At 35.3% G+C, this 49,796-nt stretch carries 44 protein-coding genes, 1 tRNA gene and 3 pseudogenes (1 of these 48 cut by a window edge); 26 read left to right on the top strand and 22 right to left on the bottom strand.

Translation table 11 applies throughout. The features are described from left to right. The 3 genes in view from coaD to relA are tightly spaced (at most 12 nt apart) and all read left to right on the top strand, a layout consistent with a single transcriptional unit that may run on beyond the window. Positions 1-436 carry the 3' portion of a pantetheine-phosphate adenylyltransferase gene (gene coaD, locus GYW75_RS05190; RefSeq protein ID WP_174798678.1) on the top strand. The gene continues 53 nt to the left of window position 1, outside the view, so only the last 436 of its 489 coding nucleotides appear in the window; the start codon falls outside the window, past its left edge; it ends in the stop codon at positions 434-436. 12 nt (positions 437-448) lie between these two features. Further along, a complete protein-coding gene (rlmD, locus tag GYW75_RS05195; RefSeq protein WP_174798679.1) occupies positions 449-1,792 on the top strand; it encodes a 23S rRNA (uracil(1939)-C(5))-methyltransferase RlmD in 1,344 nt (447 codons plus the stop codon). 3 nt (positions 1,793-1,795) lie between these two features. Next, positions 1,796-4,054: a GTP diphosphokinase gene (gene relA, locus GYW75_RS05200; RefSeq protein WP_174798680.1), complete on the top strand. Its 2,259-nt coding sequence runs from the start codon at positions 1,796-1,798 to the stop codon at positions 4,052-4,054. A 47-nt stretch (positions 4,055-4,101) separates the two neighbouring features. On the opposite strand, the gene folA is transcribed toward relA, so the two are convergent. Together folA and GYW75_RS05210 are read right to left on the bottom strand one after the other, a co-directional pair. Continuing rightward, entirely contained in the window at positions 4,102-4,605 is a 504-nt protein-coding gene (gene folA, locus GYW75_RS05205; protein WP_174798681.1) for a type 3 dihydrofolate reductase, read from the bottom strand. A 10-nt stretch (positions 4,606-4,615) separates the two neighbouring features. Next, positions 4,616-5,680: an MJ1255/VC2487 family glycosyltransferase gene (locus GYW75_RS05210; protein WP_174798682.1), complete on the bottom strand. Its 1,065-nt coding sequence runs from the start codon at positions 5,678-5,680 to the stop codon at positions 4,616-4,618. 219 nt (positions 5,681-5,899) lie between these two features. Here GYW75_RS05210 and GYW75_RS05215 point away from each other — a divergent pair, with 219 nt between their 5' ends. The 5 genes from GYW75_RS05215 (at position 5,900) to mutT (ending at position 11,824) form a co-directional block, all read left to right on the top strand. Beyond that, on the top strand, positions 5,900-6,277 hold the full coding sequence (locus GYW75_RS05215; RefSeq protein ID WP_174798683.1) for a hypothetical protein: 378 nt from the start codon (positions 5,900-5,902) through the stop codon (positions 6,275-6,277). A 121-nt stretch (positions 6,278-6,398) separates the two neighbouring features. Next, a complete protein-coding gene (locus tag GYW75_RS05220; protein WP_174798684.1) occupies positions 6,399-7,943 on the top strand; it encodes a multicopper oxidase family protein in 1,545 nt (514 codons plus the stop codon). 204 nt (positions 7,944-8,147) lie between these two features. Next, on the top strand, positions 8,148-8,492 hold the full coding sequence (locus GYW75_RS05225; protein WP_085164302.1) for a hypothetical protein: 345 nt from the start codon (positions 8,148-8,150) through the stop codon (positions 8,490-8,492). A gap of 77 nt (positions 8,493-8,569) precedes the next feature. Further along, positions 8,570-11,302: a preprotein translocase subunit SecA gene (gene secA, locus GYW75_RS05230; RefSeq protein ID WP_174798685.1), complete on the top strand. Its 2,733-nt coding sequence runs from the start codon at positions 8,570-8,572 to the stop codon at positions 11,300-11,302. 117 nt (positions 11,303-11,419) lie between these two features. Next, positions 11,420-11,824 (top strand): 8-oxo-dGTP diphosphatase MutT, encoded by a 405-nt coding sequence (mutT, locus tag GYW75_RS05235; protein ID WP_065589402.1) that lies wholly within the window; start codon positions 11,420-11,422, stop codon positions 11,822-11,824. A 332-nt stretch (positions 11,825-12,156) separates the two neighbouring features. Here the strand turns inward: mutT and GYW75_RS05240 are convergent. Beyond that, positions 12,157-12,232 (bottom strand) — tRNA-Asn (locus GYW75_RS05240). Positions 12,233-12,380: 148 nt separating this feature from the next. Here GYW75_RS05240 and GYW75_RS05245 point away from each other — a divergent pair. Next, entirely contained in the window at positions 12,381-12,956 is a 576-nt protein-coding gene (locus GYW75_RS05245; RefSeq protein WP_174798686.1) for an LOG family protein, read from the top strand. A 63-nt stretch (positions 12,957-13,019) separates the two neighbouring features. Here the strand turns inward: GYW75_RS05245 and fruA are convergent, their stop codons facing one another. The 13 genes and pseudogenes from fruA to GYW75_RS05310 form a co-directional block, all read right to left on the bottom strand. Continuing rightward, positions 13,020-14,714, bottom strand: a complete 1,695-nt coding sequence (gene fruA / locus GYW75_RS05250; RefSeq protein WP_174798687.1) for a PTS fructose transporter subunit IIBC — start codon at positions 14,712-14,714, stop codon at positions 13,020-13,022. Between the two features lie 8 nt (positions 14,715-14,722). Next, entirely contained in the window at positions 14,723-15,658 is a 936-nt protein-coding gene (gene fruK / locus GYW75_RS05255) for a 1-phosphofructokinase (protein WP_174798688.1), read from the bottom strand. Continuing rightward, positions 15,658-16,863 carry a fused PTS fructose transporter subunit IIA/HPr protein gene (fruB, locus tag GYW75_RS05260; protein WP_085164314.1) on the bottom strand — a complete coding sequence of 402 codons (1,206 nt, stop codon included), beginning with the start codon at positions 16,861-16,863 and terminating at the stop codon, positions 15,658-15,660. Before fruB ends, fruK begins: the two co-directional genes overlap by 1 nt. 214 nt (positions 16,864-17,077) lie before the next feature. Then, positions 17,078-18,082 carry a catabolite repressor/activator gene (cra, locus tag GYW75_RS05265; RefSeq protein ID WP_174798689.1) on the bottom strand — a complete coding sequence of 335 codons (1,005 nt, stop codon included), beginning with the start codon at positions 18,080-18,082 and terminating at the stop codon, positions 17,078-17,080. Positions 18,083-18,216: 134 nt separating this feature from the next. After that, the gene (locus GYW75_RS05270) at positions 18,217-18,972 is read right to left on the bottom strand and encodes an iron ABC transporter ATP-binding protein (protein ID WP_065589397.1); all 756 of its coding nucleotides are present in this window, start codon (positions 18,970-18,972) and stop codon (positions 18,217-18,219) included. Further along, the gene (locus GYW75_RS05275; protein ID WP_174798690.1) at positions 18,969-19,940 is read right to left on the bottom strand and encodes an iron chelate uptake ABC transporter family permease subunit; all 972 of its coding nucleotides are present in this window, start codon (positions 19,938-19,940) and stop codon (positions 18,969-18,971) included. The genes GYW75_RS05270 and GYW75_RS05275 overlap by 4 nt, the downstream gene beginning before the upstream one ends. Beyond that, complete coding sequence (locus GYW75_RS05280) at positions 19,930-20,886, bottom strand: ABC transporter permease (protein ID WP_174798709.1); 957 nt, start codon at positions 20,884-20,886, stop codon at positions 19,930-19,932. Before GYW75_RS05280 ends, GYW75_RS05275 begins: the two co-directional genes overlap by 11 nt. 11 nt (positions 20,887-20,897) lie before the next feature. Then, a complete protein-coding gene (locus GYW75_RS05285; protein WP_174798691.1) occupies positions 20,898-21,851 on the bottom strand; it encodes a siderophore ABC transporter substrate-binding protein in 954 nt (317 codons plus the stop codon). Positions 21,852-22,063: 212 nt separating this feature from the next. Then, positions 22,064-23,518 carry a nitrogen regulation protein NR(I) gene (glnG, locus tag GYW75_RS05290; protein WP_174798692.1) on the bottom strand — a complete coding sequence of 485 codons (1,455 nt, stop codon included), beginning with the start codon at positions 23,516-23,518 and terminating at the stop codon, positions 22,064-22,066. A gap of 10 nt (positions 23,519-23,528) precedes the next feature. Further along, positions 23,529-24,578: a nitrogen regulation protein NR(II) gene (gene glnL, locus GYW75_RS05295; protein WP_085164323.1), complete on the bottom strand. Its 1,050-nt coding sequence runs from the start codon at positions 24,576-24,578 to the stop codon at positions 23,529-23,531. 72 nt (positions 24,579-24,650) lie between these two features. Next, positions 24,651-26,060: a glutamate--ammonia ligase gene (gene glnA / locus GYW75_RS05300; protein WP_174798693.1), complete on the bottom strand. Its 1,410-nt coding sequence runs from the start codon at positions 26,058-26,060 to the stop codon at positions 24,651-24,653. 226 nt (positions 26,061-26,286) lie between these two features. Continuing rightward, positions 26,287-26,535: pseudogene (locus tag GYW75_RS05305) on the bottom strand (hypothetical protein); the annotation flags it as partial. Positions 26,536-26,711: 176 nt separating this feature from the next. Next, entirely contained in the window at positions 26,712-26,915 is a 204-nt protein-coding gene (locus tag GYW75_RS05310; protein WP_174798695.1) for a hypothetical protein, read from the bottom strand. Positions 26,916-27,045: 130 nt separating this feature from the next. Here GYW75_RS05310 and GYW75_RS05315 point away from each other — a divergent pair, with 130 nt between their 5' ends. Genes GYW75_RS05315 through gpsA form a run of 3 tightly spaced genes read left to right on the top strand, consistent with a single transcriptional unit; the run spans position 27,046 to position 29,044 of the window. After that, positions 27,046-27,486 (top strand): rhodanese-like domain-containing protein, encoded by a 441-nt coding sequence (locus GYW75_RS05315; RefSeq protein WP_065589391.1) that lies wholly within the window; start codon positions 27,046-27,048, stop codon positions 27,484-27,486. A 24-nt stretch (positions 27,487-27,510) separates the two neighbouring features. Beyond that, the gene (secB, locus tag GYW75_RS05320; protein ID WP_065561473.1) at positions 27,511-27,987 is read left to right on the top strand and encodes a protein-export chaperone SecB; all 477 of its coding nucleotides are present in this window, start codon (positions 27,511-27,513) and stop codon (positions 27,985-27,987) included. Positions 27,988-28,027: 40 nt separating this feature from the next. Then, positions 28,028-29,044 carry an NAD(P)H-dependent glycerol-3-phosphate dehydrogenase gene (gene gpsA / locus GYW75_RS05325; protein ID WP_411578402.1) on the top strand — a complete coding sequence of 339 codons (1,017 nt, stop codon included), beginning with the start codon at positions 28,028-28,030 and terminating at the stop codon, positions 29,042-29,044. Positions 29,045-29,114: 70 nt separating this feature from the next. Here gpsA and GYW75_RS05330 read toward each other — a convergent pair whose 3' ends face one another. Continuing rightward, positions 29,115-30,089 carry an ornithine cyclodeaminase family protein gene (locus tag GYW75_RS05330; RefSeq protein WP_065589389.1) on the bottom strand — a complete coding sequence of 325 codons (975 nt, stop codon included), beginning with the start codon at positions 30,087-30,089 and terminating at the stop codon, positions 29,115-29,117. Positions 30,090-30,278: 189 nt separating this feature from the next. On the opposite strand from GYW75_RS05330, the gene aas reads away from it, so the two are divergent. The 13 genes and pseudogenes from aas to GYW75_RS05390 all read left to right on the top strand — a co-directional run bounded on the left by aas (position 30,279) and on the right by GYW75_RS05390 (position 40,858). Next, entirely contained in the window at positions 30,279-32,420 is a 2,142-nt protein-coding gene (aas, locus tag GYW75_RS05335; protein ID WP_174798697.1) for a bifunctional acyl-ACP--phospholipid O-acyltransferase/long-chain-fatty-acid--ACP ligase, read from the top strand. 15 nt (positions 32,421-32,435) lie between these two features. Beyond that, the gene (gene lplT / locus GYW75_RS05340; RefSeq protein ID WP_174798698.1) at positions 32,436-33,623 is read left to right on the top strand and encodes a lysophospholipid transporter LplT; all 1,188 of its coding nucleotides are present in this window, start codon (positions 32,436-32,438) and stop codon (positions 33,621-33,623) included. After that, on the top strand, positions 33,610-34,506 hold the full coding sequence (gene murQ / locus GYW75_RS05345) for an N-acetylmuramic acid 6-phosphate etherase (RefSeq protein WP_065589386.1): 897 nt from the start codon (positions 33,610-33,612) through the stop codon (positions 34,504-34,506). The genes lplT and murQ overlap by 14 nt, the downstream gene beginning before the upstream one ends. Before the next feature lie 161 nt (positions 34,507-34,667). After that, a pseudogene (locus tag GYW75_RS12755) lies at positions 34,668-35,048 on the top strand (PTS sugar transporter subunit IIA); the annotation flags it as partial. A gap of 51 nt (positions 35,049-35,099) precedes the next feature. After that, positions 35,100-35,642: pseudogene (locus tag GYW75_RS12760) on the top strand (PTS system mannose/fructose/N-acetylgalactosamine-transporter subunit IIB); the annotation flags it as partial. A 26-nt stretch (positions 35,643-35,668) separates the two neighbouring features. Beyond that, positions 35,669-36,463, top strand: a complete 795-nt coding sequence (locus tag GYW75_RS05355; RefSeq protein ID WP_065561495.1) for a PTS mannose/fructose/sorbose transporter subunit IIC — start codon at positions 35,669-35,671, stop codon at positions 36,461-36,463. A gap of 16 nt (positions 36,464-36,479) precedes the next feature. After that, entirely contained in the window at positions 36,480-37,391 is a 912-nt protein-coding gene (locus tag GYW75_RS05360) for a PTS system mannose/fructose/sorbose family transporter subunit IID (protein ID WP_034946776.1), read from the top strand. A 147-nt stretch (positions 37,392-37,538) separates the two neighbouring features. After that, positions 37,539-37,913, top strand: a complete 375-nt coding sequence (locus GYW75_RS05365; RefSeq protein WP_065589383.1) for a DUF956 family protein — start codon at positions 37,539-37,541, stop codon at positions 37,911-37,913. Positions 37,914-38,138: 225 nt separating this feature from the next. Then, positions 38,139-38,387 (top strand): 30S ribosomal protein S16, encoded by a 249-nt coding sequence (gene rpsP, locus GYW75_RS05370; RefSeq protein ID WP_034900786.1) that lies wholly within the window; start codon positions 38,139-38,141, stop codon positions 38,385-38,387. A gap of 23 nt (positions 38,388-38,410) precedes the next feature. After that, the gene (gene rimM, locus GYW75_RS05375; protein WP_065609116.1) at positions 38,411-38,941 is read left to right on the top strand and encodes a ribosome maturation factor RimM; all 531 of its coding nucleotides are present in this window, start codon (positions 38,411-38,413) and stop codon (positions 38,939-38,941) included. A gap of 16 nt (positions 38,942-38,957) precedes the next feature. Continuing rightward, on the top strand, positions 38,958-39,710 hold the full coding sequence (gene trmD / locus GYW75_RS05380; protein ID WP_174798700.1) for a tRNA (guanosine(37)-N1)-methyltransferase TrmD: 753 nt from the start codon (positions 38,958-38,960) through the stop codon (positions 39,708-39,710). Between the two features lie 31 nt (positions 39,711-39,741). Beyond that, positions 39,742-40,092 carry a 50S ribosomal protein L19 gene (gene rplS, locus GYW75_RS05385; RefSeq protein WP_034913735.1) on the top strand — a complete coding sequence of 117 codons (351 nt, stop codon included), beginning with the start codon at positions 39,742-39,744 and terminating at the stop codon, positions 40,090-40,092. A 163-nt stretch (positions 40,093-40,255) separates the two neighbouring features. After that, positions 40,256-40,858, top strand: a complete 603-nt coding sequence (locus GYW75_RS05390; RefSeq protein WP_065561484.1) for a MarC family protein — start codon at positions 40,256-40,258, stop codon at positions 40,856-40,858. Positions 40,859-41,035: 177 nt separating this feature from the next. Here the strand turns inward: GYW75_RS05390 and GYW75_RS05395 are convergent, their stop codons facing one another. The 4 genes from GYW75_RS05395 to lysA are packed head-to-tail and all read right to left on the bottom strand — an operon-like array spanning position 41,036 to position 46,485. Further along, positions 41,036-42,442 (bottom strand): amino acid permease, encoded by a 1,407-nt coding sequence (locus tag GYW75_RS05395; RefSeq protein ID WP_065561485.1) that lies wholly within the window; start codon positions 42,440-42,442, stop codon positions 41,036-41,038. Positions 42,443-42,496: 54 nt separating this feature from the next. Beyond that, the gene (locus GYW75_RS05400; protein ID WP_065589379.1) at positions 42,497-43,603 is read right to left on the bottom strand and encodes an alanine/ornithine racemase family PLP-dependent enzyme; all 1,107 of its coding nucleotides are present in this window, start codon (positions 43,601-43,603) and stop codon (positions 42,497-42,499) included. Between the two features lie 25 nt (positions 43,604-43,628). Further along, entirely contained in the window at positions 43,629-45,035 is a 1,407-nt protein-coding gene (locus GYW75_RS05405) for an APC family permease (RefSeq protein WP_065589378.1), read from the bottom strand. A 52-nt stretch (positions 45,036-45,087) separates the two neighbouring features. After that, on the bottom strand, positions 45,088-46,485 hold the full coding sequence (gene lysA, locus GYW75_RS05410) for a diaminopimelate decarboxylase (RefSeq protein ID WP_174798701.1): 1,398 nt from the start codon (positions 46,483-46,485) through the stop codon (positions 45,088-45,090). A gap of 249 nt (positions 46,486-46,734) precedes the next feature. Here lysA and GYW75_RS05415 point away from each other — a divergent pair, with 249 nt between their 5' ends. Then, positions 46,735-48,171 (top strand): sigma 54-interacting transcriptional regulator, encoded by a 1,437-nt coding sequence (locus GYW75_RS05415; RefSeq protein ID WP_174798710.1) that lies wholly within the window; start codon positions 46,735-46,737, stop codon positions 48,169-48,171. On the opposite strand, the gene GYW75_RS05420 is transcribed toward GYW75_RS05415, so the two are convergent. Further along, positions 48,164-49,345: an NAD(P)/FAD-dependent oxidoreductase gene (locus GYW75_RS05420; RefSeq protein WP_065561488.1), complete on the bottom strand. Its 1,182-nt coding sequence runs from the start codon at positions 49,343-49,345 to the stop codon at positions 48,164-48,166. The two genes, GYW75_RS05415 and GYW75_RS05420, sit on opposite strands and share 8 nt — an antisense overlap. Between the last annotated feature and the right edge of the window lie 451 nt (positions 49,346-49,796).

Here is a 49,796-nt window from a genome sequence, read left to right on the forward strand (position 1 = left end):
TAATGGTCATATTGATCTTGTTACACGAGCTTCGTTACTGTTTCCTCGATTAATTGTTGCTATTGCCGAAAATCCTAATAAAAAAACACTCTTTAATCTAGAAGAACGCGTGAATTTAGCATCAACAGCAGTTGAACATTTACTCAATGTCGAAGTTATTGGCTTTGACAATTTAATGGCTAATTTTGCACAAACCCATAATGCCACAGTTATCGTTCGAGGCGTTCGTACAACACACGATTTTGAATACGAAAGGCAACTTGCCGAAATGAATCGTGCATTAAAATCTGATTTAGACACTATCTTTTTAATGCCATCAATTGCAATGGGATTTATTTCATCGACAATAGTAAAAGATGTTGCCTACCATGGCGGTGATATAACAAATTTAGTACCACTACATGTCAAAACAGCTTTATTAAAACGCTTAACATAAATAAAAACGTCTATGGTTAATTTTTACACTCCACAAAGAAAAAAGTTCACACCACAAAAATTGACAGTAACTATTTCATCTTTAGATGCTTTTGGGCAAGGCGTGACCAATCATAAAGGTAAAACAATTTTTGTAAAATCAGCCTTGCCTGATGAAACCGTTGATATTGAGTTAACTGAAAATAAGAAAAATTACGCTAAAGCTAAAGTCATTAGATATCATAATCAAAGCAAATACCGCGTTAAACCTTTATGTGAATATTATCAACAATGTGGAGGTTGTGAGCTACAACATATTGCACCACAGATGCAACAACAAGCAAAATATGATGCGTTGATAAATCTATTACAAAAAGAGACAGGACAACCTTTAACAAATATCGTTAAAAATTCACCGCAAATTATTGCCGATCAATCTTACCATTATCGTCGACGTGCAAGACTTTCAATTAATATCGTTAAAGGCCAATTAGCAATTGGATTTCGCCAAGCAGAATCCAATCAAATAATCAATATCAAACATTGTCCGATATTAGTTGACGAATTAGATTCATTGCTAGCGCCATTACAAAGCATGCTCAATAACATAAAACAGAAAAAAGTACTGGGTCACGTTGAACTAATTTCGGTCGATAGTGGTATTATTCTTGTTTTAAGGCACACTATGCCTCTAAGCAATCATGATGTTAACCTATTAAAAGAATTTGCCGAAAATAACAATATTTCACTTTATTTTCACGGCGATGATTTAATACATATTGCCGGTAATACTGAGCATTTTTATTTAATTAATCATTTAAAATTAACATTCAGCCCTCTAGATTTTATTCAGGTAAATTGTAAAATTAATCAAAAGATGATCGAACAGGCGCTTAACTGGCTAACTTTACAACCAACAGATCGGGTTTTAGATCTGTTTTGCGGAATGGGCAATTTTTCGTTACCTATAGCAAAATTAAGTAAAACTGTAACGGGAGTTGAAGGTGTTGATACCTTGGTTGAAAAAGCAAAATTCAACGCTATATTAAATAATACTGAGATTTGTGCGGAAACTAATTTTTTAACCAGCAATTTAGATGATACTCAACAATTTTCGATATGGAGTCAATCACAATATAATTATAATAAAGTATTATTAGATCCAGCAAGAGCAGGAGCGTTTAATGCAACAATAGAAATTGCAAAATTAGCACCATCAAAAATTGTTTATATATCGTGTAATCCTGCTACACTAGCTCGAGATAGTAAACAACTTATCGATGCAGGATATCAAATTGCTCAAATTGCTATTTTAGATATGTTTCCGCAAACCAAACACATTGAATCAATGTTGTTGCTAATAAAATCAGGAACATAAGTTATGGTATCTATTAGAGGCGCACACCAACATAGTGAAGAACACTATTCCCTTGCTCAATTTGATGTAGAACAATGGGTAAAACAAGAATTGTTATTAACTAATCCTGCATCTTATAAGAAGTTTAGAGAAGTTTGGGACTTTTGTTTTGAAAACAGCGCAGGTGCATCAGAGCAAATTTTCTGTTTCCAAAATGCGATAGAAATGGTCGAAATTCTATCGACACTTAATATGGATATTAATAGTTTATGTGCGGCTTTATTGCTTCCTTTTGTTGATAGCAAAATTATTCGCCGAGAAGATATTCCAGAAGATTTTGATCGTGAAATTTCTCATATTATTTCTAGTATTGTTAGGATGAAAGAAATTCGCCAATTACGAGCAATTCGTAACGGCAGTGCTACTTCCGAACAAATTGATAGTATTCGCCGAATGCTACTAGCGATGGTAAATGACTTCAGAAGTGTAGTGATTAAATTGGCAGAACGCATTACCTACTTACGTAATTTAATCAATGCACCTCAAGAAGAACAGGTCCTTGCAGCTAAAGAATGTTTTAACATCTATGCGCCTTTAGCCAACCGTTTAGGCATAGGTCAATTAAAATGGGAGCTAGAAGATTTCTGCTTCCGCTATTTACATCCAGATGAATATCGATTAATAGCAAAAAAATTGCAAGAAAAACGATTAGATCGTGAACTGTACATCAAACAATTTGTAAGCCATTTACAAGATTTGATGAATCAAGATCATATTCGAGCTGAGGTATACGGTCGTCCTAAACATATTTATAGTATATGGCGAAAAATGGAGCGTAAACACCTTCAATTCGAAGATTTATATGATATTCGTGCTGTGCGCATTATCTGCGATCGTATTGAAGATTGTTATAATGCATTAGGTATTGTCCACAGCCATTATAAACATATCGCAAAAGAATTTGACGATTATGTAGCAAATCCTAAACCAAATGGTTATCAATCGATCCATACTGTTGTTTATGGTCCACAAGATAAAGCAATCGAAATTCAAATTCGTACTGAAAAAATGCACAATGAGGCTGAACTAGGTATTGCTGCACATTGGAAATATAAAGAAGGCAGTACCGACAAAATGACAGCTTATGATCAACGAATTTCTTGGTTGCGTAAATTATTAACATGGCAACAAGAAATGTCGGAAAGTGGTGAAATACAAGAAGCCGTTCGTAGCCAAATTTTTGATGACCGAGTTTATGTTTTTACGCCTAAAGGTGATGTTGTTGACTTGCCTGCTAGGTCAACTCCACTTGATTTTGCTTATCATATACATAGCGATGTGGGTCACCGCTGTATTGGAGCCAAAGTAGGCGGGCGAATTGTACCATTTACCTATAATTTAAAAATGGGCGATCAAGTTGAAGTCATTACCCAAAAACAGCCAAATCCTAGTCGAGATTGGCTAAATCCGAATACAGGATTCGTTAATAGTAGTCGTGCCAGAGCTAAAATTCAAGCCTGGTTTAAAAAGCAAGATCGCGATAAAAATATCGCCGCAGGTGAGCAAATTTTACAAAGTGAACTTGAACCTTTAAACATTAGTATAAAAAGTGTCGAAAAAATCTTAATTAATAAATATAACGCTCATTCATTTGACGAGGTATTAGCAGGTATTGGTAGTGGTGATGTAAGGATTAATCAATTAGTTAATTTTATCAATGCACAATTTAATAAACCAACTGCTGAAGAGGAAGATGAAGCAGCATTAAAACAGATTGCCCAAAAAACGAATATACAATCTAAAAATACTAATAAATTCAACAACAAAAAAGGCAGTGAAATTATTATTGAGGGTGTGGGTAACTTAATGTATACCATTGCAAACTGTTGCCGCCCTATTCCTGGCGATCTAATTGTGGGGTTTGTAACTCATGGGCGAGGTATTTCAATTCACCGAGCTGATTGTGAGCAATTGCAAGACCTTAAAAATCATGCGCCTGAACGTATTACTCACGCTGTTTGGAACAACAATACCCAATCAAGTTATACCATGGTGATAAAGATTGTTGCCAACGATCGAAGTGGTTTATTGCGAGATATCACCACGATTTTAGCTAATGAAAAGGTTAATGTTCTTGGTTTAATGAGCCGTTCAGATATGAAGCAACAATTAGCCACTATCGACGTAGATATGGAAATTTTTGATCAAGATTCGTTAAATCGAGTGCTCAATAAAATAAAACAACTACCCGATGTTATTAAAGCTAAACGTTTTCAAGGTTAATTAACATGTTAAATTGCCACTTTTTTAGTGGCAATTAAGTTTAATATTTATTGCTTTCTCTCTAAAATTTCAAACTGATATGAATAGCTATTTTTATCGTCAGGTTGGTGTCCTTCTTGATAAATAACTTGCCATTGCTCAGGTGAATAATCAGGGAAATGGGTATCCCCCTGTAGTTCCGCATCTATGTGCGTTAAATAAAGTCGATTTGCTAACGGTAAAGTCTGCTTATAAATATTACCACCACCAATAATAAATGCCTCATCAACATTCTGTTCTTGGGCTAACACTATGGCGGCATCAATTGATTGAACCCAGCTTACATTTTGAGTTGAATTACATTCACTTGGTGCTTGCTTTGAAATAATAATATTATGACGATTTGGTAGTGGACGACCAATAGACTCAAATGTCTTCCTTCCCATAATAACGGGTTTATTAAGTGTATTTTTTTTAAACCATGCCAAATCTGCAGGTAAATGCCAAGGCATTTGATTATTTAAGCCAATTACACGATTATCGGCCATGGCTACAATAATACTTAATATCATATCCGTTCCTTTACACATACCCTAAAGATTTTATTCGCTGATTGACATGCTCAGGAAAGATAGTTTGACTCCAAAGTCGTTCGCTTAAAGAAAGTAACGACTCTTTTTGTCCAGCAACGATCCAATTAGACAATTCTGTAGCAACATCAGGGTATATTATTGGTTTTGGTGAAGGTAAATCTAACCAATACTTAAGTTTGATACAGTTTAAACTTTCCATAACCGTTGCCATATCAAGAGATCGTAAACATTGAGCATTATAAATTTGTTCAAATTGACCTGCCACAGGCTTAGTAAGAATCTTTTTACCAAGCGTTAATGCTTCAGAAATCAATGCAAAGCCCGTATTTGAAATAATGCCAGAGCAATTGACTAAAGCTTGCGTAAAACTATCACGACTAAGAGGTTGAAAATTAATATTACCTCGTTGCGATTCTTGCTTTATATCTGGGTGAAAACAGATAAATTGATGATCTTGAAATTGTTTTAACATACCAATGATTTCATCTATACCTTCAAACGGCAAATAAACCACAATGCTGCCATCTTCTGTTGGTGTGTCATTAAATGAATCAATCATCGGTGGCAATAACTTATGCCCAAAATGAAACCAATGCAAACCAATAGGCTTAGTAACTGGCGCATAATATTTCATAATTACATTGGCAACTAACCCATATTCTTTAGGTTTAAGATATTGGCATACGGCCTGATTACTTATACCTAAACAGTCACGTTGCTGATGATGTGCGGCCCAAGCAGTGACTGGCTCAAAATCACTAATAATACAATCATACTTTGATAAATCGAGTTCCCGCACGTCTTTAATCAGCCTGAAAGCGCGAATTCGTTGTATGGTTTTACGAAAATTAATTTTACCATTTAGTGTTGCAAAGGTGACACCTCGATAAGTCTTATAATCACCAAAAACTTGCATATCAAAATAGTCTTTAGGGTCACGTCCACTAAAAATATAATCAACATCAGCTCCAGCTTTTTTTAATGCTTTAGCTAAAGTTCTACAACGACTGACATGGCCATTTCCTGTTCCTTGAACACCAAAAAGAATCTTCATATCAATATTATTTGCCAATTATTATTGATAAATATCATACCAGAACACGTCATAATTATCTTATTTTTTTACACATTAACTTAAAATTTTAGTATTTTTAATATATTAATAGACAAGTCGACAAATCAATACAATTAAATTAAACTAGTTATATCAAGGTGATATTTAAACTTTAAGTAGGGCTATTATTTATTTTACAAAAAATAGCGAGATATCAAGATGCCTATAACACCCAAAAATAAACCAATTTGCCTGATAATTGTATTAGCATCAATACTATTTTGGTTTAGTTATTCTTCATGGCATTTATCTAACTTACTATTATCACCAACTTTAACTTGTCATTCTGCTCATTCCACATCTGAATTAACACCTAAACACGAATCTATTTCTAACGAGCCAGTTTTGGTTTTGCGAAAAAACACAATCATATCATCTTGTGCTTTGTTTCATCAGTGTTTAACCTGTAATATTTTAAATTCTCATTTTCCTACAAAACTTTATATTTCGTCTAGCAGTGAACGATATCTGCCCATTAAGCCTATTCTACAATATAACGAATTTATTCCAGAGTTAAGACCGCCGCAAGCTGTTTAATTGATTTATGTAAATAAAAGCAGTAAGTAACACAACACGTAATAACTGAATTATATTGATATTTGTTTTATCAGTATAACCATCAGGTTATTGTTAAACTTAACTATTTTTGAGGAACATCATGAAACGCCGAAATTTTTTGATAAATATTACCACAGCTATCGGTGGATTGGTCGCAACTAAAGCTATAGCCCAAATGGGGCACAATAATATGCATGACACAATGTGTGATACTCATTCTGATGAATGTCAAAAGGGGGATAATATGCACCAACACATGAATATGGACATGAATCACAATCAAATGCCGCAAAAACTTTTATCGACTTCAGCACTACCACAAGGAATGGATCTACCAACTTTGACCAACTTAAAAAATGAGAGCAAGCAAAAAGGTATTTTTGAAGCAACATTACATATAAAACCAACCAAAATTGCATTAACGCCAGATTTAACCACGGAATTTTGGACCTATAATGGAATGATACCTGGTCCGAAAATTGAAGTATTTGAAGAAGACCATGTTAAAATCACTGTAAAAAATGAACTTACTCAATCAACGACAATTCATTGGCACGGCTTGCTCATTCCATCTGATCAAGACGGCAACCCACAAAACGAAATTCCAGCAGGAGGCAGTCGAACTTATGAGTTTACCATTCCTAAAGATACGGCTGGCACTTATTGGTATCATCCTCACGGACACAATACAGTAGCAGAACAAGTTTATCGAGGTTTAGCTGGTACATTTATTGTTCGTAGCAAACACGATCCACTTGCATCGTTCCCTGAACAAAATTGGTTCTTTTCTGACTTAAAATTAACCGACAAAGGCCAAATTGCTGATAATTCAATGGTTGATTGGATGAATGGACGCGAAGGCCAATTTGTATTGATAAATGGCAGTTACCGCCCAAAAATCAAAATAGATTCAGCCACACATATCCGAGTATGGAATTCGTGTTCAGGTCGATATCTCAATCTTTCTATCCCTAACTGCGATGTTTTTTTAGTTGGCACTGATGGTGGACTATTAGCTAAACCCTATCTGCTTACCAAACCCTTATTATTAACTCCGGCTGAACGTGCTGAATTAGTCATAATACCAAAACAAACTGGTACTGTATATTTACAATCAATCGGTTATGATCGCAATAAAATGGGCAATGTACCACCAGAACAAGATATAATATTAGGTGAGTTAACACTGACTAAATCCGATCCAATCACCTTACCAAACACATTAAACCAACTACCTAATATGGGGCCTGTTGTCGTCCATAAATTACTGGAATATACCGAAGTGATGGATATGAAAGAGCCGCGTGGTGGTGTGTTATTTTTAATTAATGGTAAACGTCATGACATGTCGCGAATTGATCTAAAAAGCAAAATTCACGATATTGAAGAATGGACAATATTCAATAATTCCCATATGGATCACAATTTCCACATCCATGGCGCACAATTTATTGTACAATCGCACGAGTTAAATGGTAAAAAAACTCAGCCTGATTATATTGCCTTAAAAGATACCATTAATTTGCGACCACACGAAAAACTTACCATCAAAATACAGCAAAATCTTCCTGGGCTTCGCATGTATCACTGTCACATTATTGAACATGAAACAACTGGCATGATGGGGCAATTAATGGTGGAATAATATTTCTTCCTTTATTCCTTTCCTTGATTCAATTTTTAGTATGGTTGGATTAAGGGAAGTTAAATTAACAAAAACTCGCTTATCATTACCGAAAAAAAGCGAGTTTTTATAAACCTATCATCTTATTAAAATTCCTTTTATTAAATTATTCCCCTTGTAATAAGGGTTTTTTCTTTTGCTAAAAAATGCTAAAATGCACAGATTATGATCGTCATTAACTATTGGCAAAAACTCCGCAAACGATTGATTATTAAAACCGCTTTGTCGCACTTATTATTAGGTGTGATTGCTGCTGGGTTTGGTTTATGTCAAAACGAAGCGCTTCCATCGGAATCTGATGTTTCGCACAGTGGAATTATTGCTATTACATCCATTGTACAAGATCACAGAGAAACAGCACAAAGAAAGTCACAAACACTAGCATGTTCCCAAAAACAGCATACTGTAGTACTTTTAATAATGCCTAATTATGATGATCTTTCCCCTAGCAAGGCAATCCGACTATCCCCTTACAACGGCATACGAGCTGGACCAAAAACTACCTCTTAGAATTTACACACAAATAAAACTAATTTTTATTCAAGGCAAAAGCCTTAAAATCCGTATTAAAAAACAAGAGAAAAGTTATGTTATTAAAATTATTGACAAAAGTATTTGGTAGCCGCAATGAGCGCGTATTAAAAAGTATGCGTAAACGAGTTGAAAAAATTAATGCACTTGAACCAGACATGGAAGCATTAACTGATGATGAACTAAAAGCAAAAACTACAGAATTTAAAGACAGGATTGCCTCTGGAACCCAATTAGATGATATTTTGGAAGAAGCTTTCGCAGTGGTACGTGAAGCGAGTAAACGTGTATTTGGCATGCGTCATTTTGATGTGCAGTTAATCGGTGGTATGGTATTAAATGAACGTTGCATTGCTGAAATGCGTACGGGTGAAGGTAAAACTTTAACAGCGACATTACCTGCCTACTTGAATGCACTAACAGGTAAAGGTGTACACGTTGTTACGGTTAATGATTACTTAGCGCAGCGAGACGCTGAAAATAATCGTCCTTTATTCGAATTTTTGGGCTTAACTGTAGGGATTAACCTGCCAAATATGCCCGCACACATAAAACGTGAGGCTTACAACGCAGATATCACCTATGGTACCAATAATGAATATGGTTTCGACTACCTACGCGATAATATGGTATTTACCAAAGATGCTCGTGTACAACGTCCATTACATTACGCCTTAGTCGATGAAGTTGACTCAATTTTAATTGATGAAGCAAGAACACCTCTGATTATTTCAGGTCAAGCGGAAGATAGTTCCGACAGATATATTAGCGTTGATAAAATCATTCCTTACTTAACCCGTCAAGAAAAAGAAGACTCTGACCAGTTCCAAGGTGATGGTGACTTCTCAATTGATGAAAAATCACGCCAAGTTAACTTAACAGAACGAGGCTTAGTTAAAGTTGAAGAATTACTGATAAAACAAGGTATCATGAAAGGTGATGAGTCACTTTATGCGCCAAGCAATATCGTATTGATGCATCACGTTAATGCAGCCCTACGCGCTCACCACCTATTCCATCGCGACGTTGATTATATTGTCAGAGATAACGAAATTATCATCGTTGACGAACATACTGGAAGAACAATGGATGGTCGACGTTGGTCTGATGGTTTACATCAAGCTGTTGAAGCAAAAGAGCACGTTAAAATCCAAAATGAGAACCAAACACTGGCTTCAATTACTTTCCAAAACTATTTCCGTTTATATGAAAAACTAGCGGGCATGACAGGTACTGCTGACACTGAAGCATTTGAGTTTAATCAAATTTATGGTTTAGATACGATTGTTATTCCAACTAATCGCCCAATGCAACGAAAAGATCAATCCGACCTTGTCTATATGACCGAAAAGGAAAAGATAAATGCGATTGTATCTGATGTACAAGAATGTGTAAAACGCGGTCAACCTGTTTTAGTCGGAACAGCATCAATCGAAAAATCAGAATTAGTTTCACAAGCATTTAAAAAAGCAGGTATCAAACATAATGTCCTAAATGCTAAATTCCATGCTCAAGAAGCAGAAATCATTGCTAATGCAGGGAGTAAAGGTGCAGTTACTATTGCAACCAACATGGCTGGTCGTGGTACTGATATTATGCTCGGTGGTAACTGGCAAAATGATATAGCAAAAATTGAAAATCCAACACAAGAAGACATCGAAAAAGCGAAACAAGCTTGGCAAACAAAACACGAAGAAGTGATTGAGTTAGGTGGACTTTATATTTTAGGTACTGAACGTCACGAGTCACGCCGTATCGACAACCAACTACGAGGTCGTGCAGGACGTCAAGGTGACCCTGGCGCTTCACGCTTTTATCTATCACTGGAAGATCCATTGATGAGAATTTTCGCCTCTGATCGTATGGGTAATATGATGCGTAAATTGGGTATGAAAGAAGGTGAAGCTATTGAACACCCATGGGTCACAAAAGCCATTGCCAATGCTCAAAAGAAAGTTGAAAGTCGCAACTTTGATATTCGTAAACAACTTCTTGAATATGATGATGTCGCCAACGATCAACGTAAAGTAATTTACCGAGAACGAAACGGCTTACTTGATAATACCGATATAAAAGATACCATTGATTCAATTCGAGGTGATGTATTTAACACTCTAATTGACCAATACATTCCACCACAATCAATTGAAGATATGTGGAATATACCAGGTCTTGAAACTGCACTAAAAACAGACTTTGATTTGGATTTACCGGTCGCAAAATGGCTAGATGAAGAGCAAAATCTGCACGAAGAAACATTGCGTGAACGAATCTTACAAATTGCTCAAGACAAATATTTAGAAAAAGAAAATATGGCTGGAGCTGAAGCATTTAGACATTTCGAGAAAAGTGTTATGTTACAAACACTTGATACGCTTTGGAAAGAACATTTAGCAGCTATGGATTATTTACGCCAAGGTATTCATTTGCGCGGCTATGCACAAAAAGATCCAAAACAGGAATATAAACGTGAGTCGTTTAATATGTTTGCTAACATGCTAGAATCATTAAAATATGATGTTATTGGTATTTTGAGTCGCGTACAAATTCGCTCACAAGAAGAAGTTGACGAAGCTGAACGCCAACGCCTAGCAGAAATGGAAAAACTAATGGCTAAACAACAAGCTAACCATGATTCGGTAGCAAGTATAAATGGCGAAAATGAAGAACTATCAGCAGGCACTTCTTCGCAACCAATAGTACGAACTCAAGCCAAAGTTGGTCGTAATGATCCATGCCCTTGTGGTTCAGGTAAAAAATATAAACATTGCCATGGTGCTGTTCAGTAAAGAAAAAATTTAGTATCATCAAATAAAGTTGATAATTAAATCGTCGATTAGGATCGACAATAGGTTGAAAGGGAAAGTTACAACTTTCCCTAATTTTACTCATAGGCAAATAGAATTATGAATAAACATATTGAAATTGCTGTAGGTATTATTCGTTCACAAAATTGTCAAATATTTATCACCCAACGCGGTGAAGACTCTCATCTTGCTGGTTTTTGGGAATTTCCTGGTGGAAAAATCGAGATCGGAGAAACGCCATATCAAACCTTACAACGAGAAATTGCTGAAGAAGTTGACATCCATATCCACCAAGCTCAATTTTTAGATATCTTTAAACACAGTTATGATGATCGCGATATCACAATTCATGCGTATTTAGTTGAAGAATGGGATGGAGTCCCTTTTGCTAAAGAAGGCCAACCAAGTCGTTGGGTTGACCAAGAAGATCTGAATGCCGACGAATTCCCTGACGCCAATCGACCGATCATCGAAATGCTTAAAAACTTAGATAAACAAATATAACTTAGTTATTACAATTTAGCTTGTTCGCAAGTTTATTTTATTTTATTTTATTTAACTTAAATTAGTTTCTTGTATGATTTTAGAGCTATTATATTTAGTTCATAAAACAGCTGTACGCTGTTTCCCCGCGCCGAGAATAACACAATGCTAAAGCAAAAATTTACTATCACAAAGCTTTGATCTTATTTTAACTAATAATCCATTTAGCAATGGCTAAATACATACTCAATAAACTAGGATTTAGGTCTATTTGCTGTAATAACAAAACGAATAATCAGAAGGGGTTGCATATAAAAAAACCTGCCATAAGCAGGTTTTATAAATTCAGAAATTGGCTCCTCCAACAGGACTTGAACCTGTGACATACGGATTAACAGTCCGCCGTTCTACCGACTGAACTATGGAGGAACACTTAACGGGATGAATATTAACTATATATAACGCTAATGTCAATCTCTAAAACAGCAAATAGAATTAACTGCTCAGCTTGTAATCAAATTAATCTGTAGATATGCTAAGATAATTAAATATATTATTAACAGGTAAAATAGCATTTATGAAAAAAAATATTTGTATTTTTTGCGGAGCAAACGAAGGAAGCCAATTAGAATATCGTACACAAGCAGAACAATTAGGCAAAACTTTAGCAGAACAAAATCGACGGCTAATTTATGGTGGTGGTAATAAAGGTTTAATGGGGATTATTGCTAATACAGTACTTGCGCACGGCGGTGAGGTGATTGGTATTATTCCTGAACGTTTAGTCAAAGCCGAAACTGCACACCACGGTATTACGCGCTTAGAGGTGGTGGATAATATGCATCAACGTAAAGCAAGACTGTCTGAGCTTGCTGATGGTTTTGTTGCAATGCCCGGCGGAACAGGTACGCTAGAGGAAGTTTTTGAAGTTTGGACAGCAATGCAAATAGGTTATCATGAAAAGCCCGTTGCATTATTTAATGTGTTAGAATTTTGGCAACCAATGCTTAATTTTTTGCAACATGCAGTTAATGAAGGTTTTGTTCGAGATAGTTTTTATAAAACATTAATTGTTTCGGAAGATCATCGAACTATACTACAACAAATGGATCATTTTATCCCTAAAGATTTACAGCGCTGGGTAAAAAAATAGCTTAAATGTCATATTATATAAAAACGCCATCACTTGATGGCGCTTTTATTTATATGTTTAAAATTACGCAGCAGTTACAGATTCTGACTCTGGTTGTTTAATAAATGCATATGCTACACCAGCAATAACGGCACCAACAACAATAGACAATAAGTAGCCAACTACTGGTTTAACAACACCTGGAATTGCTAAAGCAAATAAACCACCATGCGGCGTCATTAATGTTGAACCGAAGGCTAACGCCATACCACCAGTAATAGCACCACCAACAATACAACATGGGATAACACGTAATGGATCGCGCGCAGCAAATGGAATTGCTCCTTCTGAAATAAAGCATAAGCCTAATACCAATGAAGCCTTACCACTTTCTTGTTCAGTTTTAGCAAATTTTTTGCGCGCAATCAATGTCGCAATTCCCATTGCTAAAGGTGGAACCATGCCCCCAGCCATAACCGCTGCCATTGGGGCATAAACTTGCGCTGAAATTAAACCTGTACCAAATGCATAGGCAACCTTATTTATTGGTCCACCCATATCAGTACACATCATGCCACCTAATATAGCGCCCAATATAACGGCATTGGCCGTACCCATTGAATTTAACCATACTGTTACAACGTTCATTAACCACGCAATAGGCGTACCAACAATAAATTGCATCACAAGACCGGTAATAAGCGTTGCAAATAGTGGTACGATTAATATTGGTTTCAATGCCTCTAGACTTTTTGGTAATGGTAAATATTTAGTGATTAATAGTGCTAGATAACCTGCAAAATAACCAATAATAATTCCACCTAAAAAGCCAGCGCCCGTCGAAACTGCTAGTAAACCGCCAACAAGTCCTGGTGCAAGACCGGGTCTGTCAGCAATGGAATAAGCAATATAACCTGAAAGCAGTGGCACCATAAGTGAGAAAGCAAGACCACCGATTTCAGCTAAGTGCGATTCTCCAATTAATTTTTGTACTCCATCAACCATTTCAAATGAACCAAAAGCGAATGAAAGCGCAATAATCAAACCACCTGCAACCACCATTGGTAACATATAAGATACACCTGTTAGAAGGTGCTGATAAATACCTTTTTTCTCGTTGCTTGATTTAGCGGTTGAAGTATTTGATGACGGTTGATATACGGTTGCTTCTTCAAATGCTTTATCAAATTCTTGTGCTGTTTTTTTCAGAGCTGGACCTGTTTTGGTGCGATAAAGTTTTTTACCTGCAAATTTACTCAAATCAACATCAATATCACAAGCCGCAATTACAACATCGGCTGAAGCCACTTCTTCTGGTGTTAATTCATTACCGACACCAACTGAGCCACGTGTTTCAACCTTACACCACCATCCACGTTTTTTGGCTTCCTCTTCAATCGCTTCTGCTGCCATAAAGGTGTGAGCAACACCTGTTGGGCATGCGGTTACCGCAACAATACGTTTTACACTGGTATTATTGCTTGGTGAAGACATAGCTTCGGCTGTTTGTTGATAAACACTCGCTTTACTTTGCGCATCTGTTAAAATCTGTTTTGGGTTAGCAAAAATTTGATTTAAATCATCAACGGCATAAACCTTTTTACCAACAACTGCTTTATCACTGATAGTTCCAGAGCCTACTGCAACTATAACATCAGCCGATGTTGCATTATCAACCAGATTTAGATTTAATTCGTTTGCGGCTAAAGCTAATTCCGCTTTAGCCAAACGTCCATTTACTGGGCCTGTATTACTACCTTCAATAATATATATATTCATGAATACTCCTATTCAGAAATTATTTCAATTTTTTCTAGCATATTATTTACAGCTTGGCAATCAGATATACCAACACCAGCTTGCCCAACTGATAAAGCTGCAACACTTGATGCAAAGACTAAAGTATCTTTAATTGAACGATTAGTCATTAAGCCATACATCAACCCGGCGACCATTGAATCACCGGCACCAACAGTACTAACTACATGACATTTTGGTGGTTTTGCAAGCCATGCTTCATTTTTAGTTACCCACAAAGCTCCTTTACTTCCTAACGAGATCACTACATTTTCAATGCTGTCGTTAACTAACTCCATAGCAGCTGCTTTAACATCTTCTAATGTTGGTAATTTGCGACCTACCCACATTTCTAGCTCTTTGTCATTGGGTTTAATTAACCATGGTTTTGCTTTTAATCCTGCAACTAATGCATCTCGGCTACTATCAAATACGATCTTTGGACAAATCGCTTTAACTTGTTCCATCCACTTAGTAAATTTATCAAGTGATACTCCAGCAGGTAAACTACCGCTGATAGCCACCATGTCAATATCTTTTAGCCATTCAAGAGAATTTGTAACAAAACGTTGCCAATCTTGCTCGCTAATCGTGAAGCCTGAAAAATTAAGGTCAGTCACTTCACTATTTTCCTCAGTTAATTTAACATTAATGCGAGTACGACCTTCAATTGTTTCAAATTGATCAATCACATTTAATGATTTGAATAATAAGTTAAAACCATCACGATTTTCTTTACCTAAAAAACCGCCAATAGTTAATTGAACATCTAAATCCGACAAAACTTTAGCAACGTTGATACCTTTGCCAGCAGCAAGTAATGCATTGGTTTGGACTAAATTAACATCACCAAGCTCAACTTTGGGACAAAAACCCAAAAGATCATAAGCTGGGTTTAAAGTTATTGTTGCGACACGATAAGTCATTATTCAGTCCCCTCACCTAAACCATCCCCAATTGCTTTACCAATAGCATCAAGCGCCTGAGTAGCATCTTCACCTACTGCAGTAAATCGTAATCGGCTACCTTTTTTAGCGCCTAGCGCAACAATTTTCATTAAACTCGTTGCACTTACTGGTTCACCTTTACCATCTAAATTAGCGACAGTAACCTTACAATTAAACTCTTTAACTAATTTTACTAGTACTGATGATGGGCGTGTATGTAAGCCATTTTCGTTTGGAATAATAAATTCACGACTTAATGATTCATTATTCGATTCAGCCACAGTCGACTCATTTGAAGATGTCGATTGGATTTCTGACTTATTAGATTCTATTGTCGCAGAACCAGATAAAAGAAGGCTGATAAGATCACCTGTATTTGCTGATAATAGTAATTGTAATTTTTGGTTAAAAACTAAAGTTGCAATATTATTTACAATATCAGAAATAGAATCATCAACTGCTGATATGGTGATGAGTAACTTAACAGGCTTACCATCTTCATTAATATTACTGATGGTGCGACTAATCGCCATAGCATTTTTTAAATTACCTTGTTTGCTATCATTTAACCAAACTCCATCACCTAAATATGTAGGTTTATTGTCCAACACATCGGCAATAAAACTTGAATTTACAGCATTTTGCTGTTTTAGACGTGATGCATTTAATGCTTGTAAAGTTGCTAAACTATCAGCAGGAATATCCAATAATAATGCAGATTCATTTATAGAAAATTGGCTATCTTCAGAACTTGTTTTACCAGTTAAAATAGCAATTGCTTCGTCGGCTGACTGAATTTTTTTAATTCGCTCCTCTACCCCTTCAGCTCCAAGTACGTGAGTTAGTTGACGGAGTAATTCTAAATGCTCATCAGAGCTTGCTGCAATACCAATTGCAAGATAGGCCTTTTCACCATCATCCCCCCATTGAACACCATTAGGAAAACAAAATACTTGTACCCCTGTTTTTTTGACTAAATGGCGAGTTTTAGTAGTTCCATGGGGAATAGCAAGGCCTATACCCAGATATGTGGCTGCTTGTGCTTCTCGTTCTAGCATTCCATCGACATAACCATCTTCAACAAATCCTGCATTGGTTAATGCCGTAGCAATTTTTTTTATCGCTTCAGTTTTATTGGTAGCTTGTTCATTTAAATGAATATTTTCTTTAACTAAATGAAACATATAATAAATACCTCTGGGTTAATAATGTTGGGTCGACTAAAATGACTTAGAAAATACAAATCCTTTAATCAATTGAATCGTTTCAGCAATAATGAATAAATAAACATTAATTATCAAATAAATTATGTCTATTAATAAGTAATTTGTGATCTGGATCTTATTTTTTAATTTGAACTGTTTTAAAATTAACATATTTTTTATGCCTATTAATACCTTAACGGCTTAAGCTACCTCGATAGATCAATCGTCTTGGAATTATTGTTGTGCCCGATTGGTAATTATTGTTATGCAGATAGTTTAAAAACAGTTTTATTGTTACATCGGCAACTTCTTTATGATCTTGTGAAAGTGATATAACTTTACATGGTAAAAAATCTAACAATTCATTATCTCCAAAGGTAGCAATAGTTAAACTCTCGGGTAAGTGCCCAAATTTTCTTAAAATTGCATCAATGCTCCCCTGTAATAAAGAAAAAGAGGTAGTAAATATGCCATTAGGCAATTCATGACTTTCTAGCCATTGACTAAAGGCTAAATCAGCATCTCGTCGACTATAGTTATTTGCATATAAAAAATCAACTTTATTACAATTGTCAAGTTTGATATCTTTAAAACCATCTAAACGAAGTTGACTAACAGATAAGTTTGGTAAGGCTCCTATATAAACCACTGAATCTTGTACAAAGTTATTAAATGCTTGAGCAAGTGATTTAGAATCTTGTTTATCTGCACCTACAATATTTCTAAATTTAGAGATGGATAATATTCGATCAAGTGCAAATAATGGAATCTTTTCGTTTTGCCAGTCATCATAAAAAAAATAATCTTGAGCAAAAACAAACGAAGAAGAAACAATTAAGGCATCTACGCGACGCTGCTGAAGGTGTTTGACACACTCTCTTTCGACTTGTGGATTATCTTCGGAACATGCAATTAGTAATTGATATCCTTCCTTTCTTACCAATTGTTCTAAATAATTAGCTATGCGAGTGTAACTGTTGTTTTCTAAATCAGGAATAATAATGCCTATAGTCCGGGTTTTACCTGCTCTAAGCCCCGCTGCTACCGCATTGGGTTGGTAATTATGTTTTTTCACCACCGACATAACTTTTTCGACTGTTTTATCACTAACGCGGTACTTTTTGGCTTTTCCATTGATCACATAACTGGCCGTCGTCCTTGATACACCAGCTAAAAGTGCTATTTCCTGTAATTTCATTATAATTATCTCAACAAAAATATTGCCAATTATTTAACATGGTTAGAAATAAATAGTAAACAATAATTTTTATTTACTTAATTAAACAATTGTAACTTTTTACTATTAAGATTAATTAATTTCCATTGTATTTGTTAATAGTAAATAGCAATATTTTGATTGTGAATATTTTCAATTTTGACCGGTGTATCAAATATATCTTCTAAAATATTGGCTTTCATAATCTGTTGTGAATTGCCTTGGTATATTAATTCACCATTTTTCATCGCTAAGATGTAATCTGAATATACGGATGCAAAGTTGATATCATGAATAACAATCACAATGGTTTTACCCAGCTCATCGGCTGCGCGGCGCAATTGTTTCATCATGGCAACAGCATGTTTCATATCAAGATTATTGAGTGGTTCATCAAGTAATACATATTCAGTATCTTGACATAACACCATAGCAACATAAGCTCGTTGCCGTTGACCACCAGATAATTCATCTAAAAAGCGGTCTTTATATTCAGTAAGATCTAAAAAATCGAGCGCTCGATAAATATGGTTATAATCATCAGCATTTAAACGCCCTTTGGTATAAGGATAACGCCCAAATCCAACTAGTTCAAAAACAGACAATCTACTGGTAAAACGGTTTTCTTGTCTCAATACTGATAAATAAGTGGCAAGTTTATCACTTGGCGTATTAACAACATCCATATTTTGAATTTTAACTTGTCCTTCATCAGCTAATAGAAGACGACTTATAATTGATAATAGCGTCGATTTTCCCGCCCCATTTGGACCAATAATAGCAGTAATTCCACCTTGTGAAATCGTCGCATTGACATTTTTTAATACAGATACTGTTTGATAGTTTTTACTAACATTATCAATTTTTATCACTTTGGAACCTTTTTTAATAATAAGAAGATAAACAAAGAACCACCAATGAATTCAATGACAATGGATAATGCACCAACCATATTTAATACTCGCTCTAAGAACATTTGTCCACCGACCAGAAAAATAACACCTAACAAAAAAGCAGTAGGTAGCAAAAAACGATGTTGGCTTGATCCACTAATACTATAAGCTAAATTAGTAATTAAAAGCCCTAAAAAAGTGAATGGACCGACTAATGCCGTTGACACTGACACTAAAACTGAAACTAGCAATAATATAATAGTGACACTTTTTTGATAATCGATACCCAAATTGATTGCATTATCCCGACCCAACGCAAGTACATCAAATTTAAATCGCATTTGCCATAAAAATAGACCAACAATAGCTACTATTACTAACGAAAAGATAATCAATACAGGCTCTGCACGCGTAAATGTAGCAAAAATACGACTTTGAAGCACAGCAAATTCAGACGGGGTCATTAAGCGTTGCAATAGATTAGAAAAACTACGGAATAATGTGCCTAAAATAATTCCTATTAATAATACCAAATGTAAATTTTTCTTGAGTCTAGTAAACAAGCCTCGATATAAAAATAAAGAGAATAAAATTAATAAAAGTGATTCGAATACAAATTTACCAATAATACCAATATAAGGAATACCTTGTGAATCAATACAAAAGATTACAACAGTTTGAATAAGTACAAATAGTGATTCGAATCCCATAATAGAAGGTGTTAATATTCGATTGTTGGTAACTGTTTGAAAAAGCAGTGTTGATGTCGCAGCCGAAAAAGCGACTAAAATCATAGTTAGCATTACCCACGTTCGATGCTTCAAAATATAGCTAATATTGCCTTTAAGGTTGAAGGTCATAAAACATGTTATGCATATTAAAGCAATAATTAACAATAAAAGAACTCTTTTTTGACACAAAATATGGCGTTTTTGATTAACTAACATGACGTTTTCGACTCAACAATATTAAAAAAATAATAGCGCCAACTACGCCAAGAATAACACTCACGGGGATCTCAAAAGGATAGCGAATTACACGCCCAATAATATCGCAAATTAAAACTAATCCACTACCAAACAAACAGATCCATGGAATGGTTTTACGAACATTGTCCCCAAATAATAAACTAACAATATTTGGTACAATCAATCCTAAAAATGGTAAAACTCCAACAACTACAACGACAATACCACCAATTAATGCAATAACAATAAGTCCTGTTAACATAACACGACGATAGTTAAGCCCTACATTAATAGAAAAATCACGCCCCAAGCCAACTACAGTAAACTGATCCGCACACCAACAAGCAAGTAATGTCAAACCACCCACCAACCATAATAATTCGTAACGACCTTTTAAAATAGCTGAAAAATCACCTGATTCCCAACCACCAAGTGATTGTAATAAATCAAAATACATGGCAAAAAATGTAGTAATAGCGCTAATAACTGCACCTAACATAATGCCAATAAGAGGTACCATTATTGCTGACTTTAAAATAATCTTTCGAGAAATCGCCATAAATATCATTGTGCCAATCATAGCAAATAGGCTAGCAACAACCATTTTAGTCATGACACTAGCGCCAGGAGCTAAAACCATCATAACTAATAAGCCAAGACTAGCCGATTGAGTAGTGCCAACTAAAGAAGGTTCAACAAATCGATTTTGTGTTAATAATTGCATAATCAAACCTGCAACACTCATGGCACTACCTGCTAACAATAAGGCAACAGTTCGAGGAATACGGCTTACAAAAAAAATCTCACGCATATTGCTATCTGACCATAAATCAAATAGTGTCACATGCCCTGCACCAATAAATAAACTTATTGCAGTCATGATCAATAAAATGAACATACCTGCAATAAAATAAAATGATTTAATCATGCTTTACATTAATGCGCTGGTTCACTTTGCAAAGCGACACCTATTTGATCCATCAAACGGCTATAGGTTTGAATACCGCCAGCAATATACATGGAAGAAGAATCTAAATAAACAATATGGTTTTGTTGCCATGCAGCAGTTTTTCGGATCAATTCGTTGTCAAGTACTTGTTGTGCAGACTGAGCTTCTTTATTACCTATTGCATTATCTCTATCTAACACAAATATCCACTGCGGATTAACACTCAAAATAAATTCAGAGGTAACAGCATTACCATGACGACCAGCTTCTTGGAAAGTAGTTGCTGGCTGAAAACCGAGCACATCAAACACAAAACCAAAACGAGATTTTGAGCCATAAGCCGACATCTTACCGCCATTAATCATAATCACTAGTGCTGTGCCAGCAGTAGTTGTCTTGGTTTTCAATTGTTCGATTTTTTGATTAAAATCGGCAATAAGTTTCTTAGCTTCATTTTGTTTATTGAAGATTGAGCCTAATTGTTCTGTTCTTTGAGTTAAACTACTTAAAAAATTATTTGGGTCAATATCTAAAGAAATCGTCGGAGCAATATCATTCAATTTTTTATAAGCATCAGTAGCGCGACCTCCAGCAACAATAACATCTGGTTGAATTGAACTTAAAACTTCATAATTTGGTTCAAATAAAGTGCCCACATTAGTGTAGTCTTTGCGTCCATATTTAGATAAGAAAGTTGGATAATGTACATCTGATTGAGGCACTGCTGTCACAGGAATATTTAATGCGTCCATGATATCAAGTGTTGCAGTATTAAAAACAACAACTTTTTTAGGATTTTCAGGCACATCGGTTTTACCTTGAGCATGTTCAATGGTAAGCGTATTTGCAGAGGTTTGCTGTTCTTTTTTATTGTCACATCCAACCAAAACAAGCAAAACAGCAAGCAAAACTAAAAATTTCACTTTGATATATGAATACATTGTAACTCCTAATTATCAACCAAATAAAAAACAAAAAACGATAATTATAATAATTATCATTTACATTAAGATTGTAACCAAAAAATTTGCTCTATTCAATGCACTTTAACTATTTAAAAATTTAATATGTGATAAAAGATAGATTAAATAGCACTCAAATGAATGGATTAAAAAGCTATCGATTTGTTCGATAGCATAATTAATATTGGTGATTAAGGGTGTTTAGTGGGATCAAGCGATAAATCTTTAAGTTTTCTAGTTAATGTATTTCGCCCCCAGCCTAACAGATGAGAAGCATCTTGTTTGTGACCTCGAGTAAAATTAAGTGCACTTCTTAGTAAGATTCGTTCAACATCATTTATTGCTTCAGTCAAAATTCCTGTTTTACCATCTATTAGAGCTTGTTTTGCCCATTGTTCCAGCAATACTTTCCAATCAACTTCTTGTTGAGAAAAGTGGCTTGTAGGCAATGTGGTATTTTCATTTGTAACCACTGTTTTAACTGTCGATAATTGCAACAATTCTGGAGGCAAGTCCTGAACTAAAACCTCTTTATTTGAAGACATCACCGTAACCCAGCGACAAATATTTTCAAGTTGACGAACATTACCTGGCCAATTAAAGCGACATAAAACATTTAAAGCTTCCGAACTGAATACTTTACTTTCTACCCCCAATTCTTTGGCGGTTGTATGTAAAAAATGTTCTGATAGTTTTGGTATATCTTCAATTCGATCGCGTAGCGGTGGTAATAAGATGCGAATTACATTTAGACGATGAAAAAGATCTTCTCTAAATTTACCCTCACGAACCCTAGCTTGTAAATCTTGATGAGTAGCTGCAATAATACGGACATCTACTTTGACAGGTGAATAACCGCCAATACGATAAAATTGCCCATCAGCAAGCACCCTTAATAATCTAGTTTGAACATCAAGTGGCATATCACCAATTTCATCTAGAAATAATGTACCACCATTCGCTTGTTCAAACCTACCGTGCCTAATTTGAGCCGCTCCAGTAAACGCCCCTTTTTCATGTCCAAAAAGTTCTGACTCAATAAGATCTTTAGGGATGGCTGCCATATTTAGCGCAATAAAAGGGGATTGTGAGCGAGGGCTATGGATATGTAATGCTTTTGCAACTAATTCTTTCCCCGTTCCTGATTCACCATTAATCAATACACTAATTGATGATTTGGAAAGCCTACCAATAATACGAAAAACTTCCTGCATTGAAGGTGCTTCACCAATAATGCCGGTCGATGCTTTACTTGTTGTATTATTATTGGTTTTATTACTTTGAGTTTGTGAAATCGCACGTTCAACCAATTGAATAACTTCGTCCACATCAAAAGGTTTAGGAATATAATCATAAGCACCTTTTTGATAGGCATTTACTGCTGCATCTAGATCGGAATGAGCAGTCATAATAATAACTGGCAAATTCGGCATTTGATCTTTAATATGATGAAGCAATGTCAAACCATCAAGTCCTGGCATTTTAATATCAGAAATTAGTACAGCTGGTTTTTGTACATATGTATCTAATGCATCAATAACTTGCTTACCACTCTCAAAGCTAACACAGTTAAAATGAGCATTAGTTAATGCTTTTTCTAATACCCATCGAATAGAGCTATCATCATCAACAATCCACACATTCATTTTATTTACCTCACTGCCTAATTGGCAAATAGACAGAAAATTGAGTATGCCCAGGCCAACTATTAAATTCAATTTTACCATGATGTTGATCAACAATATTATTTGCAATCGAAAGTCCAATACCTGTACCTCCTTCATGCCCGCTCACCATAGGATAAAACAAAGTATCTTGTATATGAACAGGCACACCTGGTCCAGTATCTTCAATATCAATACGAGCGCACAAACGATAGCGCTGGCCATGTAAAGTGATCTGAAAAGCAGTTCTTGTCCTGATAATAATTGTGCCAGTATTGGATCCGATAGCCTGTAAAGCATTGCGAACAATATTTAAAATTACCTGCTCTATTTGTTCGGAGTCATGAATAAAATCAGGTAAGCTTGGATCATAATCACGCAGAATTTTAATATTGATTGGTTTTTCCAAACACAGCAAAGCATAGATACGTTCTATTGCTTGATGAATACTTTGTTCTTTTTGTTGTAATCGCTGCTGTGGACCTAATAACCTATCTACCAGATTTCTTAATCTATCTGCTTGTTCAATAATAATTTTTGTGTAATCTTGCAATTCATTTTTAGGTAGTTCACGTGATAATAATTGAGCGGCGCCTCGAAGCCCTCCGAGAGGATTTTTAATTTCATGAGCTAGTCCACGAACTAATTCACGAGCTGCACTCTGTTGCGCTTGTTGCAATTGTTCTTGGCTAAGGCGTTTATGGCTATTTAATGGCGTCATTTCAATTAAAATCTGTCCATTACCTAATAGTTGAGCTGTCAACGTTAAAATATGTAATTCATTATTAATAACTAAATTGACTTCATTATCTGTAAAACCCTGATTTTGCTCTAATGTACTGAGCATTAAATTTATATCCAAAGAAAAGTATCCCAGCAAATCAGGAAGATAACTTTCTAATAATTTTTTTGAACTTTGTGCTAATAATTGCTGTGCAGCAATATTGGCATACAGAATATTAAGCTTAGTATCAAGTAATAAAATACTTGTAATCATAGAATCGAGAACAAGATTAGCATCAGATTCATTATCAAATGTCATCGTTGGTTTTCCGTCCTGATTAGAAACCACCGCAAATTAACGGTGGTTTGATAGGTTAAATTACTATATAGCTTATAGACTATAGTACATTTCAAACTCAACTGGGTGAGGTGTCATACGTACACGATCAACATCTTGACGTTTTAAATCAATGTATGCATCAATAGCATCGTTAGTAAATACATTACCACGTGTTAAAAATTCACGATCTGCATCTAATGCGTTAAGTGCTTCTTCAAGTGAACCCGCAACTTGAGGAATTAATTTAGACTCTTCTGGTGGTAAGTCATATAAGTTTTTATCCATTGCATCACCAGGGTGAATTCTATTGATAATACCATCTAAACCAGCCATTAACTGCGCAGCAAAAGATAAGTATGGATTACCAGCTGGATCTGGGAAGCGAACTTCAATACGGCGAGCTTTAGGGCTAGTCACAACTGGAATACGGATTGATGCTGAACGGTTACGGGCCGAGTAAGCAAGCATAACTGGTGCTTCATATCCCGGGACAAGACGTTTATAAGAGTTAGTTGCAGGGTTTGTAAATGCATTAATTGCTTTCGCATGTTTAATAATACCGCCAATATAGAATAATGCCATTTCAGAAAGGCCCGCATATTTATCACCAGCAAATAAATTTACGCCATCTTTTGCCAATGATTGGTGACAGTGCATACCAGAACCATTATCACCAAATATTGGTTTTGGCATAAAGGTCGCGGTTTTACCATATGCGTGTGCTACATTTTGTACAACATATTTATAAATTTGCACTTCATCAGCTTTTTTAGTTAACGTATTAAAACGACAGGCAATTTCATTTTGACCTGCTGTTGCAACTTCATGATGATGCGCCTCAATCACTAAGCCAAGTTGCTCCATAATTGAGCACATTTCAGAACGGATATCTTGTGATGAATCAACCGGAGGAAGTGGGAAATAACCACCTTTTACACCTGGACGATGGCCTTTATTGCCTTCGTCATATTTAGTACCTGAGTTCCAGGCCGCTTCAATATCATCAATATGTACAAAGCTACCTGACATTGGCGAACCGAAACGAACATCATCAAATAAGAAAAATTCTGGTTCAGGGCCGAAAATAACAGTATCAGCAATACCTGATGATTTTAAAAATTCTTCGGCACGTTTAGCAATTGAACGTGGGTCACGATCATATCCTTGTAATGTTGCAGGCTCTAAAACATCACAACGGAGATTTAATGTCACATCTTCAAAAAAAGGATCGATAACAGCACTTGATGTATCTGGCATTAACACCATATCTGATTCATTAATACCTTTCCAACCTGCAATTGATGAACCGTCAAACATCTTACCATCTTCAAAAAAGCTGTCATCAATTTGACTAACAGGAATTGTAACGTGTTGCTCCTTACCTTTTGTATCGGTAAAACGTAAATCAACAAACTTAACATCATTTTCTTTAATTTGTGTTAAAACTTTTAGTATAGACATGTATCTTCTCCATTGAGGACAAATAATAATTATTCAGTTTTTAAGGTATTCTTACCAAATTGCTATAACGTATGCAAATATAATGCCAATTTTTTAACTCTATTTTTGGTGGCTTTATAAGTAGCTATAGTAACATAAATATTACAGTTGCACTAAAATAATGCAATAAGCACCAGAATAATGCACCAAAATAGTCATATAAAAAATTAAACCCAATTTTTATGCTCTATATATCTTCTCGCAGTGCTTCAATGCTCAAATGAAAAGTTATTTTATTCCAGTCATGCTCAATCGTTTCTTCTGAACTAAACACCACGTGATACAGCATATTATCTTTAGGATTTACAAAAGATGTAGAAGGATAAACATCCGTACCCCAATAACAGCAAATTAATTTAAGTTCACCTATTCCCATGGTGTTAGCTAAATACTGATGTGCTTGTTTTGCATATTTACCCTCAATTTTATAAATAACTTTAAGAGGTTTTCATTGTTCTTTATCATTTTGTATACAATCATTATATTTAAAGAAATCGGGCGCATCTGCATCAAATTCACGCAAAAAATCACGACAAATTAAATCGGGATCATAGTCATAATGCGGGAAATATTCTGAATGTTTGATTTTTACGTTACGAAGTTTTGTTCTCTTTAACTCAGAAATTTGTTTATTAAAATATGTTCAGCATAAGCTTGATGATAATCACCATTTTCTAAATAATAATTAGCTAATAAAGGTTCGTCTTCAATAGTTTGAGAATTAAATTTATTAAATTCAGAAGAATCATCAGCAAACGCCGGAGAAATAATGGAAAATACAACACAAACCCAAAAGATAAATTGTTTCAATCTCATTAACCTATCCCTTAAAATTAAATAAATATTTTTTATAAAATAGCAAGATTTTCTTATTGGTGCTGTATTTCAGTGCATAATATCGTTATAATCTCACCTTATATTGAAATGACTAGGTAATCATACAAATATGGACTTTATAACACTCGAAATTCTACCTTTTGTAAAAAATCATTTTTTACTGTCCCTAGGTTGGATTGTGCTGTTTATTGCAATCATTGTACTAACCATTAAAGGAAAACTATCTAAAGTTAAAGTTATCAATAATGCTCAGGCAATCCATATGGTAAATAAACAAGATGCAGTTATTATTGATATTCGCTCTGCTGATAGCTTCAAAAAAGGGCATATAACAGATTCTCATAACATTTTGCCTATCGACATTAAAAATGCAAGTGCAAAAACAATTGAAAAGTTTAAAGAAAATATCATTATTTTAATTGATGAGAATGGTTTATCATCAACAGGTATAGGTGAAATACTTGTCAAACAAGGTTTTTCAAATGTCTTTGTATTAAAAGATGGTATTGCTGGATGGAACGGCGAGAATTTACCATTAGTTAGAAAATAATATTATAAAAAATAAGGTTTTATCATGACAGAACAAAACAATACACAACAACCAGAAACACAGTTTGCTATTCAACGTATTTATACTAAAGATGTTTCATTTGAAACTAATAATGTTCCAGAAATTTTTACTAAACAATGGCAACCAGAACTGAATCTTGAATTAAATTCATCTTCGCAAGTTTTAAGTGAAAATGTATATGAAGTTGCACTTCGTGTCACTGTAACAGTAAAACAACAAAACGAAGTTGTGTATATCTGTGAAGTTACTCAAGCGGGTATTTTCTCACTTGTCGGATTTGACGAAGGCCAAATTCAACATTGTGTTGGTGCTTATTGTCCAAATATTTTGTTCCCCTATGCTCGTGAAGTAATTTCAAGTTTAGTGAATAAAGGTACATTCCCACAAGTGAATTTAGAACCAGTAAATTTTGAAGCACTATTTATGAACTATATTCAGCAACAACAAGCTGAAGCTGAATCAAAAGAAACACTACAATAGTCATTGTATTACAATTAACTGATAATAAATTTATTAGATTATTATGAAAAAAGATGCTGCAGTAACAGTAATTGGCGCTGGATCTTATGGGACCTCTTTAGCTATTTTGCTGGCAAGAAATGGTCACTCAACTTTATTATGGGGGCACAATCCTGATAAAATGACCATTTTGCAGCATGATAGGCAAAACAAACAGTTTCTACCGAATATTCCTTTCCCAAATCTGTTACAAATTGAAACTGATTTAAAAACGGCAGTTTTAGCTGCGCCAATTTTACTTATTGTGGTGCCAAGTCATGCTTTTGCAAGTATTTTGACTCAAATCAAACCTTTTTTACGCCAAGATACAAAAATTGTCTGGGCTACAAAAGGACTTGAAGTTAATACTGGCCGATTATTACAAGATGTTGCAGAGGAGATTTTGGGCAATAAGATTCCATTAGCGGTCATTTCTGGTCCTACTTTTGCTAAAGAAGTCGCATCTGGATTACCAACAGCAGTAACTGTAGCATCAACTAATGAGCATTTTTTAAATCAACTGCAAACTTTGTTTCATTGTAGCAAAAGCTTCCGAGTCTATAGCAGCAAAGATTTTATTGGAGTGCAACTTGGTGGTGCAATCAAAAATGTTATCGCTATTGGTGCTGGATTATCTGATGGTCTTGGCTTTGGAGCCAATGCCAGAACAGCATTAATTACACGTGGACTTGCTGAAATGATGCGTTTAGGTGCAGTATTAGGGGCAGATCCAGCAACCTTTATGGGAATGGCTGGATTAGGTGATTTGGTTTTAACCTGTACCGATGATCAATCCCGTAATCGTCGTTTTGGAATGTTACTTGGCCAAAATAAATCCATTCAAGAAGCTCAAGATGCTATTGGCCAAGTTGTTGAAGGTCGCAACAATACAAAAGAAGTCTGGTTATTAGCTCAAAAATATCATGTAGATATGCCTATCACTGAACAAATTTATCAAGTTATTTATGAAAATAAAGATCCAAAACAAGCCGCAGTGGCATTACTTAGGCGTTCACAAAAAGAAGAACTAAAAAGCTAATTTTTATACTCAAACACCTAGTTACCTGAAACTTTTTGACACAAAATTATACTAACTTGATATCTAAGTATTATAAAAACGTACCAATTCCTTTTTCTTTTGCTTTAAGATAAATATCGTAGCCAATATACACGTCTAATACAGCTGTACCAACAGTTTTAAACAGCGTGACTTGCTGATCATTTAGACGGCATTGGGTTGGATCTATCACTAAATCTCCTAACTCTAAAAAATCATCTTCTGATACCAATTTTTGTTTAATTGGATCAATAATATCACCTGCTTCAGCAAATACGCCTTCTTTAGTATCAACTACCCGAATATTAGCCTTTTCAACTACACATTCAGGAATTTCATGCATTTCTGGCGTATAAGCACCCACTCCATTAACGTGCGTGCCAGGTTTTACTTTTTCGCCATTAAATGTCACAACTTTTGAGGTTGTAACCGAAGTAATAATATCAGCTTGACTAATGTCATCATCCAAATTTTTTGAAAAATAAAGGTTAGTAGAAAAATGAGCAAAACGATATTTCATCTCTTCTGTAAATTGTTCCGCTTTTTGTGTATCAATATCAAAAATAGCGACATCAGTAAGTGAACGAACAGTTAACATTGCCTCTAATTGAGATACAGCTTGCCCACCAGTACCTATCAACACTGCTCGACTAGCATTTTTACGCGCCAGCAAATCGGTTGCTGCACCTTGAACGGCTCCTGTACGAAGCTGAGTGACAAAAGTGCCATCTAACATAGCACAGACTTCACCTGTTTGCGGATCTAACATTAAAACTTGAGCTGGTACTGATGGTTTACCCAATTTAGGATTGTCAGGAAATACCGAAACAATTTTTATACCCACAATATCGCTACCTTTAATATGTGCGGGCATAAACAAGGATTGTCCCTTTTGCATATCAAAATTTATTCGTAACGGCACATCACTGTTTCCTTGGCTATAGATTTTCAAAGCTTGTTTATCTGCAGCTATCGCATCTTTCATTGTATAAAATCTTTCAATATCATTGGCCGTTAAAATAAGCATTTTTATTCCTTAATTGATTTTCTATATTTTTTGAACTTTAGTATCTATTATCTATTTTTTAGATCAAGATTTATTGTTAATTAAACCATAAAAAACTGTTTTATATAACAAAAATCGCAGTTCTTGTATATCTTCTATATTTTCACTATTATTACAGCGTGTAATATTGCACGATATTTGAGAAATCAGATGCTATTTAAAATATTAAAATTTTTCTTAAAGATCCTATTTCATGTAAGAATTCATGGTAATTTTGAAAACTTAAAACAAGATAGACTTCTCATTACCCCTAATCATGTATCTTTTCTTGATGGTATTCTAATCGGCGTATTTTTACCCGTAAGACCAGTCTTTGCTATTTATTCGGGTTATATTAATCATTGGTTAGTTCGCTTAGCAAAGCGTTATGTTGATTTTGTGCCAATGGACCCAGTCAGTCCAATGGCAATTAAGCGATTAGTTCGAGAAATCGAAAAAGGTCGTCCTATAGTGATCTTTCCCGAAGGAAGAATTACTATAACTGGCTCATTAATGAAAATTTATGATGGTGCTGCTTTTGTTGCTGCTCGCTCTCAAGCTACCATTGTACCAGTGTGGATCGAAGGCGCTGAATTTACTTTAACTAGTCGTTTAAAAGGTTTATTTAAACGTCGTTTATTTCCTAAAATAACCATTCATGTACTTAACCCTACATCTATTCCAATGCCCGATGCGCCTAAAGCTAGTGAAAGGCGTTATATTGCAGGTGAAAAACTTCATCAAATTATGATGAACGCACGCATGGCAAGTCGTCCAAAATTAACGCTGTTTGAAGCATTATTAGAAGCACAAGTTCGCTATGGCGTGAAATCAAGAATGGTACAAGACCCGACAACTCACGAAGCATCTTATCGCAGTTTATTAAAACAAATTATAGGTGTTAGTTGTATTATTGCCAAAATTACTAAAAATAAAGAGCGAGTTGGTGTTTTATTACCCAACGCAACCATTACTGTTGCAACTATTTTTGGTTTGTCAGTAAAAAATCGAATTCCAGCAATGCTTAACTATACTGCGGGAACAAAAGGCTTAAACTGTGCCATTACTGCTGCTGAAATCAAAACGATTATTACTTCACGCAAATTTATTAGAAAAGGTAAACTTGATTATCTACTTGAAGAAATCAAAGACGTTAAATGGTGTTTTCTTGAAGATTTGCGTAAAAACTTAACTTTAAAAGATAAGCTTTATGTTGCAGTGCATCAATATATTCCACGCTTAATTAAATACCAACAATCAAGCGATGACGAAGCACTAGTACTGTTTACCTCTGGTTCAGAGGGGAACCCTAAAGGTGTTGCTCATAGTCATGGAAGCCTACTTGCTAATGTTGAACAAATTCGAACGGTTATAGATCCAACCCCTGCAGATCGCTTCATGTCGGCTCTACCATTATTCCATGCTTTTGGTATTACAGCTGGATTATTTTTACCGCTATTTTCAGGTAGCCGTACATTTTTATATCCAAATCCATTACATTACCGTATGGTCCCTGAAATTATTTATGACCAAAATTGTACGGTTTTATTTGGTACGCCAACTTTCTTGGCAAACTATGCCCGTTATGCGCACCCATATGATTTTATGCGTTTACGCTATGTTGTTGCAGGTGCCGAAAAATTATCAGATGCAGTACGAGAACAATGGAAAGATAAATATGGCATTCGTATTTTAGAAGGCTATGGCGTTACCGAGTGTGCACCTGTTGTAGCCCTTAATGTTCCTATGGCATTTAAAGCTGGGACTGTAGGGCGATTACTTCCAGGCATGGTATCAAGATTAATTCACATTCCAGGCATTAGCGATGGAGGTCAATTGCAAGTCAAAGGGCCTAATGTAATGAAAGGCTATTTACGGGTGGAAAATCCCGGCAAACTTGAAGAACCAGTAGCAGCTGATGAAAATGGACAAGCCGAAAAAGGTTGGTATGATACCGGTGATATCGTTGCTATTGATAGTGATGGGTTTGTGACAATTAAAGGACGCTTGAAACGATTTGCAAAAATTGCTGGTGAAATGGTTTCATTGGAAAGTGTTGAATCCTTAGCAAAAAAAGTTGACTCTGATGCAATGCACGGTGCAACAGTCAAAGCCGATGCAGCTAAAGGGGAAGCAATTGTCTTATTTACTACCTCAACAAAATTAAATCGAGAGCAACTTAATCAGGCATCTCAAGAATTGGGCATTCCAGCACTATCTATTCCTCGTGATATTCGTATAGTAAAAGAGTTACCGCTACTAGGTACGGGGAAAATTGATTTTATTACTTTACGAAAAATGGCTGATGAATAAACTAAAGGATGTCACATGAAACAACATTCTCTATTAAGCAAAGGCATGGTTGCAACCATGCTTGCGCAGTTTTTTTCAGCATTTGCTGATAATGCAATCTTTTTTGCTATTTTAGCTTTCATTAAGAATTTACATTATCCAACATGGAGCCAATCGGTATTACAAATTAGTTTTGTCGCACCGTTTATCATACTTTCACCTTTTGTGGGGCAATTTGCTGACAGCATATCAAAAGGTAAGGCAATGATGATTTCAAATAGTATAAAATTACTAGGTGCTGGTTGCATCTGTTTAAACATCAGCCCTTTTGCTGGCTATTTTCTAGTCGGTATAGGCGCTGCGGCATATTCCCCTGCTAAATACGGAATTTTAGGTGAACTTACGACAGGTGATAATTTAGTTAAAGCAAATGGGTTAATAGAAGCATCAACCATTGCAGCCATTTTACTTGGTTCGCTAGCTGGTGGTCATATTGCCGATCTTAATGTGAACGCTTCCTTACTTGCGTGCGTGTTAGTGTATGGGCTAGCTGTTATTGCTAACTTTTTTATTCCTAAATTACCTGCTGCACGACAAAATATTTCATGGCAATTTATAGGCATGATCAAGGATTTTGCTAACACAATCAAAATTACCTTCACCAATAAGCAGATCTTATTTACATTATTAGGTACTAGTTTGTTTTGGGGAGCAGGTATTACTTTACGTTTTCTTTTAATCAGTTGGGTTCCAGCTATCTTAAATATTCATGATAACGCAACACCAACAAACCTTAATGCAATAGTTGCTATCGGTATTGTTATTGGCGCAGGTCTAGCTAGTACATTTATTTCTATTAACAAAACCTTACGCTGCGTTCCTGCTGGTATAATGATGGGTATAGCGGTAATTGCCTTCACTTTGCAAAGCAACATAATTTCGTCTTATATTTTACTCATTATTATCGGAGCATTAGGTGGCTTCTTTTTGGTACCATTAAATGCTTTTATTCAAAAAATGGGGAAAGATTTGGTCGGTGCTGGCAGTGTTATTTCGGTACAAAACCTAAGTGAATACTCAGCGATGATGATAATGTTAGGGCTTTATACGTTAGCCGTTGCTTTAAATTTATCGGTTACTGCTATCGGTGTTGGTTTTGGGAGCTTATTTGCTTTAGTTATATTTTTATTATGGTTAGGGTTAAAAAATAATGAATCACATTAATCTATCATCGATGCTAACAGAAAGTCGTAATCCTAATAGCGAAAAAATAGATAACTGTTCAACATTAGAAATGCTACAAATCATCAATAATGAAGATAAAAAAGTCGCATTGGCTATTGAAAAAGAGCTACCCAATATCGCAAAAGCCGTTGATGCGATTAGTTTAGCATTTTCAAATCAAGGTAGACTAATCTATATAGGTGCTGGCACTTCAGGCCGATTAGGTATTTTAGATGCAAGTGAATGTCCACCAACTTATGGCACATCACCAGAACAAGTTATTGGCTTAATTGCTGGAGGCAAAACAGCTATTTTTAAGGCAATTGAAAACGCCGAAGATAACCCAGAACTGGCAATTACTGACTTAAAAAACATTAATTTTAACTCAAATGACGTTTTAGTTGGCATTGCAGCTAGTGGGCGCACACCTTATGTAATAGGTGCTATGCAATATGCTAAATCAATTGGATCAACAGTGATCAGCTTATGCTGTAACCCATTAGCACCAATGATTAATTTAGCCAATATTGCTATTACACCAATTGTTGGTGCAGAAGTAATTACTGGCTCCTCCAGAATGAAAGCAGGTACAGCACAAAAATTAGTCCTTAACATGTTAACCACTGCCAGCATGATAAAAATCGGCAAAGTCTATAGTAATTTAATGGTTGACGTACAAGCTACCAACGCAAAACTTGTTGAACGACAAATATCCATTGTTATGCAGGCTACCGATTGCAGTCGAGAAAAAGCCATTGCCGCATTAGCCGAAAGTAATAAGCATTGTAAAACTGCTATTTTGATGATTCTTTCAAGTTTAAATGCAGAGCAAGCCAGAGTGAGACTAAAAAAAGAAAATGGTTTTATTCGTCGAACACTGTAAGATAGACTAAATTTACTTTAATAAACAATAAAAAACTAAGTTTTTTATAAAAATGTGATGCTCACATAATTTTTAACTTATTTTTTATTATAAAATAACCAGATAATTTTATTTTACATACTTTATATTATGCAATTAATATAAAATTAGGAGGTCGTTATATGGTTGGAATCATCCTAGCAACTCATGGTGAGTTTGCGGAAGGTATTCTACAATCAGGATCGATGATATTTGGAGAGCAAGAAAATGTTAAAGCTGTTACCTTGCACCCAAGTGATAGTCCTGAAAGTTTAAAAGAACGAATGCTTGAAGCCATTGCAACATTTGCTAATCAAGAAGAAGTCCTGTTTTTAGTAGATTTATGGGGAGGGACACCATTTAATCAGGCTAACAATTTATGTGGTAAACATAGTAATTGGGCTATTGTTGCTGGTTTAAATTTACCAATGTTAATTGAAGCCTATTCTTCTCGTTTTTCAATGGAAACGGCGAAAGAAATTGCTGCCGCAATTATTGAACCAGGCAAAGAAGGTGTTAAAACAACTGTCGAAATGCCAACACAATCTTCTGCTTCTACTAAACACGCAACTACTATCCCAGAAGGAACAGTACTTGGAGATGGTAAAATGAAAATTGTGTTAGCTCGTGTTGACTCACGCCTATTACATGGACAAGTGGCGACAGCATGGACAAAATCAACCAATCCTAACCGTATTATTGTTGTTTCTGACTCGGTTGCAAAAGATGAATTAAGAAAAAAACTCATCCAAGAAGCAGCACCTCCTGGTGTAAAAGCAAATGTTGTTCCAGTTAAAAAAATTATTGAAGTTTCACGCGATCCTCGTTTTGGCAATACCAAAGCGCTACTTCTATTTGAAAATCCACAAGATGTGCTACGAACCATAGAGGGCGGCGTCGATATCAATGAACTTAATATTGGTTCAATGGCCCATTCCGTAGGAAAGGTTATGGTTAATAAAGTGCTGTCAATGAATGCTGATGATGTTGATACATTTGAAAAATTAAAAACAAAAAATGTGAAATTTGATGTTCGCAAAGTACCTAATGACTCTAGCAGTAATATGGAGGAATTATTGAAAAAAGCGAAAGAAGAATTGGCGCAACAAAAGAATTAGTTTATTTAAGGGGTTATATTATGACATTGTCAATTATTGCTATCATTTTAGTGATAGTTATTGCCTTTCTAGCTGGTATGGAAGGTATTTTAGATCAGTTTCAATTCCACCAACCTTTAGTGGCTTGTTCTTTAATTGGACTTGTAACAGGTAATTTAGAAGCTGGTGTTGTATTGGGCGGTTCGTTGCAAATGATTGCACTCGGTTGGGCCAATATCGGGGCGGCAGTAGCGCCTGATGCAGCTTTAGCATCGGTTGCTTCATCAATTATTTTAGTATTAGGCGGCCAAGGTATAGCTGGCGTATCTACCGCTATAGCTGTAGCTATTCCACTTGCAGTTGCAGGGCTATTCTTAACCATGATTGTACGAACTATTGCTGTTCCATTAGTACACATGATGGATACTGCAGCGGAAGAAGGCAATATTCAAAAAATTGAATGGTTACAAATTTTAGGTATCTGTTTACAAGGTTTACGTATCGCAATCCCAGCTGCTGCGTTACTCTTTATTCCTGCTGAAGTTGTTAGAAGTACACTAGAAGCAATGCCAGAATGGCTAACAACGGGAATGGCTATTGGTGGTGGAATGGTTGTTGCTGTTGGTTATGCGATGGTAATCAATATGATGGCAAACCGCGAAGTATGGCCATTTTTTATTATTGGTTTTGTCGTTGCAGCGATATCACAATTAACACTGATTGCACTTGGCGCTTTAGGTATAGCATTAGCACTAATTTACCTCAATCTTTCAGAACGTGGTAATTCATCCAATGGTGGTAGCAAAGGTGACCCACTTGATGATATTTTAAATGATTACTAAAAACTTGGAGAAGAAAATGACTGATAGAATCCAATTAAACAAAAAAGATCGTTTAGCGGTTGCTTGGCGTTCAACCTTCCTCCAAGGGTCTTGGAACTATGAACGTATGCAAAATGGTGGATGGGTCTATTCAATGATCCCTGCTATCAAAAAATTATACACCACCAAAGAGGCTCGCTCTGCAGCTCTTAAGCGTCACCTAGAATTTTTTAATACTCACCCTTATTTAGCTTCTCCAGTACTTGGGGTAACTCTTGCACTTGAAGAGGAACGGGCTAATGGAGCTGCTGTTGATGACGTAGCAATTCAAGGGGTAAAAGTTGGGATGATGGGACCACTAGCGGGTGTAGGTGATCCTGTATTCTGGTTTACCGTACGTCCAATGCTCGGCGCTCTTGGCGCTTCACTTGCACTAAGCGGTAATATTATGGGACCAATTTTATTCTTCTTATTATGGAATATTATTCGTTGGGGATTCATGTGGTATACCCAAGAATTTGGTTACCGTACAGGCTCTAAAATAACCGATAATTTATCAGGCGGATTACTGCAAAAAATCACCAAAGGAGCTTCTATTTTAGGAATGTTTGTACTGGCAGCCTTAGTACAAAGATGGGTATCAATTAAATTCCAACCAGTTGTATCTACTGTCAAGCTAGACAATGGTGCTTTTATTGATTGGAATACATTACCAGCAGGTGCTGAAGGCATTCAACAAGCATTAATTCAAATGCAAAGCGGATTATCACTGACTCAACAAAAGGTAACCACCTTACAAAATAACTTAGATCAATTAATACCTGGACTTGTCCCCTTACTATTGACTTTCTTTTGCATGTGGTTACTTCGTAAAAAAGTATCACCAATCCTAATTATTTTGGGATTATTTATAGTAGGTATTGTTGGCCATGTAATCGGTCTTTTATAAACATATAGCTATGCCTATATATATTTAGAAAGTATGATATTTTAAAATAACGCCAACTTTCTATTTAATATTACATTAACCTTTTCATCACACCATGTGATGAAAAGGTATCATTAATCATTCGAACTTTGCATGGATATAGGGTAGATGGTTCAATCATTAAATACTAAAATTGATTTAACAATGAAAGCAACCGCATTTACAGGCTTATCTGAATACGGCAATATAATAATTGGTGACAAAGCCTTCGAGTTTTATCATCAACACGATCCACGCAAATATATCCAAATACCATGGAATGAAATTGATTATGTGATTGCTTCTGTATTGTTAGGTGGTAGATGGATCCCTCGTTATTCAATACAAACAAAAAAAAACGGCACATTCACCTTTGCATCTAAAGAGCCCAAGAAGGTATTAAAAGCCATTCGAGTTTATATTGACGGGCAAAAAATGGTACGCTCACTTGGCTTTTTTGATGTTTTAAAGAGAGCTTTTTTTCACAAAAAGAACAAAAAATAAAAATCACTATTTTATTATATTTATCGATTTCCACTTAAATTAAATAAATTATAGTTAGTATAATTTTTTTCCACTCTTTTTTAAGTTAGTTTAAGTCAATCAATATAACACCGCTTCATCAGCAAACAGCCATTGCACTTTTTGCTAGAAAGAGTATAATTCTGGGGCTTTGATTTTGTCCGTGTTGGGCAGAAAAAAGATTATTTTTTAATTTAAGAGGATGTTATGGTAACTATTCGTTTAGCTCGTGGTGGCTCTAAAAAGCGCCCTTTTTATCAAGTAGTTGTCACTGATAGCCGTAACCCACGTGATGGCCGTTTTATTGAGCGCGTTGGCTTTTTTAATCCAATTGCACAAGGTAAAGCAGAAGAATTACGTTTAGATCTTGATCGCGTAAATCATTGGGTTGGTTTAGGTGCAACTGTTTCTGATCGTGTTAATGCACTAATTAAACAAGCACAAAAAGCTGCTTAATTTAGTAATTGATAATCACTGTAATGATGAATACTGAGAATCTTATTGTTGTTGGTAAACTTGGTTCAAGCTACGGCATTCGCGGATGGCTCAGAATTTTTTCGTTTACAGAATTCCCAGATAGCATTTTTGATTACACTCCTTGGTATATCCAGCGTGCTGGGCAATGGCAAGAGGTAATTGTAGAGAGCTTTAAACCGCATAATCATGATATGATTGTAAAACTTAAAGGCATTGATGATCGTGATCAAGCCATTGCATTAACCAATATTGAAGTGTTTGTTGATGCAGAAAAATTACCAGCACTTAGCAATGGTGATTTTTATTGGAAAGATCTCATTGGGTGCCGAGTTAAAACAGTTAATAACTATGATTTAGGACTGGTAACTGATTTGATGGAAACCGGATCTAACGATGTATTAGTGGTTAAAGCAAATCTAAAAGATGCATTTGGAGCAACAGAACGTTTAATCCCTTTTGTTGATAATCAATTTATAAAACAAGTTGATTTAACAACAAAAATGATTGTGGTCGATTGGGATCCTGCTTTTTAATTGGTAAGGTAAAACTATGTGGATTGGCGTAATTAGCCTTTTTCCCGAAATGTTTCAAGCTATTACCTGTTATGGCGTAACTGGTCGAGCCGTTAAAAATGGGCTGTTAACAGTAGAGTATTGGAACCCTCGCGATTTTGCGCATGATAAGCATAAGACTGTCGATGATAGGCCTTATGGTGGTGGTCCTGGCATGTTAATGATGGTACAACCACTTAAAGATGCAATTCATGCGGCAAAAACAGTGGCAGGTAACAATACAAAAGTAATCTATCTTTCCCCACAAGGGCGCAAATTAGACCAACAAGGTGTTTGCGAATTGTCACAAAATAAAAATTTAATTTTGATTTGTGGACGATACGAAGGTATAGATGAACGCGTTATTCAAACCGAAATTGACGAAGAATGGTCAATTGGGGACTACGTGTTAAGTGGTGGTGAAATACCAGCGATGACCATGATTGATGCATTAGCAAGGTTTATTCCTGGCGTGCTAAATCACCAATCATCGGCAAAAGAAGACTCTTTTGCTAACGGTTTACTTGACTGTCCACACTATACTCGTCCTGAGGTGTTAGATGGAATGGCGGTACCTGACGTATTAATGTCTGGTCACCATGAAGCGATTCGTCGCTGGCGATTAAAACAATCACTAGGACGAACTTGGTTAAGAAGAGAAGATCTTCTTGCAAATCTAGCTCTGACTGATGAAGAGCAATGTTTACTCGCTGAATTCCAACAAGAATACAGTGACAAACTAAGCAATTAATATTTCAGTATAACTAGTAAGAGATAATATTATGAAAAATGCAATTATTCAGCAATTAGAACAAGAACAAATGAAAAAAGACATCCCGTCTTTTCGCCCTGGTGACACGGTTGAAGTAAAAGTATGGGTTGTTGAAGGTAACAAAAAACGTCTTCAAGCTTATGAAGGTGTTGTTATTGGCATTCGTAATCGTGGTTTGCACTCTGCATTTACCGTACGTAAGATTTCGAATGGTGAAGGTGTTGAACGAGTATTCCAAACTCACTCACCAATTGTTGATTCAATTACTGTGAAACGTCGTGGTCAAGTACGTCAAGCTAAACTTTACTACTTACGCGAACTTCGTGGTAAAGCAGCTCGTATCAAAGAGCGCCTTAACTAAATTTTATTGGTTTAATTGTCTAAAACCAATTAAAAAATATCAGATTAAACATGGTCACCTTTTTGGTGACCGTTTTTGTATCTAACAAAAATCATTCCCTAGCAACTAATAATGTTAACAAAATTAAAGGGAATTTAATTGTTATTCTTTGAAAGGTAACATTATGGATGACTATCTTGTTAATATCCTTGCCACAACTGTAAAGCTATTTGCATTAATGACACCTCCTGCTGTTTTAAGTGCATTTTTAAGTGGCACAAAACAATACGACGAACAGCTTAGACGCAAAACAGCACTCAAAACATCCTGTGCCGTATTTATCATCGGTATAGTGCTATTCTTTTTTGGTAATACCATGTTTAGTGTCTTCGGTTTTACTCTTGATGCATTCCGAATTGGTTCTGGAGCGTTGCTATTTATCACTGCAGTGTCACTAATGAATGATTCTCCAGAAAAGAACAAAATTAACAGTGATGACGATATCAGTGTTGTACCCCTTGCAATTCCACTTTGTATGGGACCCGCTTCCATTGGTACTATCATTGTTATGGGAACAAGCTCCGTAGGCTTTGCAGCCAATATGATTGGCGCTGTTTCTTTATTCATTGCATCTTCAGGGATTTATGCAATGCTATTATGTGCAAAAAGTATTGCTAAAGTATTAAAAAACACAGGTATTGCTATCTTATCAAAACTAACTGGGTTGCTAATATCAGCTATTGCTGCGCAAGTCGTTTTTACGGGTGTATCAGCTTTTCTAAAATAACTTGTATCAGAAAGGATTTCATCAAGATTATACCAAGCAAACGCACTTAACTTAGTGCCTTAAAATAAAGATAAATCACAAATAGTAAAAACATTAATAATCTGATTTTAAAAATTAAATGTAATCACCTAAACCGATTTATTAGGTGATTACAAACAAATTAATAGGTCAATAAAATTAATCTAACGTTTTTATTATTAAAGAATTTCGTTTCTTATAGAAAAAGTAAGAAACCAAAATAATTATTACTAAAACAACTTCTGATAATAAAATAAAATGTCCTGACTCCCCAAACCAAACACCAATAATAATCACAATATTAACAATAATAGAAACCCCTGCCAGCCAAGGAAATAATGGCGATTTGAACTTTACCATCTCTTTGGGATATTTACCGTTATTTACTCCCTTACGGAACTGATATTGACACCAAGCAATAATAATCCATGCAAAACATCCCACTTGCCCTGTTCCCGCTACTAAATAAATATACAATTTTTCAGCGGCAATATATTTCGAAAATAGTGAAACTAGCGCAATAATAGCAATAAATAAAATACCTTTTGTGGGCACTCCACGCTTATTTACGTCTGAAAAATATTGAGGTGCGAGTTTATCTTGAGCCATAGACCACAGCATTCTTGAACTGGCATAAATTGCAGAATTAGCCGCCGATATTGCCGCACAAAAAATAACAAAAAGCATTAAATACGAAGCTATTGAAATTCCTGCTTTATTAAATACCCACACAAATGGGCTAATTTCAGAATGAACCGTTCCATATGGATAAACAAGGGCTAAAACAGCAATAGCCAGAACATAAAATAGAATAATGCGAAAAGCAACACCAGTAATAATTTTGGGTAACACAGACTGTGGAGATTGCGCCTCACCAGCTGCACTACCAATTAATTCGACGCCCTGAAAGGAATAGGTCACGATAGTCATACAAACAAATATGGCTAAAAAACCATTAGGAAACCACCCTTTTTCGGTTTTAAATGTTGGTAAGATATGCGTTTCGCTATATTGGTGGTTAAGTAAATAAATCCCCACCCCAATAAATGCAATAATCGCAAGAACCTTAATAGTTGAAAACCAATACTCACTTTCTCCAAATGCACGAACAGAGGTTAAATGCACTGAAGTAAGAACAATCAGAATTAATAGACTAAAAAGATAAATAGGAATCGAAGGGAAGGTTTGGTGAGCAATCATTGAAGCAGCGGTTAAATCTGCCGCCATAGATAGTACCCAACTAAGCCAATACAACCAACCGATGGTATAACTCCAAATCGGATTGGGTATAAACATCAACGCATAGTGTTGAAATGAACCTGCATGAGGGAATGCACAAGAAAGTTCACCTAAACATAACATTGTTGAAAGCATTATGCTTCCTGCCATTAAATAAGCAATAATTGTTCCTAACGGACCAACTGTGCTAAGTGGAGCTGCAATACCAATAAATAATCCAGTACCAATTGATCCACCTAATGAAATCATCAATAAATGACGATTTTTTAGGTTTTTCTTTAAATTACTACTGGGATAAGGGTTTTCTTGTGATTCAGATGTTGTCATATAAACCGCCTAGTAATTAATAAAAACTGCTGGTTACCCAGCAGTTAACACAAATTAATAAATAAACCGTTTTTCTACACCATTAGTTTGACAAGCCATTAGTAAAGCAGTGTAATCGAGCTCAAATCCAATAACATCGCCAACACGAAGTGTTTGAGTAACATCTTCAATATCAACCAAGGTATGATCACTGGTTTGACCCAATACAGTAATATCATCATTGATGGGTATACAGCTTTCTGCTGGCACATCTTGACGTCCAAAGGCAAGAAGTGCTCGTTTGCGTGTACCGCTATCAACAAAGGTTTTACTGTTTAAAAAAGCATCTACACCTAATTCACCAACAGGAACTGTTGGTTTACTATTGAGTTCAATGATTTGCGCATATAATTTATAAATATTACTACATGCTTTATCAACGGGTTTATTTGAATGATGAAACTCGTCAAGATATTTCATATCCACATATTCAATACCAAACTCGTGTAAACCACCAATTCTCAAATGATTTAATCCTTCTGGCCAAATACCTTTATCCAATAAGTGGTAACTGGTACAATTACCGGCCGATAAATACTTTATTTTAATATTACAAACTTGCTCTACTTTACGCGCTATTTTTAAAAAGTCTACTCCATTTTTAACTGTAGGTAGTACAGTACCATAGCAATTAAAATTGGTGCCGAGCCCATAGAGCTCAACGCCGGGTAAAGAAAGAATAAGTTTAACCGTATCAATGATTTCATCAATATGTTCAAACCAAATACCTTCGCGTAAATCCCCCATATCAACCATTAATAAAACTTGATGTACTTTTTGTTGTTTAACGGCTTCATCAGAAAGTGCCTGAATTACTGCTTTTTCGCTGTTTAAGCTAATATCAGCATATCTAACAACATCACTAATTTCACTTAAACAAGGGCTCCGTAATAAGCAGGTTTTACAATTTAAAGCATCTTTTAATTTCTTTAAATTGTATGTTCTTGATTCAGCAATCACATCAATACCGCCTTCAAGTACTGCTTTGGCCGTTTCAACACAACCATCAAAAACTTTATTAACAGCCATAACCTCAATACCGTGTTTAGCTAATAAATCTTTTTCAACACGAGCATTATTTCTTAATTTGCGTAAATCAATTTCTAATATAGGTTTGTACATAATTTTACTCCTCTATATATTATTACTACTGCAAACGGTTACGTTTTTGGGCTCGATAATAAATCCATTCAGCTAAACCAATGGCAAGTACTGCACCACCAACAATTTTAGCAATATATTCGACATACCCCCCCATATCTATTTGCGCAGGTGGAATAAACACTAATACCACAGCAAATAGAGTAGATAAGAAACCAAGTGCTGGTAACACAATTGGCAACACCTTACCCGGAATTTTAAAACTACGAGCAACATCTGGTTGAGTAATACGTAAACGATAATACGCAATAAACATCACTAAGTACGGAATAAAGTAACAAATTGTCGTTAACGCTGTTAACATCCAATATGCTGCTGCAATACTTGGCGACACAAAAGTTGAAAAACAAAGTACTGTAACAATAATAGCTTGAATAATTAACGCAAAGGCTGGTGTTTTATATACTGGATGTAAACGACCAATGCGTTCTCCAAGCAAATTATCTTCTTTTGATGCTTCTTGTAGCATATAAATCGGACCAACTAACCATGAGTTTATTTGTCCTAATGCACCAAAAAACAAACAAATTGCCATTACTGGTAATAACCAAGGCATATGCAATTCTTTAGCTGCGGCTTCCATTGCTTGCATAACACCCGCTACGATATCAGTATCGGCCGCTGGTAATAAAGTATTAATAGCCCATGTTCCGACCATATAAATACCAACAATTACCACTGCTGAAACCAACATTGCTTTTGGAAAGTCTCGTTGTGGATCTCGTGTACGCCCTGCAATCATTGGAGCCACCTCAAGACCAGCAAATGCGAACATCATGCTAGATAGAAAAACAATAGTATCCCAACTACTTAAATCAGGTAACCAATCACTAACATGACTATAGCTTGTAGCCATAGGATGCCCTGTGAATAACCATACAACAGCTAATAGCACAATAATAGCGGCTGGAATAAATACACCAAGCCATGCACTCACACTATTAATAATTTTAGTCCATTGCATCCCTTTAATATTCATCAGTGTTAAAATCCAGAATACCACCATAGAGCCAACACCAATAAATACTTGATTTTGAGCTAACTCAGCGCTAAACATATACCCAATTGCAGTAAAACCAAATTGCAACATTAACGGGAAGAAAAGAACACAAGAGAACAAAAAGCAAACAACAACTATCCAACCAATACGTTTACCAAATGCTTCTTTTACCCAAACAAAAATTCCACCATCTTTTGGCCAACCGGTTGAAAGTTCGCCACAAACCATAGCTAATGGGAAGAAAAGACAAAATGCAGCAAGTAACCAAAGTACCATTGCTGACGCCCCATAAGGAGCAACATTAGGAATTTGACGCAAACTTAGTATTGCAATGACATTCATAAAAACAATGTCTTTAATACCAAGTAAACTTGAATCTTTAGAATCACTCATAATAACCTCACTTTATCATATCTGGAGCATCAAATGCTCCAGATATTGATGATTAATATATGTCGTATCCAACCATATCTTCGTAAGTGTCCTCACGGCGAATCAATCTATCCTTGCCTTCTTTATCTATCATTACAACAGAAGTACGAGGACGATTGTTATAAACAGTTTGGCTTTCAATGGTATAAGCACCAGCATCAAGGAAAGCAACAATATCACCGATTTGAGTGTCTTTTGGCATTAAGAATTCTTCACCTTTAACACCGACATGGAAATAGTCACCACCATCACATAAAGGACCAGCCAATTTGATGTACTCATCATGTGTTTCATTGATTTTTGAAGCATTATAAACATAGAAGAACCAATCAAAATGTTGACTATCAGATAGCACACTATAACCAGCATCAACAAATTTCCACTCAACATGCTCTTCAATATTGCCATCTAAATCATAATTGGTTTTACGTTTTTCACAGGCAACTTCAGCGACAAGCACACCTGCTGAGCCTGTTACTTTACGGCCTGGCTCAATACAGATTTCAACATCAGTACGCCATTTGTGTACTTCACTAATAACAGCATCAGCAAAATCTTGTGCAGTAATACCTGCATACATATTATCTTCTAATGGATTACCATTTTCTTCATCATATTTATAAGGAACAGGGATCCCACCACCTACGTTGATTAAATCAAATTTAATACCAAGCACTTCTTCTAAGCGACGTGATTCATCAACTAAAACTTTCGTAGCTTTAGCAAAAGGCTCTGATTCTGGAACCTGATCACCAACGTGCATATGTAAACCACGTAAATGAACATATGGCATTTCTAAAATACGACGACATGTTTCTTCTGCTTGTTCTAAATCGATACCTGATTTAGCATGATAAGCAGTGACTAATTCTGCGTGAGTTGCTGACGGAACATTTGGTTCAACACGCACACAAACATTTGCTACCTTTTTCAAACGTCTTGAAATCTCATCAATAATATCAAGCTCATATAAGCTATCTACGTTGATAATATACAGATCATTTTGGATAGCAAACTCTAAATCCACTGGTTTTTTAACAACACCATTAAACACAATTTGGCTACCAGGGAAACCGATATCTAAACATTTACGCACTTCAAACATTGAGTTCGCTTCGGCATAAATTCCTGCATCTTTAATCGCTTTAAGAACGCCCATTACTGAACAAGTTTTTGATGCATAGAAAATTTTTGTTTTTGGATGAGCTTTAAATGCCTCTTTAATTTCTTGCACATTACGATCAATCTCCTTTTCAGAAAACACATAAAAAGGCGTTGGATATTTTTTGGCTAACTCTTCTAAATTAACACCATCAAAACAAAGTTTGCCACTTTCAGCGCTAAAACGACGATCTTTAGTTACAAGATCAGTGCGTAATTTGTTATAATTTGACATAATTTTGTCGGACATATAGCCTCCAGTTAATGATTACATGAAAAATAAGTAAAATGGCTTCTCACTTGTTGTGCAATCAGCATGCCAACTTTAAAAACAAAAATAATCAATATATTAATAAACAAAGCGCAAGTAAAAATTTAGTCATTTAGTATAAAATCCATTTTTATGACAAAAATTTGTCATTTTTATATGATAATTAACAGGCGTTTAAATTAAACAAAGCTAAATATAACAAATCACCCTAGTTCAAAAGGCACGAATATCATGACAATCGACCCTGAATTATTACAATCATTGGAAATATTTAAACATTTTTTTGATTTAATCCATCAACCAATGGCGATTATTGATAAAGAAGGCAAATATGTTTATTACAATCAGGAAAGTGCTGAACTTGATGGTTACCCTATAGAACAAGCTATAGGAAAACCAATGCTTAAAGTTTATCCCAAGATGCGAAAAGAAGACAGCACGATGTTGCAAGCCCTACAACATGGGAAAGAATATCAAAACAATTACCAAAGCTATTATAACCATGTAGGTAAACTTGTAGATTATATGCACACAACAGTTCCTCTTTATAATAAAAATCAAAAAATTATCGGCGCAATAGAAATAGGTCGAAATTTATCTACTGTTAGGCAATTACAAGACCAAGTATTCAAGCTCAATAGCAAGTTATATCAAAATAAAGAACAACCATTACCAGAAATTGTTTTTGTATCAAAAACAATGCAAGATGTTATCGATCAAACTAACATCTTGGGAGCAAATGATGTTCCAGTATTAATAGTTGGCGAAACAGGAACAGGTAAAGAGCTATTTGCTCGTTTAATCCACCAAACAAGCCAACGCCGTGACAAAGCATTTATCTCGCTCAACTGTAGTGCACTACCAACCACACTGATTGAAAGCACCCTATTTGGTACGGTCAAAGGCGCATTTACGGGTGCTGAAAACCGACAAGGTTATTTAGAACTGGCTAACGGAGGCACATTATTCCTTGATGAATTAAATGCTATGCCTCTTGAAATGCAAAGTAAATTATTACGATTCTTACAAGAAAAAACCTACTGGCAATTAGGTGGTAATAAAGAAATGCATTCAGATGTTCGTATTGTTGCTGCCATGAATGAACCACCTACAGAACTATTAAAAACAGGAAAAATGAGAAGTGATCTGTTTTTTCGCTTAAACGTTGGTTTAATAAAACTCCCCGCTTTACGCGACAGAACAGAAGATATTCCAGTGTTAGCACGCTATTTTATTGATAAACATAAAAACGACGTCAATGTTGTAATTAGCGGTATCAGCGAACATGCACTACAACAATTAATATCAGCTCCTTGGCCCGGTAATGTCCGTATGCTTGAAAATACAATTGTCAGAAGTATGGTATTACAAAACGAACCGGGTGAATTACAGAATATTGTCCTTGATGAAGATCTATTCGATCTTAATAGTTCATCTTCTCAAAACGATGATATTAATAAACCAGAAAATTTACCTATCAACACATCTACTGATGGAAACAACTTAATTGAACAAGTTGAAAACTATGAACGACAACTCATCATTAACGCATTAAATCAAGCCAACGGCAAAATTATAACGGCGGCAAAACTATTAAACATTTCACGCACAACGTTACAATACAAAGTAAAAAAATACCATATTCAAATGGGCGTAATTAATTAAACGATCTAGCACAAGCAAATGCACTACTCCATGCCCATTGAAAATTATAGCCACCTAACCAGCCTGACACATCGACAACCTCACCAATAAAATAGAGATTGGGGTGTGTTTTAACTGCCATAGTTTTGGAAGACAACGCATCAGTACTTATACCACCAAGAGTCACCTCCGCAGTACGATAACCCTCAGTCCCATTTGGAGTAATATGCCAATGTGTTAAAGCATTATACAAGTCTTGCTGTTGTTTGGGATTAATTTGCTTAACTATTATATCGTTTATCAAATTGAGTTGTATTAACACCTCAACAAGCCTTTTAGGTAAAACCTGTGCTAAACAATTTTTTATAGTTTGATTACGATTCTGCTCTAATAATGGTTTAAACGATGATTCGAATGTGAAATCAGGTAATAAATTAATAGTAATTGACTCTCCAGCCTGCCAATAGCTTGATATTTGCAAAATAGCTGGTCCTGAAATTCCTCGATGAGTAAATAATAGATTCTCCTTAAAACTAACTCTTTCATTAGAAACTTCAACAGCAACAGCAATACCAGACAAGGTTGATAATATATCAAGTAAAGGTTTATGTAACGTGAACGGTACTAATCCTGCTTTGACTGGTATCACTGGAATAGCCAATTTTTCAGCAATTTTATAGCCAATTGAAGTCATGCCAAGGGCAGGCATCGATAAGCCTCCCGTAGCAATAATAAGATTATCACTATCAATAATGCCTCGAGAAGTATGTAATTTAAATCCTATTTTATCACTGCTAATATCTTCAACCTGAGTCTGCATCATAAAATGAACATGCCCTTTTTGACACTCGTTTAATAGCATATCAACAATATCTTGCGCTGAATTATCACAAAATAATTGCCCATGATCTTTTTCATGGTAAGCAATACCATACTGATTTACTAATTGGATAAAGTCCCACTGAGTAAATTGTTTCAAAGCTGATTTACAAAAATGAGGATTGCAAGAAATATAATTACTAGGTTCAACCATTAAATTAGTAAAATTACATTTACCACCACCAGACATTAGAATTTTGCGTCCTAACTTTTTACCATTATCAATCACAGTAACATCATACCCTTTTTGCCCCAGTAAACCTGCGCAAAAAAGCCCAGCGGCGCCAGCACCCACAATCGTAATTTTAGTTTGCATTATTAATAGATCAAAAATAAAAGATAACAAATTATAACAGTATACAATTGTCACACATAGTTATTGAATCAAATAACATATTTTATACTCAAACACATAGTTACCTGAAACTTTTTAACAAGAAAGAAAAAGAACTTATATCCCATTTTCTAAAGCCAAATTTAAAAGCAACGCCTTAACTTATAAAAAACAAAATAAATCATAAACGTAAATACTACTATTAGCTTTATTAATAACGTTTATATAACTTATTAAAAGATCGACTTATAAATATATTTATTAAGCCAGTATTCTTTTTATTTTTCATTCAATTATAAAGGTATGGTTATGCAATTTTTATAAAAGGAGGGTAAATATATCAAAATAATCTTTATTACTTATTTAAACTTAGTTAGTAATAAAAAGCTTGTATTGTTTAAATAATTAACTAATTGATTTTAATAATATATTG

It is taken from the genome of Gilliamella sp. ESL0232, assembly GCF_013346885.1.
In the GTDB taxonomy this organism is placed as follows: Bacteria; Pseudomonadota; Gammaproteobacteria; order Enterobacterales; family Orbaceae; genus Gilliamella; species Gilliamella bombi.

Bases quoted from the DNA above. Each gene is read 5' to 3' on its own strand.
- folA (WP_174798681.1), bottom strand. From the start codon at position 4,605: ATGATATTAAGTATTATTGTAGCCATGGCCGATAATCGTGTAATTGGC.
- fruB (WP_085164314.1), bottom strand. From the start codon at position 16,863: ATGTTTCATTTAGTTAAAGAAAATATTCATTTAAATGAACAAGCTACC.
- fruA (WP_174798687.1), bottom strand. From the start codon at position 14,714: ATGAATATATATATTATTGAAGGTAGTAATACAGGCCCAGTAAATGGA.
- rplS (WP_034913735.1), top strand. From the start codon at position 39,742: ATGAAAAATGCAATTATTCAGCAATTAGAACAAGAACAAATGAAAAAA.
- GYW75_RS05245 (WP_174798686.1), top strand. From the start codon at position 12,381: ATGAAAAAAAATATTTGTATTTTTTGCGGAGCAAACGAAGGAAGCCAA.
- rimM (WP_065609116.1), top strand. From the start codon at position 38,411: ATGATGAATACTGAGAATCTTATTGTTGTTGGTAAACTTGGTTCAAGC.
- cra (WP_174798689.1), bottom strand. From the start codon at position 18,082: ATGAAATTACAGGAAATAGCACTTTTAGCTGGTGTATCAAGGACGACG.
- GYW75_RS05365 (WP_065589383.1), top strand. From the start codon at position 37,539: ATGGTTCAATCATTAAATACTAAAATTGATTTAACAATGAAAGCAACC.
- GYW75_RS05405 (WP_065589378.1), bottom strand. From the start codon at position 45,035: ATGAGTGATTCTAAAGATTCAAGTTTACTTGGTATTAAAGACATTGTT.
- murQ (WP_065589386.1), top strand. From the start codon at position 33,610: ATGAATCACATTAATCTATCATCGATGCTAACAGAAAGTCGTAATCCT.
- GYW75_RS05285 (WP_174798691.1), bottom strand. From the start codon at position 21,851: ATGTATTCATATATCAAAGTGAAATTTTTAGTTTTGCTTGCTGTTTTG.
- GYW75_RS05315 (WP_065589391.1), top strand. From the start codon at position 27,046: ATGGACTTTATAACACTCGAAATTCTACCTTTTGTAAAAAATCATTTT.
- GYW75_RS05400 (WP_065589379.1), bottom strand. From the start codon at position 43,603: ATGTACAAACCTATATTAGAAATTGATTTACGCAAATTAAGAAATAAT.
- GYW75_RS05220 (WP_174798684.1), top strand. From the start codon at position 6,399: ATGAAACGCCGAAATTTTTTGATAAATATTACCACAGCTATCGGTGGA.
- GYW75_RS05215 (WP_174798683.1), top strand. From the start codon at position 5,900: ATGCCTATAACACCCAAAAATAAACCAATTTGCCTGATAATTGTATTA.
- trmD (WP_174798700.1), top strand. From the start codon at position 38,958: ATGTGGATTGGCGTAATTAGCCTTTTTCCCGAAATGTTTCAAGCTATT.
- GYW75_RS05330 (WP_065589389.1), bottom strand. From the start codon at position 30,089: ATGCTTATTTTAACGGCCAATGATATTGAAAGATTTTATACAATGAAA.
- GYW75_RS05275 (WP_174798690.1), bottom strand. From the start codon at position 19,940: ATGTTAGTTAATCAAAAACGCCATATTTTGTGTCAAAAAAGAGTTCTT.
- lplT (WP_174798698.1), top strand. From the start codon at position 32,436: ATGAAACAACATTCTCTATTAAGCAAAGGCATGGTTGCAACCATGCTT.
- GYW75_RS05360 (WP_034946776.1), top strand. From the start codon at position 36,480: ATGACTGATAGAATCCAATTAAACAAAAAAGATCGTTTAGCGGTTGCT.
- relA (WP_174798680.1), top strand. From the start codon at position 1,796: ATGGTATCTATTAGAGGCGCACACCAACATAGTGAAGAACACTATTCC.
- aas (WP_174798697.1), top strand. From the start codon at position 30,279: ATGCTATTTAAAATATTAAAATTTTTCTTAAAGATCCTATTTCATGTA.
- secB (WP_065561473.1), top strand. From the start codon at position 27,511: ATGACAGAACAAAACAATACACAACAACCAGAAACACAGTTTGCTATT.
- fruK (WP_174798688.1), bottom strand. From the start codon at position 15,658: ATGACTTATCGTGTCGCAACAATAACTTTAAACCCAGCTTATGATCTT.
- GYW75_RS05390 (WP_065561484.1), top strand. From the start codon at position 40,256: ATGGATGACTATCTTGTTAATATCCTTGCCACAACTGTAAAGCTATTT.
- mutT (WP_065589402.1), top strand. From the start codon at position 11,420: ATGAATAAACATATTGAAATTGCTGTAGGTATTATTCGTTCACAAAAT.
- rpsP (WP_034900786.1), top strand. From the start codon at position 38,139: ATGGTAACTATTCGTTTAGCTCGTGGTGGCTCTAAAAAGCGCCCTTTT.
- lysA (WP_174798701.1), bottom strand. From the start codon at position 46,485: ATGTCCGACAAAATTATGTCAAATTATAACAAATTACGCACTGATCTT.
- GYW75_RS05225 (WP_085164302.1), top strand. From the start codon at position 8,148: ATGATCGTCATTAACTATTGGCAAAAACTCCGCAAACGATTGATTATT.
- GYW75_RS05210 (WP_174798682.1), bottom strand. From the start codon at position 5,680: ATGAAGATTCTTTTTGGTGTTCAAGGAACAGGAAATGGCCATGTCAGT.
- GYW75_RS05310 (WP_174798695.1), bottom strand. From the start codon at position 26,915: ATGAGATTGAAACAATTTATCTTTTGGGTTTGTGTTGTATTTTCCATT.
- glnA (WP_174798693.1), bottom strand. From the start codon at position 26,060: ATGTCTATACTAAAAGTTTTAACACAAATTAAAGAAAATGATGTTAAG.
- GYW75_RS05395 (WP_065561485.1), bottom strand. From the start codon at position 42,442: ATGACAACATCTGAATCACAAGAAAACCCTTATCCCAGTAGTAATTTA.
- glnL (WP_085164323.1), bottom strand. From the start codon at position 24,578: ATGACATTTGATAATGAATCTGATGCTAATCTTGTTCTCGATTCTATG.
- secA (WP_174798685.1), top strand. From the start codon at position 8,570: ATGTTATTAAAATTATTGACAAAAGTATTTGGTAGCCGCAATGAGCGC.
- rlmD (WP_174798679.1), top strand. From the start codon at position 449: ATGGTTAATTTTTACACTCCACAAAGAAAAAAGTTCACACCACAAAAA.
- GYW75_RS05420 (WP_065561488.1), bottom strand. From the start codon at position 49,345: ATGCAAACTAAAATTACGATTGTGGGTGCTGGCGCCGCTGGGCTTTTT.
- glnG (WP_174798692.1), bottom strand. From the start codon at position 23,518: ATGAATGTGTGGATTGTTGATGATGATAGCTCTATTCGATGGGTATTA.